The organism is Flavobacterium enshiense (genome assembly GCF_022836875.1).
GTDB lineage: Bacteria > Bacteroidota > Bacteroidia > Flavobacteriales > Flavobacteriaceae > Flavobacterium > Flavobacterium enshiense_A.
Genome location: NZ_CP090376.1, coordinates 3,171,090 through 3,228,760, shown reverse-complemented (window position 1 = coordinate 3,228,760; position 57,671 = coordinate 3,171,090). Strand labels below are relative to the sequence as shown.

Below are 57,671 nucleotides of genomic sequence, written 5' to 3'. Positions count from 1 at the left end.
GTTATTCAGTTCAAATTTTTTTTAGTACTCTACAAATATTTTAATATTTTTTAGAAGATTTTTCTTATAATAGTAGGGTTTTGCATATTTTAAGTTAGGAAGGCTTCTTGTTTTTGGAATTAAGGTTTTGATTACCGGGACTTATATAAAAAAAGCCTCTAAAAAGCCAAAGTCTTTTTAGAGGCAGAAAACAAGGTTTTTGTTTTTTTATCTGATAATCACTTTTTTACTCAGCCAACCATTGGAAGCTTTCAGTTTCACTATATATATTCCGCTGCGTATGTGCTCTACCGGAATTTTGATGTTTTGCTGATCTTCATCAGCTACATTCCATTTTGCAATCGATTGGCCGAGGATGTTGAATAGCTGAACAGAATCAACTATTGTATCCGTTAAATTATTTTTGATATTCAGCATGTGATTTGAATCGGCAAAAACCAAAATGCCATTAATCGCATCCATATCATTGGCACTCAATGTTTCAATGGTAAAGCGTAACGAGAATCGGTCATGGTATTCTCCTATAGGTAACTGGGCTGTGAAATTTCCGTTTCTAAGATCATGATATAGCCCGGTTATACTGTCAAACAGGTAGATTTGTGTTGAAGCCGGAATATTTTCGAGTTCGTCAATCATAATGTTTGTTGTGCCGACAGTCGAAATCGTAATTCCAATTGGGATTATTTGATTGGCGTTGAAATTATTAACGGCCTGTATTACGAATTTTTCGTTACTAATATACCAGTACATATCGTCCTGATTCGGGTCAAACATCATTGCGTCATATCCCAGGTCGAATAGATTTGAGGTGTTAGCATCTGTGCCTAATAAAAGCTGGCGGTGTAATCCGGCAGCGGATTCAAAACCTAATCTGATTTTTTGCCGGTTATCGGTTTCTTCTTCAACAGCATTGTTTGTTGATTTAAAGAATATTGAATTTGCAGGGCTTTCCACTTTAAAGACACGCTGATTGTTATTAATAGTAATTGTACCTCCCTCAATCAGTGTGGTAAGTCCGCCCTCACTACCAGTTTCGGCACTTACGAAAAACCCTTGGGCTACAGGAATATATCGTTTCGGTATTTTTGAACCTGTGGTGTTATTATTATTGATCATCGGATCGTTGGAAATGGCTATCACCCCCCCCGTTAAATTATAGACTGCAAATCCGCCTACATACTCAGCCAGATAATGGGTCTGTCCTCCAAAATGATCCCAGAAATATAATGCTCCATTGATAACATTTTTAGTTGCATTTCCATTTTGTTTAATATTGTTTTCTATGAATTTGTTGGCGTCCAAAGCTGAAGGATAAGGATTTCCAATCAGATAAATCTGATCTTTTTCGATTGGAAGGTCAATATTTCCATTATTAGGTTTGCCGGCAAAAACATAGTTCTGATAATTGGTATTTGGTTCTAAACCGGTAACGCCTTTCATTGTAAATCCTTCACCAATTTTAATGCTTCCGGTGCTGCCAATCGCCTGCCATGAAAAATAGTTGGAAGTTGTTGCCGCATATTTGTACAGCCAGCGATTACTTATTTTAATCGGACTTGTAAGCGGGCCATCCGAAAAGTCATACCCCCATCCAAAATTTATGGGATTCTGACTGAAAGGGCTAATATCAGCATTGGTCCCGTCTTTTAAGACACCGCCTATAGTATAGTTTAAATTATCTGCACTAACCGGCGATGACCATTGATTATAGTGATAGCTGCTTTTTGTACCCTGCTGATCACGTAAAAGGACACCTGTTCCGCCGGCTGGATTTGCTGACGCTCCTTCTTGAATCAGTTGTGCTTCACCGGTTAACCTTAAATCACCGCTTGTCAGGTTTACATCATTTCGGACTAATAACTTAAATAAGTCGGGAGTAATAACACCTCGAGCTGTATTTGTACAGTTTAGGGTTAGGTTCCAGAATTCTTCAGAAAAATTGTTTCCGGCAAAAGTATTCATATTGTGAATGAAATTCGCTGTACTACTATTGAACGTTACAGTACCTCTTCCCGGATAAAATCTTCCGCTGTTTTGCCAATTCCCTTTTATATGGAGATTGGGTGTTGATACATTGATTGAATCCATACTAACTCTTGCACCTGTATTGATTATTAAATTTTTTGCGATTGCGATGTTACCGTTAGACGTAGCAAATGGGCTGGCATTATCAATAGCAGGCATTCTTCCTCCTATTGTGACTGTTGGTATAACTGCATCTACAGTTGCAGATGGCAGTCCGCCGGCCCAGTTCAGACAGTTAAACCAATCGGAGCTTATCAATCCTGTCCAAAGACCTGCGGTACCGTTAAGAACAGTTACTGTTACTGTGCTGTCATCAATATCATCAGAAATAGAATTACATTTCGAGTCATTTAATGCCGATATAGTAAACACCGTTGTTGCAGTTAAATTAATGGTATTGAAAGTGTAATTTCCACTCGCGTTTGGAGTAATATTGTTGTAAACGGTATTTGTGACCGCATTTGTAACTGTGTTTAAGGCTCTTAAAGTAAAGCGGTATGGTCCAGAACCCGTAAAATGAACTGTTAAAGTGGCAGGCGTATTGTAACAAACATACTGATCCTGGCTGATGAGGGCTGTAGGTCTTGGGTTAACCGTAACAGTTACATAAGCAATGCCTTCCACTACATTTGGAGTGCTAGGGTCATCATAACCTACACAACCATTATATACAGAAACGATTCCGTAAGTTGTTGTTGTGGTTGGGGAAACAGTATAAGTATTCGTAGAGGCCTCCGGTCCCGGTAGAGGATTGCCGGAAGAATCTACCCATTGTACTGTAGAAGCGGCAGGAGCATTAGGAATACCAATATTGTCAACTGCCCAGGAACTTCCAAGAGTTCCCTGGTAATTAAATCGAATACGTAAATTGGTAAGTCCGATATAAGAAGTAAGATCTATGTTGCCGTTTAGGAAATTTGAATAGCTTGGGACTCCCGATGATCCCGTGTACTGCGACAAAGTAGTCCAAGGCCCTCCGTTAACTGCTATTTCAACAGTACCGATTGCTCCAGGTTGTAAATTATAGGCATGTGTGAATTGTAGCCTTGCAGAAGTTGTAGAAGTTAAACCTATGGTATTAAAAATCGGTGTATAAAGTTGAGAGTTGAAATTTCCGTTAGCAATAGCGAATTTACCTATTGATAAATAATTAGTGCCAGAGTAAGTGCCTCCATTGGTTGCAGAGAGTTTCCACGGACCAGGGTCAGTATTGCTGGCTCCGGCGTTTAAACAGTTGTTAGTGCAACTGTCTACTGTCCAGCCAGCAGGATTCGCATTTTGAAAATCACCTCCTGTAGCAATGTTTTGACTCGTTGCAAATCCACTTGTTGCGGATAATACCGAAGAGCCGCCCACACATATAGTTGATGGAGAAGCTGATACTGGCGAAGGCTTAATATTCGGAATAACATAAACGGTACAAATTGTTGAAGCTGTAGAGCACCCCCCCAGATTTTCAACAATCACTCTGAACTTTGTTGTTTGTGTGATATTACTATAGCTGTGTGCGGTTGTTGGATTAGTAACGTCAACCCATGAGGTGCCTCCAGTTGTGGAGTATTGCCATTTTACAATCCTGCCAACATAGCCGGATAAATATAAGTTGCCGGATGCAAGAAAGCATTGTGTTATTGAAGATTGGGAGTTGTCTAATGAAAGAGTTCCTCCGACGGGATCATTGTCAATAAGAACGTTTGTAGTTACTGATGTTGAAGCACATCCGCCGCTGGCCGGTATGGTATAGGTTACGGTGTGGGTTCCTGCAAGACTGGCATTTGGTGTAATAGCCCCCGTAGATGGATTAATACTTAATCCTGTCGGTGAAGCAGAATAAGTTCCGCCAGTATAAGTCCCGCTTCCTGTCAGGGTTACGTTTTGCGGAGTAGTCACAGATAAACAATATGGAGCTCCAGTATAACTGATGCTGGCAGTAGGTACGGCAGTAATCGTTACGCTTGTGGTAACGGGTACGGCTGCACACCCTCCATTGGGCGGTATGGTATAGGTCACGATGTACGTTCCTGCTGCGGTACTCGCGCTTGGTGTGATTACTCCGGTAGATGAATTAATGGATAAACCTGCCGGCGAAGCGGTAAAGGATCCTCCGGTGTATGCTCCGGTTCCTATCAGGGTTACGTTTTGTGAAGCACTCGTTGATATACAAAACGGAGCTCCCGCATAACTGATTGTGGCTGTTGGTACAGGAGTGATGGTAACGGTAGTTGTAACTGGAACAGGCGCACAACCTCCACCGGGAGGAGTTGTATAAGTTACAGTATAAGTCCCGGCAGTGCTAGTGCTTGGTGTAATAGCTCCCGTGGATGCGTTAATGGTCAATCCTCCGGGCGCAGAGTAAGTTCCCCCAGTAAATGCTCCGGTTCCACTTCGTGTTACGTTTTGAGCGGTTGTTACCGATTTACAAAACGGGCCAGCATAACTGATGGTGGCAGTAGGTATAGCCGTAATGGTTACACTTGTAGTAACGGATACGGGTGAACAGCCGCCGCTGGCCGGAATGGTATACGTTACTGTGTAAGTCCCGGCTGTAATGTTGTGTGGTGAGATTGCTCCTGTAGATAAATCAATGGGTAAATTTGACGGTGAAGCAGAGTAAGTTCCTCCGGTATATGCTCCGGTTCCGCTTAAAGTTACCGCTCTGGTTTCAATGATAGAATTACAAAACGGATTTCCTGGATAACTGATACTGGCAGTAGGTACCGGAGTGATAGTAACGGTAGTAGTAACTGGAACAGGCGCACAACCGCCACTGGCAGGAATGGTATAGGTCACGGTATAAGTTCCGGCAGTACTTCCGCCGGGGTTAATTCTTCCTGAACCGAAATTAATGCTTAAACCGGCTGGGGCTGCAGTGTAGGTTCCTCCATTGAAAGCTCCTGTTCCGGTTAAGTTTATGTTTTGGTTTGCGCTAGTTACACAAAATGAACTGGGACTATAGGAAATAGAAGCAGTTGGGATGACCGTAACGTTAATGGTTCCCGAAGCGGTGGCAGGGGGAGCACATCCTCCGGTAGTTGTTACGGTAAAATTGAAGGTTCCTGAGACCGTCGGTGTTCCGGCAATTGTGACTACTCCTGCTAAATAACTGCCTGTAACGCCTGTCGGCAATCCGGTAACGGAAGCCCCGGTGGCATTGGCTATGTTATAAGTGGTAGTGATAAAAGGAGTGTTTTGGCAAATGGTTTGGGTTGCATCGCCCGAAGTCAGGGTAATGGCTGGCAGCGGGGTCACTGAAATGGTTCCCGTAGCGGTGGCAGGGGGAGCACATCCTCCGGAAGTTGTCACGGTAAAATTGAAGGCTCCTGAAACCGTCGGTGTTCCGGTAATAGTGAATACTCCTGTGGAATAACTTCCTGTAACGCCTGTCGGCAATCCGGTAACGGAAGCCCCCGTGGCATTGCTTACGTTATAGGTAATATTGGCTATGGCTATGTTTCGGCAACGTGTCTGGGTCGCGTTGGCGGAAGTCAGAGCGATGTTCGGAAGTGGGGTAACGTTAATGGTTCCCATAGCGGTGGCAGGGGGAGCACATCCTCCGGAAGTGGTTACGGTAAAGTTGAAGTTTCCTGAGACAGTGGGTGTTCCGGCAATTGTGACTACTCCTGTGGAATAACTGCCGGTTACGCCTGTCGGCAATCCGGTAACGGAAGCGTTGGTAGCATTGGCTATGTTATAAGTGGTAGTGGTAAAAGCAGTGTTCCGGCAAATGGTTTGTGTTGCATCGCCCGAAGTCAGGGTAATGGCTGGCAGCGGGGTAACTGAAATGGTTCCCGCAGCGGTGGCAGGGGGAGCACATCCTCCGGAAGTGGTCACGGTAAAGTTGAAGTTTCCTGAGACAGTGGGTGTTCCGGCAATTGTGACTACTCCTGTGGAATAGCTGCCGGTTATGCCTGTCGGCAATCCGGTAACGGAAGCGTTGGTAGCATTGGCTATGTTATAAGTGGTAGTGATAAAAGCAGTGTTCCGGCAAATGGTTTGTGTTGCATCGCCCGAAGTCAGGGTAATGGCTGGCAGCGGGGTAACTGAAATGGTTCCCGCAGCGGTGGCAGGGGGAGCACATCCTCCGGAAGTGGTCACGGTAAAGTTGAAGTTTCCTGAGACCGTGGGTGTTCCGGCAATTGTGACTACTCCTGTGGAATAGCTGCCGGTTACGCCTGTCGGTAATCCGGTAACGGAAGCGTTGGTAGCATTGGCTATGTTATAAGTGGTAGTGATAAAAGCAGTGTTCCGGCAAATGGTTTGTGTTGCATCGCCCGAAGTCAGGGTAATGGCTGGCAGCGGGGTCACTGAAATGGTTCCCGCAGCGGTGGCAGGGGGAGCACATCCTCCGGAAGTGGTCACGGTAAAGTTGAAGTTTCCTGAGACCGTGGGTGTTCCGGCAATTGTGACTACTCCTGCTAAATAACTTCCTGTAACGCCTGTCGGCAATCCGGTAACGGAAGCCCCGGTGGCATTGGCTATGTTATAAGTGGTAGTGCTAAAAGGAGTGTTTTGGCAAATGGTTTGGGTTGCATCGCCCGAAGTCAGGGTAATGGCTGGCAGCGGGGTCACTGAAATGGTTCCCGCAGCGGTGGCAGGGGGAGCACATCCTCCGGAAGTGGTTACGGTAAAGTTGAAGTTTCCTGAGACCGTCGGTGTTCCGGCAATTGTGACTACTCCTGCTAAATAACTGCCTGTAACGCCTGTCGGCAATCCGGTAACGGAAGCCCCGGTGGCATTGGCTATGTTATAAGTGGTAGTGCTAAAAGGAGTGTTTTGGCAAATGGTTTGGGTTGCATCGCCCGTTGTAAGGGTAATGCTTGGCGGCGGAATAACGGTTATCGTTATTGAATCATATGGAGATGCACATCCAACGGCTATTACATCGTATGTTGTGGTGGTGGTTGGATTGACGGTAAAGCTAATAGGATTGCCAGTGCTACCACCAACAGTACTTAAGACTGAACCATTTCTGAGTTGATAGTTAATCCCTGTTTCGCTACCACTTAAGGTAAGAGTGACAGGATCAGCAGAGCATATTGACGAGGCGCTTGAAGATAAAGTAAAACCGGCTCCGCAATTCTGGCTTAATCCATAGGTTGTATAGAGCAAAAGCATGATCCCAAAAAAGTAAATTTTTTTCATAATCCTCAAGGTTAATGTTTAACAAATTGTGGATTTGTTTTTCTGGGAGGACCTTGATCTTGAGGGAAAGTGATATGGAAACTTTGAAAAGTTAGTCGGGATTTGAGATTTTGAAAATTATTTGCTCTAAATTGACATGTTTAACCCTTAAAAAGGCTTTATTTTTGGAAATAATGTAATAAAGCTACTTAATTATTTTTATTTCAATAAGATTAGTAAGTCGTTTTCGATGAATAGGAAATACATACGATGAAATACTAAAAAATGATGAATTTATTTCTTGTGTTTTTAAAAAACGACATGTTTTTTTACAGTGTAACGCGTTGATTATTAACTTGTTGTGTTTGTAGTTAAAGTGTGTGAATTTTCAATCAGATAGTGATTGTTTGAGGCTGTTTTTTAGCAATAAGATTTTCTAAAGTACTCTTGACTTTGTTGAGGTTTGTAGAATAAACGTCATTGGCCTCTTTCTTCAAAGTAGTAATGTTTAATAAATAATTATTTGTTATTTTTTATTTAACGAAGAGTCATTAATTATCTCTTGAAATTTTTAAAAAAGGAAATTTATTATTGGTCAATCAGAAGTTGAGGTATTTTATAAATTTCAAATTAGTTCGATCATTGATGGTGTAGAAAACTCAAGTTAATCGGAAAATAAAAAACCCTAACTATTTGATTAGTTAGGGTTTTATCATTTCGTAGCGAAGACGGGAGTTGAACCCGTGACCTCAGGGTTATGAATGGGTTTTTCTGTAAGTAAAAACCTATTTTAACCTATTTTGAACTGTCTTTTTTTAAAATCGTGTACCAAAACGTGTACTGCGGCGTGCACTGGTTTATATACCCAAAAGTAGTGATTTTTTCTTTTGATCCATTCCTTATTGCCGAAAATTTGAAGGGGGTTTATTTCTTGGAAAAAATGTTTTTCATCAGATAGTCGATAGCTGCTTCTTTAGAAATTATAGGTGGCTTTTTTTCTTTTTTCTTTTTGGGGATTTCAATGGATAACTTGTGTTCGTTTACTAATGCGATAAGACGAAGCTGCTCCTCATGTGGGAGTGCTTTGAAAACGTCATATACCGTATTAGCCGTCATTTATTAGTTGGGTTTGGTGTTTTTCTTGTTTGTCACGAAGTTGTGTTGCAAAATGTGTTACATGGTTGCGGATTTTGTGTTACACTTTGTCACACAATCGTATTAGACGTATATGATTTCCGGTTTATGCAGATTTAGCATGAAATTGATGATCACCAAATAATTCACTGATTCGCAGTTGTTGGGTATGCAAAACCGGAACGATTTACCTTGGTAATCAGGTTCGCCTAAGAATCGTAGGATATCCTGTAGAATTTTTTCGAATTCTGTTCTGACTTCTTTCGGGATAGCGGAATGTCCGATTGCGGTTAGAAGCGTTTCTTTCAAACGATTAAGGTCATTGCTTGCACTTGTTTCAAAAGGATTGTATTGTTTTAATAAGAGCCACGAGTATAGACATAGAAATTCATCCGATTTCAGAAAATCAGAATCAGTTTTATCAATGTGTTGTGGTTTCTTTTCTTCAACGATTCTGTTTTCCAATATGTCCCTAATTAAGTCGGATACTTTTGCCTGGTAAGTATAGGCCATAACCTCTAATTGTCTTTTTAGTTTTTCGGTTACCCTTAGGTTGATAATTTCTGATTTCATAAGTTTTCTTTTTTGTTTTACAATTGTGTTACGGTTTATGTGACCGTTTACAGATTGTTTGATGTGGTTATCGGTCTTTTTCGATTTCAAATATTATAATAGTTTTGATAGGTGTTTTCGGATTCTGCTGGATTCAGTCGGATACATTAGCTTACTGTCGAATTCTGTCGAATAAACTTGGATTCTGTCGGATTTTTTTATTTCGAAATCAATTGAAAAGCTTAAATGCTGTGAGGTTTGGGATGAGAGTAGGGTGGTTTTGTATTGTCTGGTAACATTCTGAAGCTTTCTACAACATCCCGGGGGATTTTGGGGTGGTTCTGCATTTTTTGTTTGTAATACGTTATGTTGTCAAATGTGTTGCAGATTGTCATACAATTGTGTTACAATTGTGTCACACAGTTTATTAGAGAGGGTAGTCAGGTTACAACAAATGTTTGGAAAGTACACTAAAAAGATGTTTTGACCGTAGCGTAGGAGCTCACCATTAAGAATCCGAAAGGGATTGTCAATTAAGCACAAGCGCTAACAACAAAATGGAATGTAGTCGTTAAGGATTTAGAAATTCCGGAAAAAATCATAAATACTATTGGTGAAGGTTTTACTTTTCTTACAACAACACCGTAACCCGAATCACTACTAATCTGTCTGCTTCGGAGATTGAAGAGCATTATGGCAACCTTCTTCGTTACAGAATGCGCAGCATGTTCAAATTGATAACTTTTGATTCAAATTCAATTGGCAAAAGATAAAATTCACAGCAAAATACTATCTCATATTTTGTTATATATGATATAAAATTATATTTTTAAGCCTTATATCTTTTCAAATGAACAGAATTAAATTGGAGCTAGAGAAAAAAGGACTGACACAGACTTGGTTAGCCGAAAATTTAGGCAAAAGTTACAATATGGTGAATTCTTATGTACAAAACAGAAGACAACCCAGTATAGAACAATTATACAAAATAGCTGAACTTTTAGAAATAGAAGCAAAAGATCTTTTGGTTGAAAACAATAGTGTGATAAACTAAAATGCTAGACGAAAAAATAAAATACAGTACTGCCTTTACTGCCGGTGCACTTCTTTCAAGAGAAACGGAAGCGTTTGTTATGGCCATTAATAACATTGATGATTTTTTAGAAGGATATGAAACGATTGATTTTAATATAATTCCTGTAAATGCAGAAAGTTCCAAAAAAAGAATAAAACATGAAATAGAAAAGAGATTATGGGCTCTCAACAGCGAAATGCTAATCAGCCTGTTTTCATCTTCAGACAAAAATGGTAAAAATTTGATATTATTTTATGGTATTTGCAAACGCTATCCGATTATTAAACATTTCATGTTGGAAGTAGTTTTAAACAAATGGCAAAATCTGGATTTTCAGTTGGAAGTTTCAGATTTTACTAACTTTCTATACCGTAAAATGGATTTTCATCCTGAATTAGAAAAAATAAGTCAAAAGACAATTTATAAAAGTGGTCAGGTTGCTTTAAAAATGCTTACGGACATGGGAATATTAAACAAAAATAAAATCCAAAAACCCACAATTAATAGTGTCATTATCAGAGAGTGCAATAAGGTCGGAGACAATTGGTTTATGGACGTATTATTGTTGAATGACATAGAAAAACATGATGTATAATGATATTAGACAGTAATAAGTTATATGAACTAATGGCAGACAGAGGCTTTCAAGAGCCAAGAACTGGAAATTTATTCTTCCCTGCCTACATCTATACCTACGATCCTGCATTAGAATATGAAATGCGAAAAGAGATAGCCTTCTTGATTGAAAAGTTAAAACGGCCTAACAATTATTTAGAATGTTTGGTAATCAACATGTATGAGGAAATGATTGATTTTCTAAAAGGTGAAGAATTTTCAGGAAGAACCCTTTTCGATTTAATTACCGAAAAAGAAAAAGAGGATGCCCATGAAGCTTTAGCTTGGGTAAGAGACGAAATTAATGAAGGTGATTTTTACAAAAATTTCACCAAAAAGGTAAAAAGTCATTTTGTAGAAAAAAATGATAAAAAAGTATACTTGGTGCTACATGGTTTTGGTAGTGCCTACCCTTACCTAAGAGTTTCTGATTTTCTTAAAAAAACAGAACAGCTAATCAAGGAATTCAAAGTAATCGTTTTTTATCCTGGCGATTATAACAACAATAATTACAACTTATTTGGGCTGCTTAATGATGATAATCTATATAGAGCAAACCATTTGAACAAATATATAGCAACAGAATAGTACTATGATGGCAATTAAAGAACTTTACGAAAAAGAAATTACCCGAAGAATCAACCCGGCTGTAGTGGTAAGTGAAATGGAAGAATATTTTATCAATCAAGAGATTGAAGAATATGTATTTACCCAAGGAATTACCAAAAACGTTTATAAGTTCCTAGACGCTATTGCCAACAAAAAAGAAGGCAAAACAGGGGTTTGGATTAGTGGATATTATGGTAGTGGAAAATCGCACTTCATTAAGTACCTGTTTTATTGCTTAAATAAAAAATACAGAGAAAAAGCTTTTGTGAATTTCAAAGAGGCTGTTAAAAATGTGGGAGCATTAGAAGAACCAAATCCAAATCTTTTAGCTTTACTACAAAAGAAACTGGATGCTTTAGAAATGGACGAAATCATGTTTAATATTGATGCCGTTTCAGACAATGAAGATGAAAAAGACCGTATTACGAGAGTTTTATTAAATCAGCTTAACCAATTTAGAGGGTTCAACAACACCAACATTGCTTTAGCATTGTACCTGGAAAAACCATTACACGAAATTGGGAAATTAGAAGATTTCAAAAGCCAAATAAAAAAAGAATTCAACGAGGATTGGTCAGGGAATCAATTGCGATTTACTAGAATGTCGTTGAGTAAAGTATTAGATATTGCTAAAGGATGTAATTCTGAATTAGATATTGACTCACTAAAAAAAGTGATTTTAGATAAAAATCAAGATTACAACATCGATTTTTTAATCAATGAATTTCAAGATTTCCTAAAAAACAAACCGGAAAACTACCGTCTAATATTTTTACTGGATGAGGTTTCGCAGTACATAGGTTCCAATACAGCACTTTTACTTAATTTACAAACTATCGTAGAAGAAATCGGAACCAAGATCGGAACCAAAATCTGGATGGTATGTACGGCCCAACAAGATTTGTCTAATCTTATTGATACTACTGATACTAAGACAGGTGATTTTGGTAAAATTTTGGGGCGTTTCGAAACCATAATTTCTTTAGAAAGTCAGGATGCAACTTATATTACAAAAAAAAGAGTTTTAGAGAAAAAAGCCGATGGTATTGGCACACTTTCAGAGTATTACAAAAACAACAAGGGGGCTATTGAAAACCAATTTGTATTTAATCATGATCTTTACGAAAACTTTAAAGGCAAAGAAGATTTTACTTTAACCTATCCTTTCGTTCCATATCAATTCCGATTGATTTCTGATGTATTCGAAAGCTTCAGCAATGTAGGCTATGTAGGTCAAGGTGTGAAGAATACGGAACGTTCTATTTTAGGAATTACACATTATACAGCCGAAAAATGCAAAGATGAAAAAGTAGGCTATTTTGTGCCATTCGATTTGTTCTTCAACGATCAGTTCGATAAAAACTTAACCTTTATTGCGCGTAGTATTCTAGACAGAGCTTATAACATCAACGAGGTAAAGGATGATTTGTTTTCTAAAAGAGTAGTAAACACTTTATTCATGATTTCTAATTTGGGAGAAAGTCACCGCGTTAATTTCCCGGCAACGGTGGATAATTTAGCATTATTGCTTATGGATGCTGTGGATACGCCTAAGTTAGAAGTCCAAAAACAAGTCACTGCCATATTAGAATTATTGGTAGATAAAAACATTGTCCAGGTCAGTGAGGGAAAATACCGTTTTCTCAAAGACGATGAAATTGATGTGGCCCAATTAATTAAAACTACTGCGGTTAATAGTGAAGATAGACTGGATTATTTCTACAAAGACATCATTGACAAAGTACTGAAGCCAAAACCAGACATCAGTTTTTTTGGAAATAAAAACTTCAAAGCGGCTATTAGTATAGATGATAAAGAAATCATTAGAAATGGAGACTTTAAAATCAAATTTTCGGTTTTTGACATTACCGACATACAACAATTGGCATACAGCAGTCCAGCACAAGACTTGGTTATTGCTATTGGGGAATGGTTTAATACCGATAAAGATTTAAAAGCAAAAGTGCAAGATTATGTGCGCACCCAAAAATTCATTGCCAATAATTTTGCTAATGCAACAGGTACTCGTGTGGAAACCTTAAATAATTTCAGAAGTAATAATGTAATATTATTAAACGAAATAAAATTACGTTTTGAGCAGCGTTTTTTGAATACTAGCATGGTGTCCAGTCAACAGGTTATATCTGCCGAACAACTCAATGGCGCAAATGTAACCTCACGTTTGGAGGATATGATTAATAAACATTTACAGGAAACTTATAAAAAGCATGCTTTAAGTAATGCATATGCGACTTCCAATGCCGACTTAATCAACAACGCAAAATCCAAACAAGTTAAAGCCAACACTGGTTTGGACCCTGCCGAAGAAGAATTGGTAAATAAAATGAGCCTAATGGGCGAAAACCCTAATGTAGGCGATGTAGTCAAAGTCTTTGAAAAAGCACCATACGGTTGGAAAGACGTAGCCACTTTGGATATCCTTTTAAAAATTGCTCAAAAAGGAGTAAAACGTTTTGAATGGAAAAACGACAGTATCGATTTTGTCCAGTTTACCGACAAAGCATTAAATAGCCGTGAACGCGATTCTATCTTAATCTTAAACCAAAAAGCACATTCGCAGGAAGAAATCAACGAGTTCATCCAAACGGTAAACCACGAAATCTTCGTAGAAAATATTATTGCAAACTCTTCTGATTTAAAAGAAGCGGTAGACCAATTGAAATTAAAAGTAGGTGCAAAATTGGTTGAAGTCAACAAATTAAAAGACGAGTACGATGTGTATCCCTTTGGAATACATCTCAAAAAATTCCATAAAGAACTAACAGAATTATTTACAGCTCGCGACCAAGAGCAGGTATTAGAACTGGTAAAACAAAACAAATCCACTTTAAAAGCCGATCGCGATCAATACATGTTCGTAGTAGAGTTTGTACAACACAACTTTACAACCTACCAGCAAATCAAAGATTTTATTAGTAATAACAAAAGTAATTTCGACGCTTTAGACGAAGCAGAACAAGTAACCACTCAAAAATTATTAGAGTATATTCAATCGGATAATGAGCCTTGGGATACTTTACCTCAAATGAAAAAAGCATATAAAGAAATTCATGATGCTTTAGATAAGAAAATCAAACATTTACGCATGGAAGCAGTGAAAATGTATGAAGTCGTATTTTCAGAAATTAATAACCGCAGGCACGATTTAGGAATAACCGAAGAGAATCTTACAACGGATGATAGTTACATCAACAGAATTTCTAAAGAGAAAAGCTTGAGCCAATTAGAAATCTATATCCTGAAAATAAACGAATTCAGAGCAGATAACTTTAAAATTCTTGAAGATTTCAAAGCTAAAGCCGAAGCTAAAAAATCAGGAAAGGAATACCAACACAGTGTAACCATTAATGTAGCTAACGAAATGCCGCCAACCACAATTGAAAACGCAGAACAGTTGGAAGACTACCTAAAAAAACTGCGTGAAAAACTAATGGTGAAACTGGCTAAAAATCAAAAAATATTCTTGAATTAATGAACACAAACAATATAAAATCATTTGCAAAGCAAGCAAGATTAATTTTGATGGAAGGCGTAAAACAACGCCTTTTATATTGGGGGTTTGATGCCAATGGGAATAGTATAGAAATAGTAGAACCTACAACAGGAGGCTACATCTTCCGTGGTCAGGTGTTCAATGACGACAGCGTACCACCGAAATGGCAAAGACTAAAAGCCAAACTCACAAACAAACAAGCCGTTCAGGATACCATCGAAGAAGCTGCTTACACTTGGTTCAACCGTTTAATGGCAATTAACATCTTAGAAAAAAGAGGCTACATACAACCAACGTTAACATTTGCAGCCGAACTAAAAACGCCCCAAATAGTTCAAAACGCAAAACGAGGCCAGCACCAGCTCAAACAACAAAAATACATCAACCTTCTACAGCAATATTTGGTAGACGATCAGGAAGAACAAGCTTTGGGTTTACTGCTAACCCGTTTGTGCAACAACAACATTCTGCTACATGATGTTTTCGGTCGTATCGATGATTATACCGAAATCCTTTTACCAAACAATTTATTACAACGCAACGGCATCATCGATTTATTAAATAGTGATGTCATTACCAATACCGAATACAAAGAAGTAGAACTCATAGGTTGGTTATACCAATTCTATATTTCTGATAAAAAAGACGAGGTTTTCAAAGGCTTCAAAGCCAACAAAAAAGCAAGACCCGAAGACATCCCGGCAGCAACCCAAATTTTTACACCCAAGTGGATTGTTAAATACATGGTAGAAAACACGGTGGGTAAAATCTACCTCGACTACGACAAAACCTCATCCCTAAAACCGGAGATGAAATACCTTATCGAAGTTCAGGAACAAGACAACATCATTGCGAAGAAGGAAGTAATCATCCACCATTTAGAAGACCTAACCCTTATCGACCCTGCGTCAGGAAGTGGACATATCCTGGTAACGGGTTTTGAGTTGCTATTTAAAATGTATCGTGAACAAGGCTACACTGCCAAAAATGCGGTAATCGGTATTCTTCAAAACAACCTGTTTGGCTTAGATATCGACGATCGTGCCATGCAATTAGCACGTTTTGCAGTACTATTAAAAGCAGCCGAGTTTTATCCAGAAGTGCTAAATCCTTCCGACAGCGCTGCTTTGCTATTGCCTCACATTTACAGTTTTCCGGAAACCCACTATTTTCATTTAGAAGAAATTCAAAGTTTTTTAACACCAAATGGGGCTACTTATGTAGCCGAACTCAAAGGAGCATTAGTGCTACTAAACGAAGGGAAAAATATTGGTGCCACCTTAAAACTAGAACTTTCTCCGGAAGCACAAACTTTTATTACGGAACAGTATCGTAATTGGAATACCCAATACCAAGCCGGTACCTTAGACATCATGCAGCAGGACTTATGGAATAATTTAAAACCTTTTCTGGAAGTGTTGTTGGTCATGACCAAAAAATACACCGCAGTAGTGGCTAATCCGCCATACATGGGACAAAAGAGCATGAATGGTCCTTTAAAAGACTACATAAACAAAGAATATCCTGAAACCAAGTCCGATTTAATGACGGTGTTTATGGAAGTGATTCCAAACATGACATTGGACAATTCCCGTTTTGCATTAATTAATTTACCTTCATGGCTTTTTCTTTCTTCTTTCGAAAAATTAAGAGAAAGCTATATTGATAACTACCACTTTGAAAGTCTATTACACATGGGACGTGGTATTTTTGGGATTGACTTTGGCTCGGTCGCTTTTACCATGAAAAAAGAATACAAGGAAAATGCAACTGGTGCTTATTTCAGATTACACGAACGCAATTTCCAACACATTTTGTATGAAGATATTGAGAAACTGTTTTTGTATGCCAATGGTAATGTAAGCTACAAATACGATTTCAATTTGTATCGTGGTGAGGAAGGCATTACAGAAATACCGGAACAAGGAACAGAAAACGGACAAAGACTTTTCTATCCTAATATTTTTCAAGAAAACTTTGAAAAAATACCAGGTAGTCCGATTGCTTATTGGGTGAGTAAGAGAGTGATTGATATTTTTGAAAAAAATGAAAGTTTAATCAAATATGCAGTTCCTCGGCAAGGAATGGCTACGGGTGATAATACAAAATTCTTGAGAGCTTGGTCAGAAATAAACTTAAATAAAATAGGTTTTAATTGCGAAAATCAGAAAGGAGCAACAGAAATTGCTAAAAAATGGTATCCTTACAATAAAGGCGGAGGATTTCGAAAATGGTATGGAAGTAATGAAATCGTAATCAATTGGGAAAATGTCGGTGCTGATATCAAGGCATTTAAACCAAAGTCAGTAATAAGAAACGAATCTTACTACTTCCGAGAAGGCATGACTTGGACCGCAATTTCGAGTGGTAAATTCTCAGGAAGGCATACTGAAAAAGGATTTCTTTTCGATTCTAAAGGGCCTGTCTTATTTCCATATGATGGGAAATCACATAATGTTTTTATGGCACTTTTAAATTCAAATGTAGGCAATTACTTCTTACAAGTAATTTCACCAACACTAGATTTTAATCAAGGTCCTTTAAGTAAAGTCCCAATTATAAATAACCAAAACACAAAGTTAGGCTCCTTAGTAAATGACACAATAGTATTGGCTAAAAATGATTGGAATAATCGAGAAAACTCATGGGATTTTGAACAATCACCTTTGTTAAATGACAATTCATCTTTAAAAACCGCCTACCAAAAATGGCAAGATGAGGCAACGCAAGATTTCTTTCAATTACACGAAAACGAGGAAGAACTCAACCGTATTTTTATAGATATTTATGGCTTGCAGGAAGAGTTAATACCAGAGGTGGCGTTAAAAGATATTACCATATTGCAGGAAGAATTAGACCGTAATGCCTTAGAGCAGTTAGAACCGGTTTTCAGAGCAAAAGGAACAAATACCGTAACACTTCCAATAAAAAAAGACGAAGTACTTAGTCAGTTCATCAGTTACTGCATAGGCGTTTTCATGGGGCGTTACCGTCTGGACAAACCGGGTTTACACATCGCCCATCCAAACCCTACTGAAGAGGAATTGGCTCCTTATGAAGTGTCATTGCGAGGAACGAAGCAATCTGTCGAAATTGATGAAGACGCAATCATTCCACTTATGGGCAGCGAATGTGCTTTCCCAGACGATGCTTTGGTACGCATCAAAAACCTAATCCACGACCTTTGGGGAGAAGAAACCTTAACCGAAAGCCTAAACTTCATCAACGAATGTTTAGGTACTGATTTAGACAAATGGTTAACTGAGAAATTCTGGGGCTATCATACCGGTATGTATAAAAAGAAACCTATTTATTGGCTATTCTGTTCCAATCCTAAAAAACCACAGGCGTCAGCGTTTAAAGTACTGACCTACATGCACCGAATGGACAAATACACCGTGAGCAAAATACAACGCAACTATTTGCATCCCCATCAGGAATGGATCAAACACGAAATCGAAAAAGCGGTAGCCAACGAAAGTAACTTAAGCAAAAATGAACTGAAGCGCCTGGACAAACTCCGAGCTTGGGAACTGGAATGTAGAGATTACAACGAAGTATTAAAAACGTTAGCGCTAAACGAAATCGTCTTTGATTTAGATGATGGAGTGAGTATGAATTATGAGAAATTTGAAGAGGCGGTGGCGAAGATTTAAATAGAAAAATATGGAGCTCAATGAATTCAGGGCAGACAACTTCAAAAATTTAGAAGATTTCAAAGCCAAGGAAGAAGCTAAAAAATCGGCTAAGAAATACCAGCACAGTGGTATAATTAATGTGGCTAACGAAATGCAATCAACACCATCGAAACCACGGAAAATTGGAAGCTTGCATCGTTAAATTGCGTGAAGTATTAATGGTAAAACTGGCTAAAAACCAAAAAATATTATTGAATTAATGAACACAAACAACATAAAATCCTTCGCCAAACAAGCACGCCTTATCCTTATGGAAGGCGTAAAACAACGCCTCACCTATTGGGGTTTTGCTGCTGACGGAACCTGTACCGAAAATCTGGAAACCACTACCGGTGGCTACATCTTCCGAGGTCAGGTGTTCAATGACGACAGCGTACCACCAAAATGGCAAAAATTAAAAGCCAAACTTACCAATAAACAAGCCGTTCAGGATACCATTGAAGAAGCAGCATATACTTGGTTCAACCGTTTAATGGCAATTAACATTTTAGAAAAAAGAGGTTACATACAACCAACGTTAACTTTTGTAGCCGAACTAAAAACACCCCAAATAGTTCAAAACGCAAAACGAGGCCAACACCAGCTCAAACAAGAAAAATACGTCAACCTCCTCCAACAATATTTGATAGACGATCAGGAAGAACAAGCATTGGGATTATTGCTAACTCGTTTGTGTAACAACAACATTCCATTGCATGATGTTTTTGGACATATTGATGATTATACCGAAATCCTGTTACCCAACAATCTGTTGCAACGCAATGGTATCATTGATTTACTGAACAGCGATATTATTACCAATATCGAATACAAAGAAGTAGAACTCATTGGTTGGTTGTACCAATTCTATATTTCCGATAAAAAAGACGAAGTATTCAAAGGCTTCAAAGCAAACAAAAAAGCAAGACCGGAAGACATTCCTGCGGCAACCCAAATATTTACACCCAAGTGGATCGTAAAATATATGGTGGAAAACACGGTCGGTAAAATCTACCTCGACTTTGACAATACCTCCTCCCTAAAACCGGAGATGAAGTATTTGGTGGTGAATGAAGCAGAGGAAAAAATCAACTATTCACCATTCACCATTCACCATTTAGAAGACCTAACCCTCATCGACCCAGCGTCAGGAAGTGGACACATCCTGGTAACGGGTTTTGAGTTGCTATTTAAAATGTATCGTGAACAAGGCTACACTGCCAAAAATGCGGTAATCAGTATTCTTCAAAACAACCTGTTTGGCTTAGATATCGACGATCGTGCCATGCAATTAGCACGTTTTGCAGTACTATTAAAAGCAGCCGAGTTTTATCCAGAAGTGCTAAATCCTTCCGACAGCACTGCTTTGCTATTGCCTCACATTTACAGTTTTCCGGAAACCTACCATTTTAATTTAGAAGAAATACAAAGTTTTTTAACGCCAAAAGGAGCTTCTTTTGTAGCCGAACTCAAAGGAGCATTAGTTTTACTAAACGAAGGAAAAAATATAGGTACCGCTTTAAAACTGGAACTTTCGCCTGAAGCCCATACTTTTATTGCCGAACAGTATCGTAATTGGAATACCCAATACCAAGCCGGAACTTTAGACATTATCCAACAGGACTTATGGAACAACCTAAAGCCGTTTCTCGAAGTCTTATTGGTCATGACCAAAAAATACACGGCAGTAGTGGCCAACCCACCATACATGGGGCAAAAAAATATGAATGCAAAGTTGAAAGATTATGTTAATGACAATTATCCATTATCTAAATCTGACTTGTTCGCAGTATTTATGGAAGTTTGTTTGTCCATGAATGTGCCAAAAGGATTAATGGGAATGATAAACCAACACTCTTGGATGTTTTTATCTTCTTATGAGAAATTACGAGAACACATAAATGACAATTTTGGGATTTTAAACATGCTCCATCTTGGACCAAGAACATTTGAAGAATTAAGTGGCGAAGTAGTACAGTCGACTGCTTTTGTTTTAGAAAATGGAATAGGAATTAAATCTGGAAATTATTTTAGATTAGTAGACTATAGAAACAACATTGAAAAAGAAGATAATTTTCTAAACAGAAATAATCAGTATTCGAATGTCCTTCAAGAAAATTTTGAAAAAATTCTAGGTAGTCCTATTGCATATTGGGTAAGTGAAAGAGAAAAGGATTTATTCAACAATGGAAGTTATTTTAGCAAAGAATGTTATCCAAAAAAAGGAATTGATACAGGTGAAAATGAATATTTTTTAAAATTTTGGTTTGAAATAAATCTTAATAAAGCATCACTAAAATTATTCATAAAAGATAAAAAATGGTATCCGTACAATAAAGGAGGTGAATTTCGAAGATGGTATGGTAACCGAGAGAACTTGGTCAATTGGGAAAATTGCGGAGAAGAAATAAAATCGAGATTATCATGGAAATCTAAAAAACCAACAATAAGAAATTCTAAATATCATTTTTTAGAAGGCTTTTCATGGTCAACAATTAGTTCTGCTGGATTTTCATGTCGTTACGTACCAGAAGGATGTTTATTTGATAATGGAGGTTGTACACTTTTTGCGGATAAGGAATTATATTTTTTCGGGGCAATGTTAAATACTAAAGTTGCAAATCGTTATTTAAAATTTCTTTCTCCTACATTAAATTTTCAACCTGGTGACATTGGTAGAATGCTTTATTATCCACCGAATAAAAATTATGAATCGGTAGAAACAATCACGAAAGAGCTGATTTCTAATTCCAAAAAAGATTGGGACTCCCGAGAAACCTCATGGGATTTTGAGCAATCCCCATTACTAAACGAAAGTCCTTCACTAAAAAATGCCTACCAAAAATGGGAGGAAAACGCAACTAATGATTTCTTTCAATTGCACTCAAATGAAGAAGAACTCAACCGTATTTTTATCGATATCTATGGCTTGCAAGAAGAGTTAACGCCAGAGGTAGCATTAAAAGATATCACTATTTTACAGGAAGAGTTAGACAGCAAGGCTTTAGAACAATTGGAACCAGTTTTCAGAGCAAAAGATGCAGATTCAGTAGCACTACCAATAAAAAAAGACGATGTTATCAGTCAGTTCCTCAGTTACTGTATCGGTGTTTTCATGGGGCGTTATCGCTTAGACAAAACCGGCTTGCACATCGCCCATCCGAAACCAACGGAAGACGAAACGTCTAATTATGCATACAATGGTAGTACAATTGCAATTGACGATGATGCGATCATCCCGCTTATGGGCAGTGAGTGCGCCTTCCCAGATGATGCTTTGGTGCGCATCAAAAACCTAATTCACGACCTTTGGGGCGAAGATACCTTGACAGAAAACCTGAACTTCATCAACGAATGTTTAGGCTCTGATTTAGACAAATGGTTAACGGAGAAATTCTATGGCTACCACACCGGCATGTACAAAAAGAAACCTATTTACTGGTTGTTCTGTTCCAATCCTAAAAAACCACAGGCGTCGGCCTTCAAAGTACTGACCTACATGCACCGCATGGACAAATACACCGTGAGCAAAATACAACGTAACTACCTCCACCCACACCAGGAATGGATCAAACACGAAATTGAAAAAGCGGTAGCCAACGAAAGTAATTTAAGCAAAAACGAACTCAAACGTTTGGAAAAACTACGCTCATGGGAACTGGAATGTCGTGATTACAATGAGGTATTAAAAACATTAGCATTAAACGAAATCGTCTTTGATTTAGATGATGGAGTAAGTGTGAATTATGAGAAGTTTGAAGGAGCTGTAGCGAAGATATAATATTACACTCGTCAGTTCGATTTTTTTTTTGTGCAGTAAAACGGAAGAAAAAAGTATAGAGAACAATTTAAAATAAATACGAGCCAGAAAATGGAAGCAAAAACAACAATAGGTGAAATCCTTAATGGTAGAAATAAAATAGTAGTTCCCAGTTACCAAAGAGCCTATGCTTGGGAAATACCAAAAGAAAATAGAAACAGAGCTACACAAATTGATGTTTTTATTCAGGATTTAGAAGCGTATTTAAAAAGTAACCCAACATCGCCTTATTACTTTGGACACTTCTTATTTGAAAAAAAAGGAGACTATGTATTTAATATAATTGATGGGCAACAAAGATTAACTACAATTGTAATATTTCTTTCAGTAATATTTAAAACAATTAAGGAAAAACGAGATTGGTCAGAAGATGAGGAATTTCTTTATGAAACAATGATCAAAAGGAAAAGTACCATTCATTTTGAAACCGTTGATTACGATAACTTACTTTTCAAAGATTATGTAGTCACTCAAGAAAAAAAAGATACAAACGGCATAGAAACCGAATCGGGTAAACGTATCGTAGAGGCTTTTGATTATTTTATTAGTCTGTTAAAAGATAAAAGTGAAGAATATTGTACCCGAATGTTAAAAGCGGTTACAACCGCTGTTTGTACTACTCATGAAGTAACTGATGAATCAGAGGCAATTCAAATGTTCATCTTTCAAAACAACAGAGGAAAAAAACCAACCAATCTGGAAATCATCAAAGCCCAATTCATGTACCAGGTTCATCTTTATGGTGACGATGAAAAGGAAGCTATTATTAAAGATATTAAAGAGAGATTTGAAAAAATATACAAGTCTATATCTTCAATTGAATATAAAATTAGCGAAGATGACGTATTGACTTATACATTAAGAGTACATTTCAATTCCTTGTGGGAAACCAATGCTGTAACAAAAATTAACGAAGAACTGGCCAAAAATAATGGTATTGAATTTGTCAAAGAATTTACTAAAAGTTTAGCTATCAGTTTCGAACACCTCACACGCTTTTTCGGGAAAGACGAAAGAGAAAATTTTGCAATTCATTCTTTAATTACTTTAGGAGGAATTGGTATAGCTGTTCCTTTCGTATTAAAAGCGTATAGATTTGGATTAGCTACAAATACTATCGGTGAACTTTGTCAAAACTTTGAAACTATTGTATTACGAAACCGATTGATTGGCACAAGAGCCGATATTACTTCTCGTTTAAATGGAGTGTATAATGAGTTTACACAAAACAACCCCAACGTCGCACCAATAATTAGCCGTATTAATTATCTTCGAAAGACACAAGACGGCTGGTGGGATTATTGGAACAATATAGAATTAGAGAAAGCCATTCAAGGTAAATTAAATCATAGCACTGCAAAATTCATTTTATGGAAATATGAAAATACTTTAGAAGCTGAAGGAAAATCGGGTTATTCAACGTCTCGTTTTGATACAATAGAAAATCCAGAACTAGAACACATGGCACCTACTACAGAACCGGAATTGAAACCTCATGGATATGGAATATATGATGAAGAGTTCATAAACCAATATTTGAATTGTTTAGGAAACTATCTATTACTTTCTAAGTCACATAATTGCAGCATAAGCAACAATCCTTTGAAAGAGAAATTAGACTCCTATAATCATTTGTACCAACAAAGAGAAATCAAAAACTTTATAACAGAATCTGAACTTTGGGACAAGGAAGCTATTTCAAAGAGAAAAACAAAAATTGTAGAATTTGTGATGGATAATTTTTAAAGTAGAAATTATGACAATACCAGATATAATGCAGATTTCCAATGAGTTTATTGAAAACCATACCGTTTTCGTGGTATCTCATCAATTGTTTCTGCAACCCAATGGAAGGAATTTGTACAATCAGTTAATTCGGCAACAAGTACCAGCCAATTCATATGGGGTTTATATTTGGGTGAAAACCCAAACAGGTGAAATCATTTACATAGGAATGGCGGGTAAAGTGAAGACTAATGGACAAATGGGATCTCATTCTATAGAAAACCGCTTGGTAGCTACGAGAGGTAAAGTAAATGGTCGTGATGTCCTCACAAATGACTATGTATTTAATTTCATGAAAAACAATAAAGTGGAGGCACTAACATTTCACATTCTGTACACTAATGGTCAAACACCACCATCATATTTGGAAGCGGTACTATTGTATAATTTTTACCGTCAAAAAGGAGCGCTACCTTCGTTAAACAATTCTTTCTAATAATGATTTAAAAATATTTTCAATATGCAAAGCTTAGGACTTATAAAATGGTTTGATAACGACAAAGGATTTGGAGTAATCGGAACGATTGATGGTAATGAAGTATTTATTCATTCTAGTCAATTCATCAATAAACCGGAAAAAGTACTAAAAGCAAAAGCTGTTTTTTTTGACATTGCGGAAGACAAAAAAGGGAAAAAAGCAATCAATGTTGCAGACCCGGAAACCTATGAGCATTTTAAATACATAATGTCAATAAATGAAAATGACCCTAAAGTAAGTTTAGAATTGACCTTTAAAGGGAAAAGCAGATGGGGAAAGGAATACATTCGTAAAGAATATAGGGATAGTAGTATTTTTAATTATGCAATCTTTCAGTTGTTACGTTATAAAGACCCTGAAACTGTCAAAGCCTTTTTTATCAATGATTTTGACGAATGCAATTTTGATTCCGTAGAAACGACCAAAAAAAGGTTCCAAATCACAAGAGATGTAATCAACAAACTAGAATTTAAAACCGTAAATGCAGATAATAGTATTAATGAAGTTTCCGGTGTAAAATCTAGTGAGATTATAATCGAAATTTTCAAACATTATCTTTCCAAAACAGATGAAAAATATTTATTTGACATTTGGAGACAAAGCTATCATCATCCAATAATTCAGAGTAATACTTTACTTCACAATAAATACGCAAAAGAGTATGATTTTCCGGATGCCATTTTCTTGGATAATTATAAAAGTATTGATTGTTATTTGCTTGAAAAAATATTTACAGCTCATGAGAGAGAGGATATTTGCTTCAATATTATTTCAAAGAAAATAAAAGATTATAATGAAGTAATTGAAAGTGAATACTCGGATATTAAATCATGTATGTCTGTATTGTTCGAAACAAATATTTACAATGAACTTAGTGATTTGTTGTTCAAAAAAAATATAGCCAATTTTTTAAGGGATAAGACAAAATTAAATGACAGCGATTACTTCAATAGATTTTTGAGTTTCTTGAACAGGAATTCCATTGGAACCCAAAAAATGCAAGCCATTAAAATAATCAATGAGAATTTAGATGATGAAATGCTTTTCAAGTATTGGCAAGAATTCAATTACTTTATTCCTTCAAATGATTTTATTTATAAACATTTAGATAAGTTATCTCGTAACGATTTCATAAACGCACCATCAGAATTTCACAATGACTATTTTTTAGCCAAATACAATGAGTTAAACTTTGATAATTCATTAAGGTCATTTTGCGATTTATTTTTTTTGGCGCTAGAAACACCCGGCTCCCAAATACAACAAGTCGAAGATAAATTAGCACTAAAATACAGAGTCGTAATTTCGCTCTACAATTCCTATTTTGATAAAAACAATAATTATGGTTATACAAATGACCAAGACAAATTTAAAATCAATTTTTCAAAAGATAATTTTATCGAATATCTGTCCCAAATAGAAGATTTAAATGAAATACTGCAACTTGTCAAAATAATAAATGAAATCAATGTCGCCTATAAATACCATAAGCCTAGCCAAACAGAAGTAAATGGGGCATATGCATTTAGCCAAGAAGATAAAATAAAAATCATTAATGAAATAAGTAACAAGCTAGACTATAGCCTTGAAATAAGTGTTTTAGATGTTTTGAAACATAATTTAAAAGGGCATGACCAAACAAAAAAGGTCAAGATTGTAAAAGGTTTTATACCCAAATTTCTTAATCCTGATGATGATGAGAATTTTAAAGAGCTAGTAAAACTTCATGTGTATTTTGATGATAACTCCAAGGAAAAAAATGAGTTCCTTTATTACTTACAGGGCTTGGTTTCAAATCCAAAGAAAGTTAGTTTATGGTTTAATGATTCAGTTAATGAGATTGAACTTGACTTGGCAATTGATTATTTAAAAGAGTGTCCGGACGATAATCAATTTAAAATTTTACAAAAAATATTTTCATCTATTCACTTAAATAAAAAGCTGATTACTGCAGAATTATTCACACGCTTCGAAAATTTAGCAAATAATCCATCTTTGAACCTTGATGTGAGGATAGCGCTGTATGTGGTGAATACCTTAAAAGTACACAAACAATTCATTAATGATAAAACCATATTTGAATTAGTAAGTCAACGACTGAATGAGAATGTTGATGAGCTTATAAAAATTGATAAATTATTAGATAAATGCAGTGGAAGAACATGGAAAGCATATAGTTATAATGCGGATGATAAAGAAGAATGGTTTATTAATATAAACGGGCATGAATTTGCGGTTAATGATAATTTGATAAGTATTGAGGGGAAAAATTACTCTTTAAATAAAGAAAATAAATCAATTTGTATTAATGGTGTTTATTATAATTTCAAATGGGCTAAAAAAAGAAATGTTTTTCATACCGAAAATTACGGTGTTCCTGATGGTCTGACATTTTGTGATGCTATAAAATCCCAATTTGATGAAGACTTAGAAACCAATTTTTATTGGTGTTGCAATAGTAAATGCTATAGTCCGTGTCAAAAAGATTATAACCCATTCCAATGGAAAAAATATACTTTAAGGGATTTCATCAAAATTTTAAGAATTGAGTTTGATAATGATCTATATTATCGATTTGTTGCTGTCATTAATAGAGTTAACAGATTGTTGGAAAAATTAAAATGCAATTCATGCAATAAATTAACGCGTGATGCAACGACTTCTGAATTTGCTTTTTATAGAGTGAATACATTTCACTGTACAGATTCCACTTGTAGTGAGTATCATAAAACTGTCTACTTAACACATTGTCTAAACTGGAGATGTCTTAATATAATTGACTCTAGAATATCTAAAGTTTGCCCAAATGGTTGGTATATCTGTGATAAATGTGATAATTGCTGCTCCCAGGATAAAATTGACATGAGATATCAAAATCTTCTAACAAATAAGGCTTTTAATCCAAATAACCCGAGACATCAAAAACTGAAATTTCAGGTAGATAACAAATTGGGGCATCTCGAAAAAAATGAAAAATATGACTTTAGAACTGGTGAGAGAAAATAATTTAAATCTGTAATAGCAATTATTTAAATATAAATGCTTTAATTTTGTATGATATGTCAGTCGTTAACATCAAATTAAACGTTTTATGAATGATAAACAATACATAGATTGGGTTGCTATGAGCGATTCAGTACTAGCGCAAACCATCGGTGTATTTGTAAAACACCATCGATTAACTCAAAATAAGACACAAGAAGAGGTGGCTAATGCGGCTAATATAAGTCGCTCAACGCTAAGTTTACTTGAAAAAGGAGAAACGATAACAGTGCCTACGCTTTTACAGGTGCTAAGGGTTTTAGATTTACTGTATGTGATGGATGTCTTCAAAATTCAAGAACAAATAAGCCCAATAGAGCTAGCCAAACAAGAACAACATAAAAGACAACGTGCTAGAAATAATGATAATGACAATTCAAAAGAATCCGACTGGTAATGATAACAACTGCTTTTATAAAAATATGGGGTGAAACAGTCGGTGCTGTAGCTTGGAATCCTGAAACAAGAATTGCAAGTTTTGAATACGACTCAAAATTTATAACCAAAAAATGGGATTTAGCACCGCTAAAAATGTCGGTGGCAAACAGCAATAAAAGGGTCTTTTCATTTCATGAACTTAGAGATATAAAAACGTTCAGAGGGCTTCCGGGCTTATTAGCAGATGTATTACCCGATGATTATGGAAACCAATTAATAAACAGTTGGCTAGCACAAAACGGACGACCGGAAAACAGCATGAATCCGGTGGAATTGTTATGCTTCATTGGGACACGAGGTATGGGAGCCTTGGAATTTGAACCATCCCAATTCAGGGCTAATAAAAGAGCATTTGATATCGAAGTAGATAGTTTAGTAAGCATCTCCCAAAAAATACTTAAAAAAAGAGAAGGATTTGAAACCAATCTGAACGGAGATGAACAACAAGCCATGATGGATATCCTTAAAATTGGAACTTCCGCGGGAGGTGCGCGTCCCAAAGCCATTATTGCTTTCAATGAGAAAACAGGACAAGTAAAATCCGGACAAACAAAAGCGCCCAAAGGATTTGAACATTGGCTGATTAAGTTAGACACGGTGAGCGATGTGCAATTTGGAGAAAGTACCGGCTACGGCAGAATTGAAATGGCATATTATCTAATGGCAAAGGCTTGCGAAATAGAAATGATGGAATGTCGTTTAATGGAAGAAAACGGGAGGGCACATTTTATGACCAAACGTTTTGACAGGGAAGATGGTGATATCAAACATCATATTCAAACGTTGTGCGCTATGCAACACTATGATTTTAATCAAATCACCAGTTTTAGCTACGAACAGTTGTTTCAAACCATGCGAGTATTAAAATTGCCTTATCCGGAAGCCGAACAGCTCTTCAGGCGAATGGCCTTTAATGTAATCGCTAGAAATTGCGATGATCATACCAAAAATTTTGCCTTCCGATTAAAACAAAATGAAAGTTGGGAATTGGCTCCTGCCTACGATATTTGTTTTGCCTACCGTCCGGACAGTGAATGGGTCAGCCAACATAATCTAAGTATTAATGGGAAAAGGAAAGGCATTACCAAAGAAGACTTATTGAATGTAGCAAAATCCATGAACATTAAAAAAGCAGGTAATATTATTCAACAAATTAATGATACGGTAAGTAAATGGGCAGAATTTGCAGAAGAAGCTAAAGTAGAAAAAGGCTTAATGGAGCGAATTAGTAAATCACATCTAATTTTATAACGAACACTAATGTTTGCAGACAAAGTAATTCAAACACTTTTACAAAGTGATAAAAATAAACTCTTCTATTTTGATGCCGATGGGTCAAAGAGAGAAGAGCTAGCAGCTATTGAAAATGCAGGGGTAAAAGTGGTAGAAGTCAATCAAAACTATTTTGATTTGAAATACAAATTGGAAATGGAATGGAATAACAAAAAAATATTCCTATACCATCCTTTTGCAAAGCCAGAAGGTAAAAAAATAAAAAAATACCCACTATTAGATTTATTGTCAGCCAATATTGAATTAAAATTAGATGAGGTTTCGGAGTTTATTGCAGAATATAGATTAAAGGACTACCATTCAAATCTTATAAATAAATATTTCAAACTCCTAAAAACAAAAACCAACCAAAAAAAATTAGCCAGAATATTAGATTCAGAAAATTTTAGTGAGGATAATTTAAAAAAAGGACTAATATCCATTATACTCGACTTTAATGCGGTTGAAGATAAATTCAACTGCATGAACAAATGGTTTACGTTGACTTTAGAAGAAAGTAAATTCAATAAAATAAATAGTACTCTTATAGAATTAGGTTTAGAAGAGGTAGTAATTAATTGGTTCAATACATTATTGGATACCAAAGAAGATACCCTATCTATGGAAGCCGCAACCAATTGGATTACAAAATTAAAATACAATGTACTAGTAGGGAATGCAACTCAAATTGTGACTGCTGATACTTATAACTCGTTAAGAATAAAGCGGACTGCCGACAACTATAAACTGTTGAAGTTTTTTGAAGTTTGGCAGAAAAACATAAATACAAACAAGGCTATTGAGCAAATTTTTAATACGCTTGGAAGTAAAATAAACACAGTTTCAGTTTTAAAATGGTACGGAACAGAAACAGAATATGGCTATTATTCTGAAGAAATGATAGACAAGGTTTTAAAATTATTATACAGCGAAGTATTTTCCGACGCGTTGAAAACAAAAGAAGAATGTATTCGTTGGAAAAGAGAGGAAAGTATCTCTGATTTTAGTAAAGACCAAATAGAGTTCTTGTATTTTACTGCTTCAATGTATAGCGTTCTGGAAGGCTATAAATCATTCCGTTTTAATACTGTAGAAGAGTATATCAAAGAGTATACAGTAGAGCTTCATAAAGTAGATTTTAATTATCGTAAAGCAGTAATTGCATATGACAAGGTAAGAGATCATTTGGACGAATTCGAAACAATTGCATTACCTGTTTTTGAAGCCCTTAACAACAAATACGACCGATTCCTGATTGAATTCAACATTGAATGGCAAAAAGTTTTAGAGGAGAATAAATTTGATTTTCATCAAATTGACTGCAACAAACAATTCAATTTTTACCAAGACAATTTAGGAGAAGTGGATTATAAAATGGCAGTAATCATTTCGGACGCATTCCGTTTTGAGTTGGGGTATGAATTGTACAATGATTTACTGGCAGACAGTAAAAACAATTTAACTATCCAACCTTGTTTAGCTTCAATTCCTTCATATACCAATTTAGGAATGTCAAACTTGTTACCCAACAAAGGGATTACGGTTGAAAAAGGAGAACAGGATTTGGTATATAAAATCAACGGCAAGCCAACAAATAGTCAATACCGTCAGTCTATTTTGCAAGCAGTTGTTCCGGAAAGTTGCACTATCGACTATGCTGAAATCATAAAGTTTGATAGAGAAACAGGGAGAAAGTTTTTCATTGAAAATAAATTGGTTTACATCTACCATGATTGGATGGATGCCATTGGCGATAAAAAACGTACCGAACACGAAACATTTGAAGAAACGGCTAAAGTGGTCGAACAAATAAAAAGACTAATTCAAAAAATATACGGTTGGAACATTTCCTATGTTTTGGTAACAGCAGATCATGGTTTTCTTTACAATTACAATGAATTAAAAGAAAACGACAGAGAAACATTGCCAAAAGCAAAAGGATATAGTAAAGATAACTCACGTTTTGTAATAAGTGAAGGGTTTGAAGGTAAACAGGATGGATATGTATTCGATATGAAAAAAACAACGAACATCGATACAGATTTAAAAATAGCCATTCCAAGAGCTATTAACAGATACCGTAGACAAGGGAACATTGGTGTTCAGTTTGTGCATGGCGGAGCCAGTATTCAGGAACTGATTACACCGGTAATTAAATGTTACAAACAGAAAAAAGAAACTACAGAAACCGTTACCTTCAGAAGAATAGATAATGTTAGTAAAATTACAACCGGGAATATTAAAATTGTGGTGCTGCAAAACGAGCCGGTTTCAAATGAATTGAGAAGTCTTGAGGTCACAGTTGGATTGTATGATGACAATGGGGTATCACTTTCCAATGAAGTTGAATTAATCTGCAATGCAACTTCAAATAACCCAAAAGAAAGAGTGTTTGAAATTATATTAACACTCAATACACAAGGTTCTAAAGCAACATTTTGCTATTTAAAAGCATTCGACAACAAAGATAAAAACAAACTCAATCCAATAGTGTTAAACGACTTGATTACAATCAGTACCTTAATGGGGATGGATTTCTAAATAGAATAGTTATGGAATTAAAAGACAAGATTTTACAATATTTTGAAGGTAAAGTAGTCCGAAAAGATCTAACCTCTAAAATCAAAGGAAATGCTGTGGTTCCCACTTATGTGTTAGAATACTTATTAGGACAATATTGTGCTGTAGATGACCAGGCTATTATAGAAGGAGGAATTGAAAAAGTCAAAGAGATTATCAAAAACAACTATGTGCACAGAAGTGAAGCGGAAGTTGTGAAAGCAAATATTCGTGATAAGCAAAACTATAAAATCATTGATAAGGTAAATGTATCTCTAAATGATAGAGCCAATATTTATGAAGCGGAATTAGCCAATTTAGGTATCCGTAATGTTCCAATATCTGATAATTTAGTAATGCAAAACCAAAAGCTACTAAGTGGTGGAGGTGTTTGGTGTATTGTTGATATGGGCTATTCTCACGAAGAAGATATAAAAGTACGTTGGCAAATTGAAGATTTAAAACCAATACAGGTATCCAATATCAGTGTTCCGGAATATATCGAAGCGCGAAAAAACTTTACAAATGAAGAATGGATAGATCTTTTAATGCATAGCATAGGTTTAAATCCGGAATTCTTTAATAAAAGAGGGAAATTAATCCAATTATCACGTTTGATTACTCATGTAGAGAATAACTACAACTTTATTGAATTAGGACCAAAAGGAACTGGGAAATCACATATTTTCTCGGAGTTGTCTCCTCATGGTGTTTTAGTTTCTGGAGGTGATGTTTCAAAAGCGAGGTTATTCGTTAACAATACGGGGAATAAAATAGGTTTAGTTGGCTATTGGGATGTGATTGCTTTAGATGAATTCGAACAGGATAGAGGATCCAAAAAAGTAGACGGTGATTTGGTAAAAATACTCCAAAATTACATGGCCAATCAATCGTTTAATCGAGGGAAAGAAACCTATCAGGCAACAGCCTCATTAGCATACGTTGGAAATACCAAGCATACAGTTCCTTATATGCTAAAAAACAGCCACCTTTTCGAATCAATTCCTGAAGGATACATAAAAGGGGCTTTCCTCGATCGTATGCATATTTACATTCCAGGATGGGAAGTACGTATTTTAAAAAATTCAGTATTCTCAACAGAGTTTGGGTTCATCGTAGACTACATGGCAGAAATTTTAAAAGAATTACGTAAATCAGATTACAGTGGTATCTTAGATCAATATGTAGAGTTAGACGGTTCACTTTCTCAAAGAGATAAAACAGCTATTCGTAAAACGTTTTCTGGTTTAATGAAATTAATCTATCCTCATAAAGAAATAACAGAATCCGAATTATTAGAATTATTGGACTTTGCAGTGGAAGGAAGAAAAAGAGTAAAAGACCAATTATATATTATTGACGAAACATTCCGAACAGAACCGGTAAATTTCGAATACACCATAAAATCTTCCGGAATAAAAGTAAGTCCGGAAACTCTCGAAAAATTAAATTATCAAACAGAAATCAAAGCCAAACAACTAGAGATTAATGAAAATACTGTTATTGAAAATACTAATGAGGTTCAAAATATAAATGTTGCAGAGGCAACAAAAATGCAATTAACACCTCATCAAACCATTATAAAAGACAACCAAACCGGGATCTCATATAAAAACTTATTTGCGACTTATCTCAAAGGAGCAAACAAAATAACTATTCAGGATCCATATATTAGATTACCATACCAATTCAAAAACCTTTTAGAATTCTGTGTAATGTTAAGTAGTAATAAAGAGCCAGAAGAAGAAATTGATTTAGAAATTATTACTTGGAATACAGAAGAGTATCTTCAGGATAGTACAACTTATTTGGAAGAAATACAGGAAAGTGTTCAAGAAATAGGCATTCGCCTCTCTCATCGTTTTGAAAACCTACACGACAGAAACATAATGGCGGACAACCGGTGGAAAATCACCCTTGGCAGAGGATTGGATATTTTTGAAAAATCTGAAAATCGGTTCAGTGTAGCAGATATAGACCAGACCAGAAGAAAGTGTAAAGCTTGCGAAATAACATATTTGAGATTTTAAAGACATAAAGTTAAATAATCTGATACTTTTTGAAATAGGTTAAAAGAAAGAGGACTTAATAACTTATCAAAGATATTTTCACCTCTGTTTGGGGTGAATTCATCTTGTTCGCTACTTACCTCAATAAATCAGAGTAATCCTCAGGAATCTCGGCATCAATATCTCTTAAATATTCTTCCAAAGCCGACATCGTCGAGTGACCTGTAATCAGCATCATTCTGCTTTTGGTTCCAAAAGGGGAGAAGGAAAGAATAGTTCACAGAGTAAACAGGCTTTTATTATTGAGCAATAATATTACTACTTACAATTATTTTTTTTCTATCTAGTCTATATTTTTTTGCATGACTCATTACAATCAACATTGCAAGGTTGCAAAGAATTCGTTCTCCTGAATCAACGCTCTAAATTTGTTTCATAAATATTTAAAAATTAAAGATTATGAAAAACAAAAAAACGCTTTACCATTTTGTATTAGACAAAAGCGGTTCTATGAACAATTGCAGAGAAACGACTATAGCAGGTTTCAATAAACAGTTAGAAACTATCAAACAGTTACAAAGGGAGTTTCCGGAACAGAAATTTGAAATCTCGCTAACTATATTTGATGATGATGTGGACCATATTTTTTCACATGTAAACATTAGTGCTTTTGAAAGGCTGACCTCTGCAATGTATATTCCTAGTGGATGTACTGCACTCCTAGATGCAATTGGAGAGTCAATCAACAAGATTAGAATAACTAATGAAACTCAAATTGTGAATAATGAAATGAGTGTGATAATGGTTATTCTGACGGACGGTATGGAAAATGCAAGTAGGGAATTTACATATCACAACATTGCAAACACCATTAAAACATTAGAACAAACGGAAAAATGGACGTTTACATTCCTGGGCGCAGATATTGATGCAATTCATACCTCAAAAATGTTAAATATCCGAGAAGAAAATGTAGTGTCATTTAACAAAGGTGATATGGGAGAAATGATGAATGAAATAAGTAATGGGATGCGTTATTATTCCGAGAGCAAAGCAGCCGGTATAACAAAAAAAGATTTTTTAGATTTTATTATTAAAAAGGACCGCAGAAAATAATAAATATTTGATATTTTTAAAATATGAATATACATTTATTACGATCGCCTGAACTAAAAGAAGAGACCTATCGGAATGTGCTGTATTTATTGCAGCAATTCCGTGGTCCAATTAATTTTCTCGAATGTGAAGAGGAAATACTACAATACGATCCAAATGGTGAAGAAGTTGAATGGGGGACCAAAGAAGATTTTGAAAAGTTAAAAGAGGTTGATTTTCTTTCTGAAAATTCGCCCAACATTGAAAGAATGTGGAAACGAATTGTTTTTCCACATAAAGAAGTTGTTAAAACCTGGGAACAATTGTTTGTAGAATGTGATAAGTATAGAAAGCAAAAAAGAATATCTGAAAATGACGTTGTTGTATTGCTTACTGATGTTGGCAATAAGCCAAATTGGTTCGGAGGCATTTCTCCTTCAATGAAAAATTGTTTTGTGCAGACATCGAATTGGCAACATTATTTTGGTTCATCCATTGATATTCGTTTTCCAATTGCCTATGAAGTGATCGTTTGGAGTATGCGACATTTTATGTTTCCTACAAACGAAGCAATAATGGATAATATTCACAAAACACCAAAAGGGTGTATAATGGATTTTTGCCAGGACAAGTCTCAAATTATTTTAAAAATGAGAACTGCCGATGTATGCGATAGCTGCATGAATCACCTTATTGAAAGAGATATACCTAAATTGTACACTAGACAGTTTTTTGAAATTTTGGATGGAATCCGAGAGACCATGACTTTTAGAGGTAGATCCAAACTATTCCGTCAACCCAGCAGATTAGAAATAAAAGGTTATACAAAAAAGATTTTTTTTACCGATTTAGGTGGACTGGAATTAAGATTGAATCCGAAAGAAAAAGCACTGTATCTATTGTTTTTAAAGCATAGTGATGGCATGAATTTAAATGAATTACAGGATCATAAGGAAGAATTGAAACAATTATACGCTCATTTTTGCAATCAGTCAAATCGAGAAACACTTCAAAAAGCTATTGAACTCCTTGTTAATCCATCAGAAAATGATGCTAACATTATATTATCAAGAATCAACAAAAAAATTAAAGAAGCCGTTGGTGAAACATTACTTGATTTTTATTGTATTACCGGAGAAAGGGGAGAAAAAAAACGAATAAAGTTAGAACGTGAGTTAGTGGATTACAAAAGTTGAATTCAAATAATTTTTGGTAGATATAAATTCACGAATCTGGACAGAATTCCTAAAATATATATATGGGCGGCATAAACGAAATAGTTGAATTTGCCGGTTTAGTTGGTTGTCTAAATTTGCACAATAGGCATAGTAAAAAGAAAGATGCCTTAGTACCTTATCAAAGATGTTTTCTCTCTGTTTGATTTGAATTCTTCTTGCTCGATATTTACCTCAATAAATCAGAGTAATCCTCCGGAATCTCGGCATCAATATCCCTTAAATATTCTTCCAAAGCCGACATGGTAGAGTGACCTGTAATCAACATCATTCTGCTTTTAGTTTCAAAAGGGGAGAAGCTCTTGCGTAATTCACGGTACAGTTTGGTGATAAACGTGTGTCGGAAACTGTATAGCCCGTAATCTTCGTTTAAATCAAAATGTTCTTTGACCACTTTTTTGAAGCGTTTTGAGAAATTGTCCCGGCGGTTGTTTTCATCGGCATGCCATGGCTGACCAATGCCATCAGGTGTAAAAAGATAATTTGTCTTTTTAAACTGCTTTAAATCGGGTAATTCCTGAAAAAGGATGTCAGGTATGATTTTTGTTTTTACAAGCTTATTTTTGGCTCTAACGGTCAAAATTTTGCTGGTAACATCGATATCTTCAATTTTCAAGCGGCATACTTCTACAGGTCTGAGGAAATTGTAACACAAAAATTTGATGTATAGCAATAATAATGGATCGTGTTTCTCTAAATGCTCGAATATCTTAGTTTGCATTTCCGGAGTGTAAGTTTTGTTTCGCTCCGCCTTGGTCTTGATTACATTTATTTTTTTAATGAAGTTTACCGGAATGATTTCATTGTCCTCCAAAACCTGAAAGAGCGAACTTAAATCAGTTCTGGAGTTGTTACGGTTTCGGGGACTGGAGCTTTCAAGTATTTCGTTGAGATATTCCATCACCGTTTTCTTGGTAAGTGATGTGATGGGCTGATTCTCATCTGTCCAATACTGAAAGCGACGTATCCTGCTGTGGAAATTTTGAAATGAAATTTGTCCTAAAGAAGCTGCTTTAATTTTTAAAGCAAATTCAAAAGCTTGTTTAAGAGTCATGGATGTATTTTCCGGTTCACTTTTTACAACTTCTACGGGTTTGGTTATCGGTTCTACTCCTTTTTCTATTTCTTTTTTTACGATAGGTTTCTTTGCGACAGGCTTTTTTACTTCCAGAATGACCTCAGTAGGAACGGTTGTTTTGGGATTATGCTCAAGACTGAAATCATTCTCCTCGTAGGGAGTATATCCTTTTTCAAGCATATTCAGTAAGGTATCCTTAAGAATACTTAAATATTCATACCGCTCCTGTTTGGTTTTGTATTTGTTGGCTTCGCCTTTAATGTTAGGTAAGCGCTCCAATTTTCCGGTTTCCTTATTTCTGAAACTGTAATAGATGTACCAGCTTTTGGAAAGTGCGGTCTGTTGTTCGGCGTGGGAAAGTTTGTTCCATTGTGAGATTTCCACGCCTCCGGTATATATTTTAGGTTCCGAATAATTTTTCTTCATGGTTAGAATCTGTACCCGTTTGTGTACCATTTCGTGTGCCGAATCGTGTACTGATTGTAAAAGTAGCGAAAATGTAGACATAAAAAAAGCGGATTAGTGTGCACTAATCCGCTGATTTTAAAAGAATTGTTCTTGTAGCGAAGACGGGAGTTGAACCCGTGACCTCAGGGTTATGAATCCTGCGCTCTAACCGACTGAGCTACCTCGCCATTTTTTCGGTTTACATCCTTGCTGAATGCGGGTGCAAATATAAGACTAAAATCATAGCTTCCAAATAAAATTCAAAAAAAATATTTTTTTCTTTTTTCTTTTTTTTATTAAGTTAAATGCTATATATTTCAGAAAATTTAATACGAATATGGAAGGTAAAATAAGATACGAATTAGAGTTCCCCATCATGTCATCGCCCCAATTATTATATCAGTATATCTCAACGCCTTCCGGACTATCGGAGTGGTTTGCGGATAACGTGAATTCTCGTGGAGAGTTTTTTACGTTCATCTGGAACGATTCAGAGGAAAAAGCCCGACTAGCTTCCAAAAAAACAGGAGAGAAAGTTAAGTTTCGCTGGATTGATGAGGATAATAAAGATGGTGATTATTATTTTGAATTACGAATACTGGAAGATGAGATTACCAAAGATGTTTCTTTGATGATTGTAGATTTTGCAGAAGAACGAGATTTGTCGGAAGCTAAAATGCTTTGGGAAAATCAGATTTCCGATTTAAAACATGTTATAGGTTCCGCTTAAAAAGTCATTTTTATAAACTATATTTGCCCTCGATTAAATCGGGGGTTTTTTATGGTAAATTATAACGGTTCATTAGTGGATGATTCAGGGGTTGCATTGCAGCAAAACAGAGGTTTTCTTTATGGGGATTCTGTTTTTGAAACTGTTAAAGTGTTGGATGCTAGGGTTTTGTTTTTAGAAGATCATTACTTTAGGTTGATGGCGTCAATGCGTATTGTGCGAATGGAAATTCCAATGAATTTTACCATGGAATATTTTGATGAGCAAATTTTAAATTTGGTTCGTCAATTGGATGGCGTTCAGTCAATCCGTGTGAGATTTTCTGTTTTTCGAAAATCAGGTGGGTTTTATCTGCCAACCACTAATGATGTTGAATTTATTGTTACTGCAGAGCCGCTTGAAGCAGCTTTGTATTCCTTTGATGGAACTGCTTATGAAGTGGAATTGTTTAAGGATTTTTACGTTACTAAACAGTTACTTTCTACTATCAAGAGCAATAACAGGCTGGTGCAGATTACCGGAAGTGTTTTCGCGCATGAAAACGGTTATGATAACTGCTTGTTGATGAATGACGAAAAGAATGTAGTAGAAGGGCTTCAGAGTAATTTGTTCATGCTTATGGGCAATAAATTGGTTACGCCTCCTATTTTGGACGGCTGTTTAAATGGTGTAATGCGTAAACAGATTTTGGCAATCGCTAAAAAAATGGAAGGGTTAGAGGTTGTGGAAGAATCAATTTCTCCCTTTGATTTGCAAAAAGCCGATGAATTGTTTCTGACTAACGTTATCAAAGGTATCCAGCCGATTACTAAATACCGCAAAAAAGAGTACAAAACGGATTTTGCTTCCGAATTATTGAAGAAACTGAATGCTCAGGTTCGTTTGGCTTAGTTTAAGATCGGGTTTTCGGGTGCGTTAGACCAGATAAGGTATTCGCCGCCTTGTTCCATCATCTTTTCTTTCCAGAAGTGAGTAGTAGATTTTCCGATAATTTTGTTTTGATAACTGTTTTTAGATACAATCCAGGAGTTTTCTTCTAATTCGTCTTCCAATTGGTGTGATTCCCATCCGGTGTAACCCAAAAAGAAGCGAATGTTGGTTCTTTTAATTTTTCCTTCGTTGATAAGGTTTTTAGTGTGTTCAAAATCGCCTCCCCAATAGATACCGTTAGAGATTTCTATGCTATTTGGTATCAGTTCGGGAATGTTGTGAATAAAATACAAGTTGTCTTGTTCTACAGGGCCACCATTATAAATTTTGAAATTGGCATTAATTTCAGGAATTAAATCATGGATGGTGTACTGTAAGGGCTTGTTCAAAATGAACCCAACAGATCCCTCTGCATTGTGGTCGGCTAGTAGGACCACGGATCTGTTAAATGATAAATCTCCGATAATTGAAGGTTCCGCTACAAGCAAATTTCCTTTTTTTGGCTTAACTGATATCATCTTCCTGCAAGTTTATATTTAAAATTAGGAAAAAATACGTATCGCAGCAAAATAAATCGTTTAAAAGTAAAAAGCCCCGATTTAATCGGGGCTGTATTTGTAGTGGTAAACTATTTTTTGTTCAAAGAACCTTCTAACTCAGCTCCTGCCTTGAATTTTACTACATTTTTAGCAGCAATTTTGATAGTTTTTCCAGTTTGAGGGTTTCTTCCTTCTCTTGCTGCTCTTTGTGATACTGACCAAGATCCGAAACCTACTAATGATACTCTTCCGCCTTTTGTTAAAGTTCCTTCTACGTTGTTTAAGAAAGATTCTAAAGCCAATTTAGCAGCTGCTTTAGTGATACCTGCATCAGCAGCAATTGCATCGATTAATTCTGATTTGTTCATAAGAATAGTTATTAATGGTTTGATTAAATTAATTATTGTCCTACAAATTTATATGAATTTCCGGATTACGCAAGTGTTTTTCGGTTTTTTACAAGTTTTTTGCTTAAAATGTTGATAACTCAGGTTTATTGTTAATAAACTTACTTGTTTTTTTCGAAATTTCGGGAGTCTTAGTGTTTACTGGGGCTACAGCGCTATAGCATTTTCACTGAACGAAATTCCGTTTAAAAGTTCGTGTGTCTGCATTCTTTTCTTTCCCGGAAACTGTAAACTGTGAATATTTAGATAACCTCCTCTTACTGCGATTTTCAATTCTTTTTTAGTTGAAAGCACCTTTCCTTGCTCATGTTGATGAGCGTCTTTCATGAAAGAGGTTTCGTAAATTTTTACATTCCACTCCTGATCGTTGTCTTTAATATAACACCAGGCTGCCGGATACGGACTCAAGCCACGCACCAGGTTGTGAATTTCGCTTCCGTCTTTACTGAAATCGATCTTGCAATTGTCTTTATTAAGCTTATAAGCCGTTTTTATGTCATCACTGGTGGACTGAATTGTAGTTGTAACGTTTCCTTGCTCGATAAGGGATAATGTCTTTAAAACGGTCCCGCTTCCCAATGCCATTAAGCGGTCATGCAATTCACCTGCCGATTCATTTTCGCCAATGGTAACTTCATCGCTTAGAATCATCGCTCCGGTATCGATTTTATCGTCTATGAAAAACGTGGTCACTCCGGTTTTGATTTCTCCGTTGATAATTGCCCAGTTAATAGGTGCTGCTCCGCGGTATTCCGGTAATAGAGAAGCGTGAAGGTTAAAGGTTCCGAATTTAGGCATGCGCCAAACTACTTCAGGCAACATTCTGAAAGCAACAACAATCTGAAGATTTGCGTTAAGGCTTCGCAATTCTTCTAAAAAAGTTTCGTCTTTCAGGTTGGTAGGCTGCAACAAATGAAGGTTGTGCTCCAAAGAGTATTCTTTTACCGCCGAATATTTGATCTTTTGTCCGCGACCCGCCGGTTTGTCTGCAGCGGTGATCACACCAACGATTTCATAATTGTTCTTATATATAGTGTCAAGGATTCCTACGGCAAACTCGGGAGTTCCCATAAAAACAATGCGTAACTTTTCCATTATAGACTAATGTATTGGTTTTGATTATTGATTTTTACTTTGTTGTTTTCCAACAAAAGCTGAAGTGCAAAGATAGTTTCCTCTGTGCTTAATTCCAGTGAATTTTCGATTTCTCTTGAGGATAAAGGCGAGTTTTTAAGCAGGGCCAATACGTTTTTTGCAATTTCAAGAGGACTCTTTTCTGTTTTTTTCTGAGTGATGCAAAATGAGCAGATGCCACATTCTTTAGTGTCTGTTTCTCCAAAATACTCCAGGAGTAATCTGCTTTTGCATTGTTTCTTGTCCGATACATATCGGATAACCGATTCAAATTGCTTTATTTTAATTTCGTTCTGCTGTTGCAGGAATTTCGCAATTCGGTTTATGGTTCGCTCGTCTTCGCGTACTTCGTTGAAGGTGAGTTGACTGTCGTTAGACTGACTGTGTAATATACAGATTTCCTTCTGATGCATTCGTTTCAACACTTCGATCACATTTTCTTCGGAAGTGCCTGATTTTCGTGCAATCAGATTGGTGTTGATGGCTGTGTCTATTTCGTATACTCCGCTATAATTACGTAATATAGCTGTAATTACTGGCTCGTCGGACGGATTCATACTTATATAACGTATGATTTCACGGCTTTCTAATGAGAAACGGATGGTGATTTTTTCTGAAAATTCTTTGGAAAGTGAAATGATTCCTTGATTGTCCAGAAACTGCATCGCATTGAAGGTTTTCAGAACAGGGAATTTGTACCGCTGGCAAAAATGGTTCAGATTAAACGAGAAAGTTTCGTTAATACCTTCGCCGTATCCTATCTGAAAATAATTATTGAGTTTGATGTAAACTTCTTTTAAAAAGGTTTTATCGGGCAATACGGAAAGAAACTGGCTTTCTGTAGTTTGGATATCCGACGGGGCAAGAAGTAAAACGGCAAAGGCTTTTACTCCGTTTCGTCCGGCGCGGCCTGCTTCCTGATAGTAATTCTCAAGGTTTTCGGGAAGTTGGATATGGATTACCGTGCGGACATTGGGTTTGTCGATTCCCATGCCAAAGGCGTTTGTGGCAACCATTACCTGAACATCTTCCATGAGCCATGACTGCATGTTTTTTCCTTTTTCTTTCTGTGTAAGTCCGCCGTGATAAAATGTGCTTTTGAATCCCATTGCAGCCACTTGTGCCGATACGTCATGGCAGGCTTTTCGGTTGCGGACATAAATTATTGAAGGTTCCGGGTTTTTAGTGAGAATCTGCTGGATTCTGAAAAGCTTGTCTTCGGCTTCAAAAACCATGTAAGCAATATTTTCTCTTGCAAATGATTTTTTGAATACCGCCGGGTTTGTTAATCCTAGCTGTGTGCAGATGTCGTCCTGAACTCTTTGTGTGGCTGAAGCTGTTAAAGCCAAAAAAGGAACTTTCGGGAAATACTCTTTTAGTTTTGAAATTTTTAAATAGGCAGGTCGGAAATCATGGCCCCATTGCGAGACACAATGTGCTTCGTCAATGGCGATAAGATTTATCGGAAGGCCTTTTATACGCTCCAAAACCCAGTCAGATTGCAGTCGTTCCGGGGAAAGATAAAGGAATTTATAGTTTCCGAACTGACAATTATCAAGCAAATCGATGGTTTCGTCTGAAGAAATTCCACCTGTTAAAGCGATTGCTTTTATGTTTCGTTTTTGCAGATTCTGGACCTGGTCTTTCATTAAGGCGATCAACGGGGAAATAACCAGGCAGATTCCCGGTTTTATCATGGCCGGTACCTGAAAACAAATCGATTTTCCGCCGCCGGTTGGGAGCAGTGCAAAAGCGTCTTTTCCTTCCAGAACCGATTGGATAATTGCTTCCTGCGGCTCACGGAACGAATCGTGGTTCCAGTATTTTTTTAGAATTTGCTGTGCGTCCAAATTGTAAAACCTATATAGAATACGAATATAACTTAATTCTTCAGATTTTCGAGAATAAAATCAATTCGGTTTTCCAAAGTGTCTTTTGGGACTTCAATAAGCGAATAGCCATAATTTTCGTAGGTTTCGATAAGGTGTTCCTGAATTAGGACAGCTTGTTCATAGGTTTCGTAACGGGCTTCGTCACTGGTGTAAATTTCTTCCCAGGGCGGAAGGATGAATACTTTGCTGTACTTGTGCTCTCGGCAGGCCTGATCAAAAAAAGAAGGATAAGCATCGCCTATATAATGCATGTATGCCAAAACATCTGGAATACCTCGATCGATAAAAACGAAGTCTTTGTTTTCAAGAACGGCATTCTGAAATTGTTTTTTTCTTCCTTCCAGTAATAATTCACTGAATAAAAGTGGCTTTTCAAGGAATAATTGTTCAATTCCCTGTTTGCGGGCTTCATGAATTACTTCGCGCGAAACTTCGGGATAACACAGGTATCCTTTATCTGTCAAGCCCTCTATAACAGTGGTTTTCCCTGATCCGGGTCCGCCAATAATTAGTACAATTTCTTTAGCCACTTTTTTAAAATAAGGCGCAAATTTACATTTTTTAGTTAAATGGGGTAATTCTTTTCGGGATTGTTGTTTTTTAATGGGCAAAAACTCAGAAATCATCATACATAATTCATAACTCTAATGTATATTTGCTTTTATTTTTGATTGAACAATGGATAAGAAGACAGAAGAATTTTACCATAGGCTTAAAGAAGAATTAATTAACTCAACGGTATGGCCTTCCGAATATTTGTTTAAATTTATAGTTCCGACGGATGTTGATAAGATTAACGTAATTGAAACTTCATTCGATGGTATGGGAGCGGTAATTGAAACAAATCAGTCAAAGACAGGAAAATATACCAGTGTTTCGGTTAACGTTACCATGAAAAGCGCTCAAAGTGTTATTGATAAGTACGTAGAGCTGACAAAAGTAGAAGGGATTATTTCTTTATAAAAACCAAACATGCAATTTACACCAGAACAAGCCGTACATTTTTTGGAATACAATGCCGAACGCCCGCATCTGATCATTCCGGAATACGGTCGTCATTTACAGAAGCTGATTGATCAGGCGACTTTAATTGAGGATCGCGAAGAGCGTAACAAAGCGGCGCGATACATCATTTCGGTGATGGGAGGGTTGAATCCGCACTTGCGCGACGTGCCCGATTTTCAGCATAAACTTTGGGACCAGATTTTTATCATGTCCGATTTCAAACTGGATGTAGATTCACCATATCCGATTCCGAGCAAAGAAGTGTTGCATCAGAAACCGGAAAAGCTTAATTACCCTCAGAACTTCCCGAAATACCGTTTTTATGGAAACAATATCAAATACATGATTGATGTGGCCAACAAATGGGAGGAAAGCGATCTGAAAAACACGCTTATCCGTGTGATTGCAAATCATATGAAAAAATGTTATCTGAGCTGGAATAAAGATACGGTTAAGGATGACGTAATTTTCGAGCATTTGTACGAACTGTCGGGAGGAAAAATCAACTTGGTAAAAACGGATGAAGAGCTTTCCAATACGACCGATTTGATGCGAGTGAATAAAAAAATGTCCAATAAAGCACAATTCAACAATCCGAAAGGAAAAGGGAATACCGGCGGAAAGAATTTCAATCCGCGAAGCAACAATAAGAACAGCAACAGAAAATAATTTTTGAAAAACGCCATGGGAACATTTAAGATAGAAGGAGGTATACAGTTAAAAGGAGACGTTCATCCTCAAGGAGCTAAAAATGAAGCGCTGCAGGTTTTATGTCCGGTTTTGTTGACTTCAGAAAAAGTACGAATAACAAACATTCCTGATATTATCGACGTTAATAAACTGATTACGCTTTTGGGTAATTTGGGTGTTAAAATTCAAAAAAACGGTTCCGGAGATTATACTTTCCAGGCCGATGAGGTAAATATCAACTATCTTGAAACAGAAGCGTTCAAAAAAGAAGGTGGTGCACTTCGTGGTTCGATTATGATCGTAGGTCCGCTTTTGGCCCGTTTTGGAAAAGGATATATTCCAAAACCGGGAGGTGATAAAATTGGACGTCGTCGTTTGGATACACATTTTGAAGGATTCATTAACCTTGGTGCCAAATTCAGATACGAAAGAGCTGATCATTTTTATGGCGTTGAAATAGACGGAAGATTGCAGGGGACCTATATGCTTTTAGATGAAGCATCGGTGACTGGTACCGCTAATATTGTGATGGCCGCTGTTTTGGCAGAAGGGACAACAACAATTTACAACGCTGCCTGCGAACCTTATTTGCAGCAATTATGTAAAATGCTGAACTCGATGGGAGCGAAAATTACCGGAGTAGGTTCAAATTTATTGACTATCGAAGGAGTTGAGAGTCTTAGCGGATGCGAACACAGAATTCTTCCTGACATGGTTGAAATTGGTTCGTGGATTGGATTGGCAGCAATGACCAGAAGCGAGATTACCATAAAAAATGTAAGTTGGGACAATCTTGGTGTAATTCCGAATGTTTTCAGAAAACTGGGAATCACCGTGGAAAGACGTGACGACGATATTTATATCCCGGCGCATAACAACGGTTACGAAGTTAAAACCGATATTGATGGTTCCATTTTAACCATAGCCGATGCTCCGTGGCCAGGATTTACTCCTGATTTATTGAGTATCATTTTAGTTGTGGCTACTCAGGCAAAAGGTGATGTACTGATTCACCAGAAAATGTTTGAAAGCCGTTTGTTCTTTGTGGATAAATTAATCGACATGGGTGCAAAAATCATGTTGTGCGATCCGCACAGAGCGGTGGTAATGGGGCACGATTTCAAATCGCAGCTGAAAGCCACTACAATGAGTTCTCCGGATATCCGTGCAGGAATTTCATTGCTGATTGCGGCACTTTCTGCAAAAGGAACGAGTACCATTCAGAATATTGAGCAAATTGACAGAGGTTACGAAAAAATTGACGAACGTTTGAGAGCCTTAGGCGCAAACATCATTCGAGCGTAATTATGTGTGATCACTAAACATATAAAAAGCTGAATTCATTCGAATTCGGCTTTTTTCTTTTTACTATGGAAATTGATATTTTACTTTTTCTTTGCCTTGCCGCTTTTGCTGCCGGTTTTGTAGATGCTATTGTTGGTGGTGGTGGATTGATCCAGACGCCCGTTGCTTTGATTTTAATGCCTAATGTGCCGGTGGCTAATATTATCGGTTCCTTAAAAATTCCGGCCTTCAGCGGAACTGGTTTTGCAGCCTACCAATATCTTAAGAAAGTAACAATGAATTGGAGACTACTGATGGTCATGTCGCTGATAGCGTTTGCTTCGGCCTTTGCCGGTTCTACTTTGTTAACGCATGTCAGTAATGATTTCATGAAGCCCTTATTGCTGGTGGTGCTTACATTACTGGCGTTTTATACGTTTATAAAGAAAAATTTCGGACAGCATCAGGAAAAGCTTTTATCGGTTAAAACTCAGATAATTTATGCGGTGATAATTAGTATGACCATCGGGTTCTACGATGGTTTTATCGGTCCGGGTACAGGAAGCTTCTTTGTTGTGGCTTTTGTTTCTGTATTGGGATTAGATTTTCTTCATGCTTCCGCGAATGCGAAAATGGTTAATCTGGCAACCAATTTCGGTTCTATTTGCCTCTTTGTGCTGAAAGGGAAAATTATTTGGATGATAGCCTTGCCTATGGCGTTATGCAATGCGCTCGGCGGTTTTATAGGAGCAAAATTAGCAATCAGTAAGGGTAACGGATTTATCCGTGCATTCTTCTTAGTGGTAGTTGTCGGAACCTTGATTCGTTTTGCCTACGATGTTTTTTGGAAATAAAAAAACGCACTGGGGTTGCCGGTGCGCCTGATTGTTTCATGATTGTTTCTTTTAGTTGAGAATATTCAAAAACTTCAACCCAAATACGACTCCGTCTGTCTGGAAACCGTCTTGGTAGGAACGGACATAATCAAATCTGAAAAATCGGAATTTTCCAAAACCTACATTGTCAAATCCAACCGTATATTCCTGATACGGTTTGAAATCCGGGACGTTCAGCATGTGGAAACCGACAACAAGATTCCACTGCAGTTTGTTGATAAGCGGGATTTTGTTCATAATGAATCCTTTGTCATTGTGTTCCATGTGGGTTTCGACATAGGCATCGTTTGTACTGTGCGTGTAATACGGAAGCATATTAAATACGTTCAGGTATTTGTCAGCTGTGCCAACATGTGTCTGGTTTCCGTTGAAGTGTTTGTAATCGACAAAAGAAATATTGTCGGCATTAAAAAACTGTCCGGCTTTCAAACGGATGGCAAAATCACCTTTATTGCCGAATGTCTTGTCATAATCCACCATTGTGGATAAATAATCATAATTGTAAATGTCCTCACTTCCGGCAAACCCTTTTTCGTAATTCAGGGTAAGTGTAGGATAATCATTGTTAGGGATGTTTATTATACCGTCAGGGCGCGTTATGTACTTATTGTCAAAACGGATTCTCGCCCCGATATTGGCCTTTACCAAATTATGTTTTACAATGGCCGGGGTCGTATTGTCGTATGGTAAAAGCGGGTTGTTGGAAGTGTAGTCCTTATCGTTTTTGATAAGCACATAATCGGTGTTGTTGAAAAGCGGTTTTCTTGCCGAGTATTCAATGCTTCCATTTGCAGTAACTCCGTTCAGGATGTTTTGACTGTATCCTAATTTTATGAATTCCTTGTTGTAGTATTTTGCATAGTTATCCTTAAAGAACAAAGTACTGATGGAGTTTATCAGATTTGAAATCGGATTGGAAGGATTGAACTGGTTGATGCTGCTTCCTCCCGAGGCTGATATTGCTGCGTAATTTGTAGTGTTGAAACGATGATAAATGCTTCCATTTACGCGTAATCTGTCTTCTGCAAATCCGTAGTTAAACGTCGAATTGATAAATGTGTACGTTCCTTTGTCTTCATTGCGTTTGGTAAACGAAAACCCGGAATCAAGATTCCAGCCCTGAACAGTATTGAAACCAAGTGACGTTATATCTAAAATGCCTTTGTAGGATGCCGACCAATTGTGGTAGCTGTACTTATAAGTATATCCTGTGAAGATCTTCAGGAATTTGAATTTATTGCCCTTTCTGTCCAACGAATCCATATAAACCTGCGATTTTCTAATGGTTTGTATGCTGTCTTTTTTATGGTAATCGCCGATTTCTTCATCCGTTAACGGAACCGGGCGGTTTACATTCCAGTAAATCGTGTCCTTTTTGTTGGCGTCTTTTTCGATTTTTGCAATCTCTTTAGTGAATGTTTTTTTCTCAAACTTATCCTTGAAAACATAGTTGCTGAATACGTGCGTGAATTTGCCGGTAAAGCCCATTCCGAAGATGGAAGCTTTAAAATCGATAGTTTGCTGGTTTTTTGCCCAAATTCTGGTGTTTGGGTTATAATTGAAGTTCTGGGTAAAAGCAATATATTCTAAGATTGGCTGCTGCATTCGGTAGCCTTTACTGTTCAAATCAATAGCGTAAATGGCCCAGGTGTCTTCCACGATGTAAATGTATCCTTCGAAAACGGGCTCTTTATCGCGTTTTGCAGTTACCTTTATTTTGTTGATGAGCTGATTGTGGTCATCAGTAAACATGCTTTCCAGTTTGTATTTGTAGTACGACATGGCATTATCTGCGATAGGAGAAACCATGTTGATGCCCATATCGACATAATTGGCGTAGAAGTCATAATTAGTACCCTGGGCAGTATTAAAACTGAAACCGTTGTCGTCTCCGCTCACTTTGGAAGCAATGATTTCCTCTTTTATTTTATTGGGTTTTTCAAAGGCTATTTTTGAAACGGTTTCCGATAAATAAAGAATTCCAGTTCCGGTCGAGTCCAATGCGCCGTCAAAATCCCCAATCTCCATTCCCATGAATTTTTTCGGTACATTTTTGGCTCTGAAAATACCACGTGAATAAAAATCGGCTTCGAATTTATCGGTTTTTTCGGAATTAATTTTTCGTTTTTTTATGGCGTTTCGGATGATTTCATAAGCTGGATCTTCTTTATTCGGCTTGATGATCATTTCAGTCAAAGTGTAATTTTCATCTTCTAAGACCACATTCAAGGTATGAGGAAACGCCTGAACATCGGCAGTTGTTTTTTTTGTCTTGTAACCCAGTGACTGGAAAATGACAGTGTAATTTCCCTTTTCTTTGACAATGAGTTCGAATAAGCCATTTTCATTTGCTGAAGTGCCGTTATAAGTATTTTCGATTATTACGGTTGTGTAGGGAATGGGTTGTCCGGATTTGTCGGTGACTTTTCCTTTGATTTGTGCGATGACTGTGGCGGATACTAATAATAATGCAATCAGAAAAAAATGTTTGTTCATGTTTTTTTTACCGGGCAGTCGCAAAAAGTAGCCCTGGGGTTGTATGGGTTATAAAAAAGATTTTAAGGCGAGTTCGTAACTTTTTAAGCCAAAACCGATAATCACGCCCTTAGCATTTGGTGAAATATAGGAAGCATGACGGAACGATTCCCTTGAGAATGTGTTCGAAATGTGGACTTCCACTACCGGGGAGGAAATAGCTTTTACGGCATCTGCAATCCCGATTGAAGTATGTGTATAGGCTGCGGCATTAAGAATTATACCGTCATAACTGAAGCCGACTTCCTGTAATTTACTGATTATTTCACCTTCTATATTGCTTTGAAAATAGTGAAGTTCTATCGTTGTGTATTTCTTTTTTAATAGAAAAAAGTAATCTTCAAAAGTTTCGTTACCGTAGATTTCGGGTTCACGTTTGCCTAAAAGGTTTAAGTTAGGTCCGTTGATTATGACAATTTTCATACAATTTTGTTTTTGTAAATTTAATAAAAAGGAGCTTGGTTAAGTTTTTTGTAAATAAAAAAAAAGGCTGTTTAGTTTATTTTTTTTTCATTTTTGACAAATGTAAATTGTTTTTATAACAAAAAAAATAAAATTTATAGGAAAAAACTTATAAAAAATAGCTGCTTTTTGAATTCATTATGAAAATTTAACAAAAAATATTGTATATATATGATGTTGTTAATCAAATAAATAGGTTTTTTATGATTAATTTTTATGGTTTTTCAGCTGATTTTTTTGAGTTGAAATTTTATCAAAATGGAATTTTTATAGTTTTGTCAGGTAAATTTTCAAAATTTAAACTAAACATGAAAAAAGTAATTTTAACTGTTGCGGCAGTATTCGCTTTCGGATTTGCTAATGCACAGGACAAGGAAATGAGATTTGGTGTAAAAGGCGGTATGAATGTGTCGACTTTAACAGGAGATGCTGAAGATGCGAAATCTTTAGTTGGTATTCATATCGGTGGTTTTATGGAGTATAAAATTAATGACAAATTCGCGATTCAACCGGAACTATTGTTCTCTATGCAGGGTGCAAAAACTGAGTACACGGACTTCGATGGCTTCGAAACTGTTAATGTTGAGGAAAAGTATAAATTAAATTATTTGAATATTCCAATCATGGCAAAATATTATGCTAATGAGAAATTAAGTATTGAGGCAGGTCCTCAAATTGGTTTCTTATTAAGTGCCAAAGATGAAGTTTCTGCTTATGGTGAGACGGTTGAGGTTGATTTCAAAGATTATGTGAAATCAATGGATTTTGGTTTAAATATTGGTGTAGGATACGATTTTACTGATAATATTTTTGCCGGAGCAAGATATAATTTTGGTTTGTCAGATATTAATGATATTGATGAGTCAAGTGATGAAATCCACAATGGTGTATTCTCATTATCTGCGGGTTACAAATTTTAATCTGTTCGAATAGACTTAATATGGAAAAGCCCTGCATTGTGGTTTTTTTTGTTAATTATATTGTTGATAGCTATTTTTTTAGGTAGTTATTAGTTGTTGTTATTATAGGTAGATTTATACACTAATTATTAAAGTTTCATTTATGAAAAGAATTATTTTAACTGTTGCGGCAGTATTCGCTTTCGGATTTGCTAATGCACAGGACAAATCGGCATCATCAGATGCAATTAAATTTGGAGTTAAAGGTGGTGTTCAATTCACGAATTTCGCTGGTGATGATGCTGATGGCCTTGACGGGAAAACTGGTTTTTATATTGGTGGTTTAGCGGATTTCACAGTTTCAGAGAAATTCCACGTACAGCCTGAGTTGTTGTTTTCTACCGAAGGTGCTGAAGAAGATGGTTTTGATTTAGGTCTTAGCTATTTAAGACTTCCTATCATGGCTAAATATTATGTTATGGAAGGTCTTAATATTCAGGCTGGTCCAGAGGTTGCGTTTAAAGTTGCAGCTGCCGAGGATCTTTTTGACGATTCTACTAAATCAGTTGATTTTGGTTTAGGTTTCGGAGCTGGTTATGAAATGGCTAGCGGTTTAATGTTTGATGCAAGATATAACTTAGGTTTGTCTAACATCGCTGATTATGAAGATGGTGATTTAAAAAATACTGGTTTCCAAGTTGGTTTAGGATACAGATTTTAATCCATAGCGATTATCATAAACGAAAGCCCCGCATTGCGGGGCTTTTTTTGTTAATTAAATTGTTAATATCTCATCTTTTTAGGTTGTTATTTGCCGTTGTTATTATAGATAAATTTATAATACTAATTTTAAACAGAAATTTATGAAAAAAATTATTTTATCAGTCGCTGCTGTATTTGCATTTGGATTTGCTAATGCGCAGGAAGAAACGAAAAGTGAAGGTGGATATGGTTTTACCAAAGGTGATATGTACATCGAAGGATCGATTAAGGTTAGAACGGATGATGATTCAAGCCTTTTCTCTTTCAATCCTAAATTCGGTTACATGATAGAGGATCAAATAGCGGTTGGAGCTGATTTGGATTTAGGGTCTTCTAGCCAGGATCGAGTTGGTGCTCTAGATCCTAATGTGAAAAATACTAATTGGGGAATCGGAGCGTTTGCCAGGTATAATGTCTTGGAATTAAACAATAAGCGTTTTGTTGCTTATGGTGAAGTTGGTGCAGGATACAGCTATAGAAAAACTGAATTTAATTTTATCGATCCTATTCCTGGTGGTGATCATGAAGATAATACAAGTGCTTTCAAAGCTAACCTGGATTTAGGCGTGAATTATTTCATTACTAAACAACTTGCGGCTGTCTTTATTGTATCTAATGTAATTTCGTATAACAATGAGGATCCGACTGATCCAGGAGAAGAAGATGTATTCAAAATGGACATCAACTTGTTCAACAACCCTTTTGCTCAGGCTCAATTCGGATTATTATACAAATTCTAATAATCAGATTTTTTAAAATAAAAAACCCGCTGTTGTACGCGGGTTTTTTTATGTGTATTTTATATATTTGATAAACTTCTAAACCAAAAAATATGAAAAAAATACTTTTTTTAGGATTATTTGTCGCGCTTTCTGTCACTACAGTCCAAGCGCAAAAATTTAATTGGGGTATTAAAGGTGGTTTAAATATTTCTTCATTGACCGGAGATATCGAGAACACTAAATCTTTGGCAGGATTTAATGCAGGTCTTTTTGCTGAAATAAAAGTATTGAAACTTTTGGCGATCCAACCGGAAGTTGTTTATTCGACTCAAGGGACAGCATTTGATGATTTTGAAGGGCATTCTGTTGAGAGCTTGAAATTGGATTATATTAATATTCCGGTCTTGGCAAAACTGTATATTTTTAATTTGTTTTATTTGGAAGCCGGACCGCAAATGGGTTTTCTTATGAACGCTAAACAAGGTTCAACCGATGTTAAAGATAGTATTGAAGATACAGATCTTGCGATTGCTGCCGGACTCGGTGTTAGTTTCGCTGATAAATTCCGTGCCAACGGGCGCGTAAATTTTGGTACGACAGATATTGATAAATCAGATGCTTCCGACGTGAAGAGTATGACGGTTCAAATTGGTGCGGCTTATATTTTCTAATTGCCAAACAGTTGGGAAATGAAAAACGGATATATAAAAGACATATGAGCATTCTGTGGAATGGGTAAAGTTTTTTAGTAAGTGTTTCTCACTAAAAGTTAGAAAAAGTTTGAAAATTTTAGAATCCTGAAAGTCTTCGGGATTTTTTTTATTTTTGCCCTATGAAACAATGGTCTTCTTTTTTGACGGAATTTAAAACGTATCTTAAGTTAGAACGCGGATTGTCTGAGAATACCATTGTGAATTATCAAATGGATGTTGAGAAGCTGATGCTGTTTCTGGATGAAAAAAAGATGGATTTTTCACCAGTAGATATTAATGAAGAGCAGATTCAGTATTTTATTTATTCGATATCCGGAAATCTAAACGCCAAAAGTCAGTCCAGAATTATTTCCGGCTTAAAAAGTTTTTTTAATTACCTTATTTTTGAAGGCTATCGCAATACTACGCCGCTGGAACTGATAGAAGTGCCGAAAACCGGACGTAAATTGCCGGATACGCTTTCGGTCCAGGAAATCGATTTGTTGATTGGTGCTATTGATTTGTCAAAAGAAGAAGGAGAACGCAACAGAGCTATGTTGGAAATGCTTTACAGTTGCGGATTAAGGGTTTCGGAACTAATCGGTCTGAAGATATCAGATTTGTTTTTTGAAGAAGGTTTTGTGAAAGTCACCGGAAAAGGGAATAAACAACGGTTTGTGCCTATCGGTCCTTCTACGCAGAAGTACATTCTGCTGTATAAAGATTTGGTTCGTTCTCATCTTTCCGTGCAAAAAGGGTTCGAGGATACGCTTTTTCTTAATCGGAGAGGAAAGCAATTAACCCGCGCCATGATATTTACCATTATTAAAGATTTAGCCGTTAGAATCAATTTAAATAAGTCGATTAGTCCGCACACGTTCAGACATTCGTTTGCAACGCATTTACTTGAAAACGGCGCCGATTTACGTTCCATTCAAATGATGTTAGGCCACGAGTCTATAACTACAACAGAAGTTTATATGCATTTGGATCGCAGTCATCTATCGGAAATTGTAAAGAGTTATCACCCAAGAACATCGTTTTAAATCTTAAATTTGAAAAGATTTACAAGCGTACAATAAATATAATTTAATGAGTACATCAGTAGAAATTAATAAAGTCAGAAGACGTGTAATGCGCTCATTGACAAAAAATGTCGGGAGTTCCGGTCAGAAACAGCTTTTTGATGCCGATCCGAAATCTGTAAAGAGGATTTTGGTTTCCAGGCCGAATAGCCGATTGGGAAATTTATTATTGTTGTCGCCGTTAATTCAGGAAATAAGTACGGTTTTCCCGAATGCGAAGATTGATTTATTCGTAAGAAGTGGATTGATTCCGATACTTTATAAAAATTATGATGCGATCGGAAGGGATATTCAGTTGCCTAAAAAGCCTTTTAAGGAACTGCTGAAGTATTTAAAAGTTTGGATTTCGCTGCGTCGCTACCAATATGATCTGGCAGTTAATGTGGATAAAAATTCTTCTTCCGGAAGACTTTCGGTAAAATTCAGCAGAAGCGGCTACAAATTTTATGGAGATGAATTCGATGATGGCACTACGCCAGATGAAATATGGCATATGGCAAAAAGTCCTGTTTATGCCTTTCGCAGCTGTCTTTCTGGTAATATTTTGAAAAAGCCTGATGCCGAAGTAGCTACTATGGATTTAAAGCTGAATTCAGAAGAATTAGCCATTGGAAAGGAGTTGGTTGAAGCGGTTTCAGGAAATTCGATACCTACAATTGCAATTTATACCTTCGCCACAGGTGATAAATGTTTTTCTGTTAACTGGTGGGCCGATTTTTACGCTAAACTTAAAGAGGCTTTCCTGGATTATAATATTGTTGAAGTATTGCCGTTTGAAAATGTTTCCCAAATCCAATTTCAGGCACCTCATTATTATAGCAGAGATATTAGAGAGATGGGGGCTTTTATTTCCAATACGGTAGTTTTTATTACAGCTGATTGTGGGATAATGCATTTGGCAAGTGCTGTGAATACACCAACGGTAGGTTTGTTTTCGGTTACAAACATCGAAAAATATAAGCCTTACAATCCAGGAAGTATGGCTTTTGATACTAAGAAAGTTTCAAACGATACGATCATCGAAAATGTCAAAAGACTTGTTGAAGACTTGAAGAAAGTCGATTAGGAAATATGTAATGTTTTTAATAGGTTATAAACTAAAAAAGGTCTGCTTAGCAGACCTTTTTTAGTTTATAAGTGTTATCGTTATTTAGCAATATTCACCGCTCGGGTTTCGCGGATTACCGTAATCTTCACCTGACCCGGATAAGTCATTTCGGTTTGGATTTTCTGCGAAATATCAAACGATAAGTTTCCAGCCATTTCGTCGCTTACTTTTTCACTTTCTACAATCACGCGTAGTTCACGACCAGCTTGGATGGCATAAGCGTTTTTAACGCCGTTAAATCCGTAAGCGATATCTTCAAGGTCTTTCAAACGTTGGATGTATGAATCCAATACCTGACGTCTTGCGCCCGGACGAGCTCCTGAAATAGCGTCACAAACCTGGATAATCGGAGAGATCAATGATTTCATTTCGATTTCATCGTGGTGAGCTCCAATGGCGTTACATACTTCTTCTTTTTCGCCGTATTTCTCTGCCCATTGCATACCTAAAATTGCGTGTGGCAATTCACTTTCTGTATCTGGAACTTTTCCTATATCGTGAAGTAAACCGGCTCTTTTCGCTAATTTTACATTTAAGCCTAATTCAGCTGCCATGATACCGCAAAGTTTGGCAACTTCTCTGGAGTGTTGTAATAAGTTTTGTCCGTAAGAAGAACGGTATTTCATACGACCCACGATTTTGATTAACTCAGGGTGTAGTCCGTGGATTCCTAAATCGATAACCGTACGTTTACCAACTTCAATGATTTCATCGTCAATTTGCTTTGCTGTTTTAGCAACCACTTCTTCGATACGTGCCGGGTGGATACGTCCGTCTGTTACCAGTTTGTGTAGTGCTAAACGTGCAATTTCACGACGTACAGGGTCGAAACAAGAAAGGATGATAGCTTCCGGAGTATCGTCAACGATGATTTCAACACCTGTAGCAGCTTCTAAAGCACGGATGTTACGTCCTTCACGACCGATGATTCGTCCTTTTACATCGTCAGATTCAATGTTGAAAACAGAAACACAGTTTTCCACTGCTTCTTCTGTACCTACACGCTGAATAGTGTTGATAATGATTTTTTTAGCTTCCTGCTGAGCAGTAAGTTTGGCTTCTTCAATTGTTTCCTGAATGTGTGCCATAGCGTTTGTTTTTGCTTCGGCTTTCAGGCTTTCCACCAATTGATTTTTAGCTTCATCGGCAGAAAGTCCGGAAATGGTTTCCAGTTGTTCTACCTGGCTTTTATGAAGACGGTCTATTTCTACTTGCTTTTTCTCGATATGCTCTAAACGATTGTTGTAATCGTTTATTTTGCTGTCGGCTTCGTCGTTTAATTTTTTGGTTTTGGCCAATTCGTTTGAAACCTGAGATTCTTTATCACGGGTTCTTTTCTCTGCTTCTGCAATTTTTTTGTCTTTGGCTAAAATTTCTTTTTCATGCTCAGACTTTAATTCCAGGAATTTTTCTTTTGCCTGAAGTAATTTGTCTTTTTTGATGGATTCAGCTTCAACTTTTGCGTCTTTTAATATGGATGCAGCTTCTTTTTTAGCATTTTTAATTAGATTGGAAACATTTGTTTTCTCTAAATATTTCGCAATCCCAAAACCAATTCCGATTCCGGCAAGACAGCCAATAATTATAATTAATGTGCTCATAGTGTATTTGAAAATTATATATAAAAAAAAGCCTACATTAGGGGTATTGCATAAACTCGTGAAGACAAGTTTTGAGTTAACTCGCTGTTCAAGGACCTGCTCAGGGCAGTTTGCTTTAGAAGCGAAGATTCACTCATTTTAATTTGTTAGTGTTGAGTTTATCAAATAGGTACTAATGTAGGCAGTATCTTAGTTTATGTAAAGAACGTGTTTATTTAGAAAGAATTGCACTCATCTTTTCATCTATTTCTTTTAAGCGGTCAAAAGCCTTTTCCAGATCGGTCGATTGGTCAATTTTTTTTTGTTCCACTTGCGAAGCAAACTGAAGTGCGCACATGGCTAACACGTCCTGTTTGTCTCTTACGGCATAGTTTTCTTCGAATTGCTTAATCATGGCATCAATCTTCTTTGAGGCTGTTCTTAAGCCTTCTTCCTGCGAATAATCCACGGTTAAGGGATATACGCGGTCTGCAATTGATATTTTTATTTTAAGCTTTTCACTCATTCTTTTTAATCAGAAAGTTGTGCTATACAATAATCGATTTCGCGAATTAATGAATTTATTTTGAGTTTCGTATCTCTTTTATTTTCGTCACTGCCAAGTAATGAATTCGCCATTTTGAGGGTTTCGTATTGGTTTTTCAATGTGGAAATTTCCTCTGACTGCTTGCTGATAATGTTTGAAGACTTCAATAAATCATTTCGCAATTCCTGATTT

The 57,671-nt window shown here is 36.6% G+C and carries 42 protein-coding genes, 1 tRNA gene and 1 other RNA gene (1 of these 44 only partly in view); 28 read left to right on the top strand and 16 right to left on the bottom strand.

The features are described from left to right. Nucleotides 1–207: 207 nt before the first annotated feature. The 3 genes from LZF87_RS14620 to LZF87_RS14610 form a co-directional block, all read right to left on the bottom strand. Entirely contained in the window at nt 208–7,167 is a 6,960-nt protein-coding gene (locus tag LZF87_RS14620) for a T9SS type A sorting domain-containing protein (protein WP_244340090.1), read from the bottom strand. Between the two features lie 903 nt (nt 7,168–8,070). Beyond that, nucleotides 8,071–8,262 (bottom strand): hypothetical protein, encoded by a 192-nt coding sequence (locus LZF87_RS14615; protein WP_244340089.1) that lies wholly within the window; start codon nt 8,260–8,262, stop codon nt 8,071–8,073. 102 nt (nt 8,263–8,364) lie between these two features. Further along, nucleotides 8,365–8,853 carry a hypothetical protein gene (locus tag LZF87_RS14610; RefSeq protein ID WP_244340088.1) on the bottom strand — a complete coding sequence of 163 codons (489 nt, stop codon included), beginning with the start codon at nt 8,851–8,853 and terminating at the stop codon, nt 8,365–8,367. An 829-nt stretch (nt 8,854–9,682) separates the two neighbouring features. Between LZF87_RS14610 and LZF87_RS14600 the strand changes: the two genes are divergently transcribed. From LZF87_RS14600 to LZF87_RS14525, 16 genes are all read left to right on the top strand, one after another. Continuing rightward, nucleotides 9,683–9,886, top strand: a complete 204-nt coding sequence (locus LZF87_RS14600; RefSeq protein WP_244340087.1) for a helix-turn-helix domain-containing protein — start codon at nt 9,683–9,685, stop codon at nt 9,884–9,886. Between the two features lies 1 nt (nt 9,887). After that, nucleotides 9,888–10,502 carry a BrxA family protein gene (locus tag LZF87_RS14595; RefSeq protein WP_244340085.1) on the top strand — a complete coding sequence of 205 codons (615 nt, stop codon included), beginning with the start codon at nt 9,888–9,890 and terminating at the stop codon, nt 10,500–10,502. After that, nucleotides 10,502–11,110, top strand: coding sequence for a BREX protein BrxB domain-containing protein (locus LZF87_RS14590; RefSeq protein ID WP_244340083.1), 609 nt, complete (start codon nt 10,502–10,504; stop codon nt 11,108–11,110). The genes LZF87_RS14595 and LZF87_RS14590 overlap by 1 nt, the downstream gene beginning before the upstream one ends. 4 nt (nt 11,111–11,114) lie before the next feature. Continuing rightward, nucleotides 11,115–14,624, top strand: a complete 3,510-nt coding sequence (gene brxC / locus LZF87_RS14585) for a BREX system P-loop protein BrxC (protein WP_244340081.1) — start codon at nt 11,115–11,117, stop codon at nt 14,622–14,624. After that, a complete protein-coding gene (gene pglX, locus LZF87_RS14580) occupies nt 14,624–18,301 on the top strand; it encodes a BREX-1 system adenine-specific DNA-methyltransferase PglX (protein ID WP_244340079.1) in 3,678 nt (1,225 codons plus the stop codon). Before brxC ends, pglX (LZF87_RS14580) begins: the two co-directional genes overlap by 1 nt. Nucleotides 18,302–18,311: 10 nt before the next feature. Further along, a complete protein-coding gene (locus LZF87_RS14575; RefSeq protein ID WP_244340077.1) occupies nt 18,312–18,485 on the top strand; it encodes a hypothetical protein in 174 nt (57 codons plus the stop codon). Between the two features lie 57 nt (nt 18,486–18,542). After that, on the top strand, nt 18,543–22,103 hold the full coding sequence (gene pglX / locus LZF87_RS14570; RefSeq protein WP_244340076.1) for a BREX-1 system adenine-specific DNA-methyltransferase PglX: 3,561 nt from the start codon (nt 18,543–18,545) through the stop codon (nt 22,101–22,103). 90 nt (nt 22,104–22,193) lie between these two features. Further along, nucleotides 22,194–23,888 (top strand): DUF262 domain-containing protein, encoded by a 1,695-nt coding sequence (locus LZF87_RS14565; protein WP_244340074.1) that lies wholly within the window; start codon nt 22,194–22,196, stop codon nt 23,886–23,888. 10 nt (nt 23,889–23,898) lie between these two features. Continuing rightward, nucleotides 23,899–24,363, top strand: coding sequence for a hypothetical protein (locus LZF87_RS14560; RefSeq protein ID WP_244340072.1), 465 nt, complete (start codon nt 23,899–23,901; stop codon nt 24,361–24,363). Nucleotides 24,364–24,387: 24 nt separating this feature from the next. After that, nucleotides 24,388–27,411 carry a cold shock domain-containing protein gene (locus LZF87_RS14555; protein WP_244340070.1) on the top strand — a complete coding sequence of 1,008 codons (3,024 nt, stop codon included), beginning with the start codon at nt 24,388–24,390 and terminating at the stop codon, nt 27,409–27,411. A gap of 85 nt (nt 27,412–27,496) precedes the next feature. Continuing rightward, on the top strand, nt 27,497–27,844 hold the full coding sequence (locus LZF87_RS14550; RefSeq protein ID WP_244340068.1) for a helix-turn-helix domain-containing protein: 348 nt from the start codon (nt 27,497–27,499) through the stop codon (nt 27,842–27,844). After that, entirely contained in the window at nt 27,844–29,136 is a 1,293-nt protein-coding gene (locus tag LZF87_RS14545) for a type II toxin-antitoxin system HipA family toxin (protein WP_244340066.1), read from the top strand. The genes LZF87_RS14550 and LZF87_RS14545 overlap by 1 nt, the downstream gene beginning before the upstream one ends. A 9-nt stretch (nt 29,137–29,145) precedes the next feature. Beyond that, nucleotides 29,146–31,698 carry a BREX-1 system phosphatase PglZ type A gene (gene pglZ, locus LZF87_RS14540; protein WP_244340064.1) on the top strand — a complete coding sequence of 851 codons (2,553 nt, stop codon included), beginning with the start codon at nt 29,146–29,148 and terminating at the stop codon, nt 31,696–31,698. A gap of 11 nt (nt 31,699–31,709) precedes the next feature. Further along, nucleotides 31,710–33,746, top strand: a complete 2,037-nt coding sequence (brxL, locus tag LZF87_RS14535) for a BREX system Lon protease-like protein BrxL (protein WP_244340062.1) — start codon at nt 31,710–31,712, stop codon at nt 33,744–33,746. 438 nt (nt 33,747–34,184) lie between these two features. Continuing rightward, nucleotides 34,185–34,841 carry a vWA domain-containing protein gene (locus LZF87_RS14530; protein ID WP_244340060.1) on the top strand — a complete coding sequence of 219 codons (657 nt, stop codon included), beginning with the start codon at nt 34,185–34,187 and terminating at the stop codon, nt 34,839–34,841. 23 nt (nt 34,842–34,864) lie between these two features. Further along, nucleotides 34,865–36,016 (top strand): hypothetical protein, encoded by a 1,152-nt coding sequence (locus LZF87_RS14525; RefSeq protein WP_244340059.1) that lies wholly within the window; start codon nt 34,865–34,867, stop codon nt 36,014–36,016. Nucleotides 36,017–36,224: 208 nt separating this feature from the next. On the opposite strand, the gene LZF87_RS14520 is transcribed toward LZF87_RS14525, so the two are convergent. Next, the gene (locus LZF87_RS14520) at nt 36,225–37,640 is read right to left on the bottom strand and encodes a tyrosine-type recombinase/integrase (RefSeq protein WP_244340058.1); all 1,416 of its coding nucleotides are present in this window, start codon (nt 37,638–37,640) and stop codon (nt 36,225–36,227) included. A gap of 54 nt (nt 37,641–37,694) precedes the next feature. Then, nucleotides 37,695–37,768, bottom strand: a tRNA-Met gene (locus tag LZF87_RS14515). Nucleotides 37,769–37,917: 149 nt separating this feature from the next. Between LZF87_RS14515 and LZF87_RS14510 the strand changes: the two genes are divergently transcribed. Both LZF87_RS14510 and LZF87_RS14505 read left to right on the top strand, forming a co-directional pair. Continuing rightward, the gene (locus LZF87_RS14510; protein ID WP_023573684.1) at nt 37,918–38,310 is read left to right on the top strand and encodes an START-like domain-containing protein; all 393 of its coding nucleotides are present in this window, start codon (nt 37,918–37,920) and stop codon (nt 38,308–38,310) included. Nucleotides 38,311–38,361: 51 nt separating this feature from the next. Next, on the top strand, nt 38,362–39,201 hold the full coding sequence (locus tag LZF87_RS14505; RefSeq protein WP_244340056.1) for an aminotransferase class IV: 840 nt from the start codon (nt 38,362–38,364) through the stop codon (nt 39,199–39,201). On the opposite strand, the gene LZF87_RS14500 is transcribed toward LZF87_RS14505, so the two are convergent. From LZF87_RS14500 to LZF87_RS14480, 5 genes are all read right to left on the bottom strand, one after another. After that, nucleotides 39,198–39,758 (bottom strand): YqgE/AlgH family protein, encoded by a 561-nt coding sequence (locus tag LZF87_RS14500; protein WP_244340054.1) that lies wholly within the window; start codon nt 39,756–39,758, stop codon nt 39,198–39,200. The genes LZF87_RS14505 and LZF87_RS14500 overlap by 4 nt on opposite strands. A 110-nt stretch (nt 39,759–39,868) precedes the next feature. Further along, a complete protein-coding gene (locus tag LZF87_RS14495) occupies nt 39,869–40,147 on the bottom strand; it encodes an HU family DNA-binding protein (RefSeq protein WP_023579860.1) in 279 nt (92 codons plus the stop codon). A gap of 186 nt (nt 40,148–40,333) precedes the next feature. Beyond that, nucleotides 40,334–41,281: a methionyl-tRNA formyltransferase gene (fmt, locus tag LZF87_RS14490; protein WP_244340052.1), complete on the bottom strand. Its 948-nt coding sequence runs from the start codon at nt 41,279–41,281 to the stop codon at nt 40,334–40,336. Further along, on the bottom strand, nt 41,281–43,170 hold the full coding sequence (locus LZF87_RS14485; RefSeq protein ID WP_244340050.1) for a RecQ family ATP-dependent DNA helicase: 1,890 nt from the start codon (nt 43,168–43,170) through the stop codon (nt 41,281–41,283). Before LZF87_RS14485 ends, fmt begins: the two co-directional genes overlap by 1 nt. Before the next feature lie 32 nt (nt 43,171–43,202). After that, a complete protein-coding gene (locus tag LZF87_RS14480; protein ID WP_244340048.1) occupies nt 43,203–43,742 on the bottom strand; it encodes an AAA family ATPase in 540 nt (179 codons plus the stop codon). Between the two features lie 148 nt (nt 43,743–43,890). On the opposite strand from LZF87_RS14480, the gene LZF87_RS14475 reads away from it, so the two are divergent. From LZF87_RS14475 to LZF87_RS14460, 4 genes are all read left to right on the top strand, one after another. Next, nucleotides 43,891–44,175 (top strand): DUF493 family protein, encoded by a 285-nt coding sequence (locus LZF87_RS14475; RefSeq protein WP_244340047.1) that lies wholly within the window; start codon nt 43,891–43,893, stop codon nt 44,173–44,175. Between the two features lie 9 nt (nt 44,176–44,184). Next, nucleotides 44,185–44,886, top strand: coding sequence for a DUF4290 domain-containing protein (locus tag LZF87_RS14470; protein ID WP_244340044.1), 702 nt, complete (start codon nt 44,185–44,187; stop codon nt 44,884–44,886). A 15-nt stretch (nt 44,887–44,901) separates the two neighbouring features. Continuing rightward, the gene (murA, locus tag LZF87_RS14465; RefSeq protein WP_244340043.1) at nt 44,902–46,212 is read left to right on the top strand and encodes a UDP-N-acetylglucosamine 1-carboxyvinyltransferase; all 1,311 of its coding nucleotides are present in this window, start codon (nt 44,902–44,904) and stop codon (nt 46,210–46,212) included. Between the two features lie 65 nt (nt 46,213–46,277). Then, nucleotides 46,278–47,045, top strand: coding sequence for a sulfite exporter TauE/SafE family protein (locus LZF87_RS14460; protein ID WP_244340041.1), 768 nt, complete (start codon nt 46,278–46,280; stop codon nt 47,043–47,045). A gap of 51 nt (nt 47,046–47,096) precedes the next feature. Here LZF87_RS14460 and LZF87_RS14455 read toward each other — a convergent pair whose 3' ends face one another. Both LZF87_RS14455 and aroQ read right to left on the bottom strand, forming a co-directional pair. Next, entirely contained in the window at nt 47,097–49,583 is a 2,487-nt protein-coding gene (locus LZF87_RS14455; protein ID WP_244340039.1) for a DUF5686 and carboxypeptidase regulatory-like domain-containing protein, read from the bottom strand. A 48-nt stretch (nt 49,584–49,631) separates the two neighbouring features. Further along, entirely contained in the window at nt 49,632–50,045 is a 414-nt protein-coding gene (aroQ, locus tag LZF87_RS14450; protein WP_244340037.1) for a type II 3-dehydroquinate dehydratase, read from the bottom strand. Between the two features lie 347 nt (nt 50,046–50,392). Between aroQ and LZF87_RS14445 the strand changes: the two genes are divergently transcribed. The 6 genes from LZF87_RS14445 to LZF87_RS14420 all read left to right on the top strand — a co-directional run bounded on the left by LZF87_RS14445 (nt 50,393) and on the right by LZF87_RS14420 (nt 55,310). After that, nucleotides 50,393–51,004 carry a porin family protein gene (locus tag LZF87_RS14445; RefSeq protein WP_244340035.1) on the top strand — a complete coding sequence of 204 codons (612 nt, stop codon included), beginning with the start codon at nt 50,393–50,395 and terminating at the stop codon, nt 51,002–51,004. A 142-nt stretch (nt 51,005–51,146) separates the two neighbouring features. Continuing rightward, nucleotides 51,147–51,704 carry a porin family protein gene (locus LZF87_RS14440; RefSeq protein WP_244340033.1) on the top strand — a complete coding sequence of 186 codons (558 nt, stop codon included), beginning with the start codon at nt 51,147–51,149 and terminating at the stop codon, nt 51,702–51,704. 142 nt (nt 51,705–51,846) lie between these two features. Further along, complete coding sequence (locus LZF87_RS14435) at nt 51,847–52,485, top strand: outer membrane beta-barrel protein (protein ID WP_244340031.1); 639 nt, start codon at nt 51,847–51,849, stop codon at nt 52,483–52,485. 92 nt (nt 52,486–52,577) lie between these two features. Continuing rightward, nucleotides 52,578–53,138, top strand: coding sequence for a porin family protein (locus LZF87_RS14430; protein ID WP_244340029.1), 561 nt, complete (start codon nt 52,578–52,580; stop codon nt 53,136–53,138). A 161-nt stretch (nt 53,139–53,299) separates the two neighbouring features. Continuing rightward, nucleotides 53,300–54,205 carry a site-specific tyrosine recombinase XerD gene (xerD, locus tag LZF87_RS14425; RefSeq protein WP_244340027.1) on the top strand — a complete coding sequence of 302 codons (906 nt, stop codon included), beginning with the start codon at nt 53,300–53,302 and terminating at the stop codon, nt 54,203–54,205. A gap of 46 nt (nt 54,206–54,251) precedes the next feature. Continuing rightward, nucleotides 54,252–55,310 carry a glycosyltransferase family 9 protein gene (locus LZF87_RS14420; RefSeq protein WP_244340025.1) on the top strand — a complete coding sequence of 353 codons (1,059 nt, stop codon included), beginning with the start codon at nt 54,252–54,254 and terminating at the stop codon, nt 55,308–55,310. Nucleotides 55,311–55,390: 80 nt separating this feature from the next. Here the strand turns inward: LZF87_RS14420 and rny are convergent, their stop codons facing one another. From rny to LZF87_RS14400, 4 genes are all read right to left on the bottom strand, one after another. Beyond that, nucleotides 55,391–56,953: a ribonuclease Y gene (rny, locus tag LZF87_RS14415; RefSeq protein WP_244340023.1), complete on the bottom strand. Its 1,563-nt coding sequence runs from the start codon at nt 56,951–56,953 to the stop codon at nt 55,391–55,393. Nucleotides 56,954–57,005: 52 nt separating this feature from the next. Next, nucleotides 57,006–57,111: non-coding RNA, 6S RNA (gene ssrS / locus LZF87_RS14410), on the bottom strand. A 53-nt stretch (nt 57,112–57,164) separates the two neighbouring features. After that, nucleotides 57,165–57,458, bottom strand: a complete 294-nt coding sequence (locus tag LZF87_RS14405) for a cell division protein ZapA (RefSeq protein WP_244340021.1) — start codon at nt 57,456–57,458, stop codon at nt 57,165–57,167. A 5-nt stretch (nt 57,459–57,463) separates the two neighbouring features. Then, nucleotides 57,464–57,671: the 3' portion of a hypothetical protein gene (locus LZF87_RS14400; RefSeq protein ID WP_244340019.1), read on the bottom strand. 83 nt of this gene lie beyond the right edge of the window; only the last 208 of its 291 coding nucleotides appear in the window; its start codon lies beyond the right edge, outside the window — the gene reads right to left on this strand; it ends in the stop codon at nt 57,464–57,466.

What these genes read in the sequence shown, in the direction of transcription:
- LZF87_RS14615 (WP_244340089.1), bottom strand. Translation starts at nt 8,262, where the DNA reads ATGACGGCTAATACGGTATATGACGTTTTCAAAGCACTCCCACATGAG.
- LZF87_RS14445 (WP_244340035.1), top strand. Translation starts at nt 50,393, where the DNA reads ATGAAAAAAGTAATTTTAACTGTTGCGGCAGTATTCGCTTTCGGATTT.
- pglZ (WP_244340064.1), top strand. Translation starts at nt 29,146, where the DNA reads ATGTTTGCAGACAAAGTAATTCAAACACTTTTACAAAGTGATAAAAAT.
- LZF87_RS14510 (WP_023573684.1), top strand. Translation starts at nt 37,918, where the DNA reads ATGGAAGGTAAAATAAGATACGAATTAGAGTTCCCCATCATGTCATCG.
- LZF87_RS14520 (WP_244340058.1), bottom strand. Translation starts at nt 37,640, where the DNA reads ATGTCTACATTTTCGCTACTTTTACAATCAGTACACGATTCGGCACAC.
- LZF87_RS14455 (WP_244340039.1), bottom strand. Translation starts at nt 49,583, where the DNA reads ATGAACAAACATTTTTTTCTGATTGCATTATTATTAGTATCCGCCACA.
- aroQ (WP_244340037.1), bottom strand. Translation starts at nt 50,045, where the DNA reads ATGAAAATTGTCATAATCAACGGACCTAACTTAAACCTTTTAGGCAAA.
- LZF87_RS14565 (WP_244340074.1), top strand. Translation starts at nt 22,194, where the DNA reads ATGGAAGCAAAAACAACAATAGGTGAAATCCTTAATGGTAGAAATAAA.
- LZF87_RS14475 (WP_244340047.1), top strand. Translation starts at nt 43,891, where the DNA reads ATGGATAAGAAGACAGAAGAATTTTACCATAGGCTTAAAGAAGAATTA.
- LZF87_RS14460 (WP_244340041.1), top strand. Translation starts at nt 46,278, where the DNA reads ATGGAAATTGATATTTTACTTTTTCTTTGCCTTGCCGCTTTTGCTGCC.
- pglX (WP_244340079.1), top strand. Translation starts at nt 14,624, where the DNA reads ATGAACACAAACAATATAAAATCATTTGCAAAGCAAGCAAGATTAATT.
- LZF87_RS14600 (WP_244340087.1), top strand. Translation starts at nt 9,683, where the DNA reads ATGAACAGAATTAAATTGGAGCTAGAGAAAAAAGGACTGACACAGACT.
- LZF87_RS14610 (WP_244340088.1), bottom strand. Translation starts at nt 8,853, where the DNA reads ATGAAATCAGAAATTATCAACCTAAGGGTAACCGAAAAACTAAAAAGA.
- LZF87_RS14620 (WP_244340090.1), bottom strand. Translation starts at nt 7,167, where the DNA reads ATGAAAAAAATTTACTTTTTTGGGATCATGCTTTTGCTCTATACAACC.
- LZF87_RS14435 (WP_244340031.1), top strand. Translation starts at nt 51,847, where the DNA reads ATGAAAAAAATTATTTTATCAGTCGCTGCTGTATTTGCATTTGGATTT.
- LZF87_RS14545 (WP_244340066.1), top strand. Translation starts at nt 27,844, where the DNA reads ATGATAACAACTGCTTTTATAAAAATATGGGGTGAAACAGTCGGTGCT.
- LZF87_RS14405 (WP_244340021.1), bottom strand. Translation starts at nt 57,458, where the DNA reads ATGAGTGAAAAGCTTAAAATAAAAATATCAATTGCAGACCGCGTATAT.
- LZF87_RS14575 (WP_244340077.1), top strand. Translation starts at nt 18,312, where the DNA reads ATGGAGCTCAATGAATTCAGGGCAGACAACTTCAAAAATTTAGAAGAT.
- LZF87_RS14595 (WP_244340085.1), top strand. Translation starts at nt 9,888, where the DNA reads ATGCTAGACGAAAAAATAAAATACAGTACTGCCTTTACTGCCGGTGCA.
- LZF87_RS14530 (WP_244340060.1), top strand. Translation starts at nt 34,185, where the DNA reads ATGAAAAACAAAAAAACGCTTTACCATTTTGTATTAGACAAAAGCGGT.
- LZF87_RS14420 (WP_244340025.1), top strand. Translation starts at nt 54,252, where the DNA reads ATGAGTACATCAGTAGAAATTAATAAAGTCAGAAGACGTGTAATGCGC.
- fmt (WP_244340052.1), bottom strand. Translation starts at nt 41,281, where the DNA reads ATGGAAAAGTTACGCATTGTTTTTATGGGAACTCCCGAGTTTGCCGTA.
- LZF87_RS14550 (WP_244340068.1), top strand. Translation starts at nt 27,497, where the DNA reads ATGAATGATAAACAATACATAGATTGGGTTGCTATGAGCGATTCAGTA.
- pglX (WP_244340076.1), top strand. Translation starts at nt 18,543, where the DNA reads ATGAACACAAACAACATAAAATCCTTCGCCAAACAAGCACGCCTTATC.
- LZF87_RS14495 (WP_023579860.1), bottom strand. Translation starts at nt 40,147, where the DNA reads ATGAACAAATCAGAATTAATCGATGCAATTGCTGCTGATGCAGGTATC.
- LZF87_RS14525 (WP_244340059.1), top strand. Translation starts at nt 34,865, where the DNA reads ATGAATATACATTTATTACGATCGCCTGAACTAAAAGAAGAGACCTAT.
- LZF87_RS14500 (WP_244340054.1), bottom strand. Translation starts at nt 39,758, where the DNA reads ATGATATCAGTTAAGCCAAAAAAAGGAAATTTGCTTGTAGCGGAACCT.
- LZF87_RS14505 (WP_244340056.1), top strand. Translation starts at nt 38,362, where the DNA reads ATGGTAAATTATAACGGTTCATTAGTGGATGATTCAGGGGTTGCATTG.
- LZF87_RS14560 (WP_244340072.1), top strand. Translation starts at nt 23,899, where the DNA reads ATGACAATACCAGATATAATGCAGATTTCCAATGAGTTTATTGAAAAC.
- LZF87_RS14430 (WP_244340029.1), top strand. Translation starts at nt 52,578, where the DNA reads ATGAAAAAAATACTTTTTTTAGGATTATTTGTCGCGCTTTCTGTCACT.
- LZF87_RS14470 (WP_244340044.1), top strand. Translation starts at nt 44,185, where the DNA reads ATGCAATTTACACCAGAACAAGCCGTACATTTTTTGGAATACAATGCC.
- xerD (WP_244340027.1), top strand. Translation starts at nt 53,300, where the DNA reads ATGAAACAATGGTCTTCTTTTTTGACGGAATTTAAAACGTATCTTAAG.
- LZF87_RS14440 (WP_244340033.1), top strand. Translation starts at nt 51,147, where the DNA reads ATGAAAAGAATTATTTTAACTGTTGCGGCAGTATTCGCTTTCGGATTT.
- brxL (WP_244340062.1), top strand. Translation starts at nt 31,710, where the DNA reads ATGGAATTAAAAGACAAGATTTTACAATATTTTGAAGGTAAAGTAGTC.
- brxC (WP_244340081.1), top strand. Translation starts at nt 11,115, where the DNA reads ATGATGGCAATTAAAGAACTTTACGAAAAAGAAATTACCCGAAGAATC.
- LZF87_RS14555 (WP_244340070.1), top strand. Translation starts at nt 24,388, where the DNA reads ATGCAAAGCTTAGGACTTATAAAATGGTTTGATAACGACAAAGGATTT.
- rny (WP_244340023.1), bottom strand. Translation starts at nt 56,953, where the DNA reads ATGAGCACATTAATTATAATTATTGGCTGTCTTGCCGGAATCGGAATT.
- LZF87_RS14590 (WP_244340083.1), top strand. Translation starts at nt 10,502, where the DNA reads ATGATATTAGACAGTAATAAGTTATATGAACTAATGGCAGACAGAGGC.
- murA (WP_244340043.1), top strand. Translation starts at nt 44,902, where the DNA reads ATGGGAACATTTAAGATAGAAGGAGGTATACAGTTAAAAGGAGACGTT.